This window comes from Bradyrhizobium sp. Arg237L (assembly GCF_029990105.1).
GTDB lineage: Bacteria > Pseudomonadota > Alphaproteobacteria > Rhizobiales > Xanthobacteraceae > Bradyrhizobium.
Map to the genome: position 1 here is coordinate 1 of NZ_JAQMIL010000066.1, position 56,384 is coordinate 56,384.

Consider the following 56,384-nt stretch of genomic DNA (forward strand, 5'->3'; position numbering starts at 1 on the left):
TTTGAGATTTCGACAACCTCATTCTGGCACAACTGATGCCGTAGGGGGCCGTCCACCCCATCAACCACAGGTGCTCGTGGTGCGCAAAGCCGTATCTGCTTGCTCGCTCCACAACAGGCATCGGTGGTTATGGGTCCTGGCCTTCGCCAGGACGACACCGTCATTGCGAGGAGCGCAAGCGACGAAGCAATCCATACCTCCGCAAGCGGCGAAATGGATTGCTTCGTCGCTTTGCTTCTCGCAATGACGTTGCAACCGACTGCATATCGTCATGCCGTCGTGGGCGCGCCGAGATGTACGGCCAGAATGTGCTCCGGCGTTTCGGCGACATCGATCCTCTCGCCATCGCCGCCGACGAAGGCAAGCACGGTGCGCTCGCCGTCGCGCCGCATGCTGCCGACGAGCGCGATGTTGATGTGGATGGGCTGCCCCGTCTCGAACCTCGTGCATTGAATCCAGAAGCGCATGGGGTTCTCCTTCTTGAGCCGCCGCAGGATACGAGACGGGGCCTCACTGTTTAGGCAAGCGACCGCAATTCGCGCGCGGCGGCCACCATGTTGGCGAGCGCCGGGCGCACCTCCTCCCACTTGCGGGTCTTCAAGCCGCAGTCGGGATTGATCCAGAGCTGGGTGTCGGAGAGCCGTTGCCTTGCGAGCTTGAGGAGATCGGTGATCTCGCCAATGTCAGGCACTCGCGGTGAATGGATGTCGTAGACGCCGGGGCCGATTTCGTTCGGGTAGCGGTAATTTCGGAAGGCGTCGAGCAATTCCATTTTCGAGCGCGAGGTCTCGATCGAGATGACATCGGCGTCCATCGCCGCGATGGCGTCGATGATGTCGTTGAACTCGGAGTAGCACATATGGGTGTGGATCTGGGTTTCGTCCTGCACGCCGGAGGCGCAGATGCGGAAACTGTCGACCGCCCAATCGAGATAGGTCTTCCATTCCGACCTGCGCAGCGGCAGGCCTTCCCGCAGCGCTGCCTCGTCGATCTGGATCATGCCGGCGCCGGCCGCTTCGAGATCGTGCACCTCATCCCGAATAGCGAGCGCGATTTGCCGGCACACTTCGCTGCGCGGCAGGTCGTCGCGGACAAACGACCAGTTCAGGATGGTCACGGGGCCGGTCAACATCGCCTTCACCGGCTTTGTCGTCAGCGACTGCGCGAATTGCCACCATTCGACCGTCATCGGCTGCGGTCGCGAGACGTCGCCGTAGAGGATCGGCGGCCGGACGCAACGCGAGCCGTAGGACTGCACCCAGCCGAGTTCGGTGAAGGCGAAGCCGGAAAGCTGCTCGCCAAAATACTGCACCATGTCGTTGCGCTCGAACTCGCCATGGACCAGGACGTCGAGCCCGATGCTCTCCTGCCAACGGATGGCGCGCGCGGTCTGATGCTGCAGATAGGTCTTGTACGCGGTATCGCTGAGTGCGCCCTTGGCATGCGCGGCGCGTGCGTTCCTGACATCGGTCGTCTGCGGGAAGGAGCCGATGGTCGTGGTCGGGAAGCGCGGCAGGTTGAACCGCTCGCGCTGCACCTCGACGCGCTCGGCGAACCGGCTGGCACGATGGCGCGTGCCGTCATCGATGGCGGCGAGACGCTGGGCAACCTTCGCATCGTGAATCCGCGGCGAGATCTTGCGCGCGGCCGCGGCGGCATCGGATGCTCGGATCGCTTCGGACGCATGGGCCCGGCCACTTCCAAGAGCTGCGCCGAGGGCGGCAAGTTCTTCGAGCTTCTGCGCCGAGAATGAGAGCCAGGTCTTCACCTCGGGATCGAGCTTCGTCTCCAGCGCGAGATCGATTGGCACATGAAGCAGCGAGCACGATGGCGCGATCTGGACGCGTTCCTTGCCGAGCTTTGCGACAACGAGCTTGAGCTGATCGAGGATCCGGCTCAGATCCGCGCGCCAGACATTCCGGCCGTCGATCACGCCGAGCGACAGCACGCGCTGCTTCGGAACATCCATGAGATCGCCGAGCTGTTCAGGCGCGCGCACGAGATCGAGATGCAGGCCGGCGACCGGAAGGTCAAACGCGACCGCACGATTGCCGCCGAGCCCGCCGAAGTAGGTCGCCAGCATGATCCTGATGTCCGGCACTGCTTTGGCGATTCCGGAATAGGCGCGCCGTAGGGCTTGCTGAGCGGCGGCGTCCAGATCAGTTGCGAGACAGGGCTCGTCGATCTGCACCCATTCCGCGCCGCGGGCAGCGAGCTCGCGCAACACTTCGATGTAGACCGGCAAGAGCCGGTCGAGCAGCGACAGCGTGTCGAAATGCGCGTCCTTGGACTTGGCCAGTTTCAGGAACGTGACCGGGCCGATCAGCACGGGGCGCGTCTGATAACCCAGTGCCTTCGCCTCCTCATACTCTTCGATCGGCTTGCGCGAGGCGAGCGCAAAATACTGGTTCTTGCGAAGCTCCGGCACTATGTAATGATAGTTGGTGTCGAACCATTTCGTCATTTCGAGCGCCGCCACGCCGTGCGTGTGATGGCCATGTCCGCAGGCCTCGTCATGCGCGTCGGCCTTGGTGCCGCGTGCCATCGCGAAATAGGTCGCAAGCGGCACTGCGCCGCCGGTCCAGCCATAGGTTTCCGGGATCGCGCCGACCATCGCGCAGGTGTCGAGCACCTGATCGTAGAACGAAAAATCGTTCGACGGGATCACGGTGATACCGAGCTTCTTCTGCCGCGCCCAATTGGTCGCACGGAGCCCGATGCCGGTTTCGATCAGCGTCTTTTCGTCCGATGCGCCGGACCAAAAGCGTTCCAGCGCGAATTTCAGTTCACGGCGCGGACCGATCCGCGGCGTTCCGAGAGATGCAACAGCAAGTGAAGTGGAAGACATTGGCTTAACCCCATGAGTTGGGGGCAAAGGCCGTAGTGACACGTCTGGATTCCCTGCGCGAGGTGTGCACGGAATCGCAACCGCACCACCGGGACACCCCGCCCGAGGACGTGTATGTTGTCGAGGCAGGTCTCCTGGCTCGCGGGTCGTTGCTGCGGTCCGGCCTTCCCGAAGCTTTGCAGGCTTCAGTGGCAATTGTGGACCGCGGCTCGCCGCTTACAGTTGCGGGGGCAGCTCCGGCTTCACACCGGCTTCCCTCTTAGCTCCGGAAAAAAGATCTCTCCGAAGAACCACGACGCGTTCACTTACCGGCAAGATCGCGCGAACGTCAACTCGGATGACATCACGTGCGCGTGGCGCCGGTTGTTCACAGCATCGACGGCATGGGCCGAAATTTCTGCGCTTCGCCCATACGTCCCATTGACACCATTCCCCAAATCGCACCAGATGTAGCTGTCACGGTCCATCATGACGCAAGGAATGGTGGCTAAGAGGGAAGCCAGTGATCGCGCATTTATCGCGAGAATCCGGCGCTGCCCCCGCAACTGTAAGCAGTGAGTTGCTCCCGACTTTAGACGTCACTGATGCGGCATCGCATTGGGAAGACGGGGAGTAACGCCGACCTGCGAGCCAGGAGACCTGCCGCGACAGCAAAAGAACGTCCACGGGCGGGGTGTCCCGGCGGTCGCTTGCAGGCTCATGTCGGTGCGCCGCCGGCATCATCACGCAGCGTCGCCTCCGGCATCCGGCCCCAACAAACATCACGGGGTCTGCAAGATGTCACTCTCTCTCGATCGCGAAGCAGCAGTCGCGCCTCTCATCCACCTGCGCCCCGAAGCGATCGCGGCGCCGGAAGCGCGGCTGCCGATGCAGGTGATCCGCCGCAACGGCACGGTGTCGCAATTCGATGCCGGCAAGATCTCGGTGGCAATGACCAAGGCCTTCCTCGCGGTCGAGGGTCATACGGCGGCAGCGTCGCGCCGCGTGCACGAGGCGGTCGAGGAATTGACCGCGGAAGTCGTCGGCGCGCTGTCGCGCCGGATGAGCGAGGGCCGCACCTTTCATATCGAAGACATCCAGGACCAGGTCGAATTGGCGCTGATGCGCAGCGGCCATCACAAGGTGGCGCGGGCCTACGTGCTTTATCGCGAGGAGCGGGCGCGGCAGCGCGCCGAGCAGCAGGCCGCGAAATCTGTGAAGGCACCGAGCGGGCCGATCATCCATGTGACGCTCGCGGATGGCACCAAAGTGCCGCTCGACCATGCGCGGCTGGCGATGATCGTCGGCGAAGCCTGCGCCGGGCTCGACGGCGTCGACGCCGCGCCTGTGGTGGCAGAAATCCAGCGCAATCTGTATGACGGCATCAGCCAGGATGAACTCGCGCTCGCCAGCGTGATGGCGGCGCGCACGCTGGTTGAGCAGGAGCCGAATTACGCCTATGTCAGCGCGCGCCTGCTGCTCGACAAGCTCCGCACCGAAGTGCTGTCCTTCGTGCAGGGCACACCAACCACTGCGTCGCAGGCGGACATGGCCGTGCGTTATGGCGAATACTTCCCGGTCTATATCAAGGCCGGCATCCGCGCCGAATTGCTCGACCCCGAGCTCGCCCGCTTCGACCTGAACAAGCTCGCCGCGGCGCTGAAGCCGGAGCGCGATCTCGCGTTCCAGTTCCTCGGCTTGCAGACGCTTTATGATCGCTATTTCCTGCATGTCCGCGGCGACCGGATCGAATTGCCGCAGGCCTTCTTCATGCGTGTCGCCATGGGTCTGGCATTGCGCGAGATCGACCGCGAGGCACGCGCGATCGAGTTCTACAATCTCCTGTCCTCCTTCGACTTCATGGCGTCGACGCCGACGCTGTTCAATTCCGGCACGCTGCGGCCGCAACTGTCGTCCTGCTTTCTCACCACTGTTCCTGATGATCTCGACGGCATCTTCAAGTCGATCAAGGACAACGCGCTGCTTGCCAAATATTCCGGCGGCCTCGGTAATGACTGGACCCGCGTGCGTGGGCTTGGCGCGCACATCAAGGGCACCAATGGCGAGAGCCAGGGCGTGGTGCCGTTCCTTAAAGTTGCCAACGACACCGCGATCGCCGTCAACCAGGGTGGAAAACGCAAAGGCGCGGTCTGCGCCTATCTCGAGACCTGGCACATCGATGTCGAGGAGTTTCTCGACCTGCGCAAGAACACGGGCGACGATCGCCGCCGCACCCATGACATGAACACTGCGAACTGGGTGCCCGATCTCTTCATGCAGCGCGTCGAGGCCGATGGCGCATGGACGCTGTTCTCGCCGGACGAGACGCCCGATCTGCATGATCTCTACGGCAAGGCTTTTGCCGAGCGCTACGCGTCCTACGAAGACAAGGCCGCGCGCGGCGAGATGCGCGTATCCAAGAAGATCCGCGCGGTCGATCTATGGCGCAAGATGCTGACCATGCTATTCGAAACCGGGCATCCCTGGATCACCTTCAAGGACCCCTGCAATTTGCGTTCGCCGCAGCGCCACGTCGGCGTGATCCATTCCTCCAATCTCTGCACCGAGATCACGCTCAACACTTCGGACGAGGAGACCGCGGTCTGCAATCTCGGTTCGATCAACCTGCTCAACCATATCGGCGAGCGCGGGCTCGACTCGGTCAGGCTGAAGCGGACGGTCGCGACGGCGATGCGGATGCTCGACAATGTCATCGACATCAATTTCTACACCATCCCCGAGGCACGGCGCTCCAACCTGCGGCACCGGCCGGTCGGCCTCGGGTTGATGGGATTTCAGGATGCGCTGCATGTGCTTCGTATCCCGCTTGCGTCCGAGGCGGCGGTCACCTTCGCCGACACCAGCATGGAGGCGATCGCCTATCACGCGATCTCGGCTTCCGTCGATCTCGCCGCCGAGCGCGGCCGTTATCCGTCGTTCGAGGGATCGCTGTGGAGCCAGGGCATCCTGCCGATCGATTCGATCGAGCTGCTTGCCGAAGCGCGCGGTGAAGTCGCGATGGACCGCTCGCGCACGCTGGACTGGGAGGGCTTGCGCGAGCGCGTCAAGACGGTCGGCATGCGCAATTCCAACGTGATGGCGATCGCGCCGACGGCAACCATCTCCAACATCTGCGGCGTGGCGCAGTCGATCGAGCCCGCCTACCAGAATCTCTATGTCAAATCCAACATGTCCGGCGACTTCACGGTCGTGAACGCCTTCCTGGTCCGCGATCTCAAGGCGCGCGGGCTGTGGGACGAGGTGATGGTCAGCGACCTCAAATATTTCGATGGCAGTCTCGGTGCGATCGACCGCATCCCCGATGATGTCAAGGCGCTCTACGCGACCGCGTTCGAGATCGACAGCGCCTGGCTGATCGAGGCGGCGGCGCGGCGGCAAAAGTGGATCGACCAGTCGCAGTCGCTCAACCTCTATATCGCCAACCCCTCCGGCAAGAAGCTCGATGCGCTGTATCGCGTGGCCTGGCAGCGCGGCCTGAAGACGACCTATTACCTGCGCTCGCGCAGCGCCACCCATGTCGAGAAGTCGACGCTGAAGGGCACCGACGGCAAGCTCAACGCCGTTACAGTTGCCCCGGCGATGTCCACCGCCCCGGACTTGTCCGGCGCCATCGCGTGCTCGATCGACAATCCCGAATGCGAAGCCTGCCAGTGAGCAGCGGAATAAGGAACAACACCATGCTCGACTGGTCAGAGCCCGCCGCGCCCGCGCGCTACGCGGCCATCCCCGTCATGAACGTCACCGCAGCCGGCAACCAGACCGGCCTCGGCGCCATCGATCGCCATGGCGGCCGTGTCTCGGTCGACGACAAGCGGATGATCAACTGCCGCGCCGACGTCAATCAGTTGCTGCCGCTGAAATACAAATGGGCGTGGGAGAAATATCTTGCCGCCTGCAACAACCACTGGATGCCAACGGAAGTCTCGATGCAGGCCGACATCGCGCTGTGGAAATCGCGCGACGGCCTGACTGAGGACGAGCGCCGCGCGATCAAGCGCAATCTCGGCTTCTTCGCGGCGTCCGAAAGCCTCGTCGCGAACAACATCGTGCTCGCGATCTATCGCCATCTGACCAATCCGGAATGCCGGCAATATCTGTTGCGGCAGGCCTTCGAGGAGGCCGTGCACACCCACACCTTCCAGTACATCGTCGAGAGCCTGGGGCTCGATGAAGGCGAGCTGTTCAACATGTACCGCGAGGTGCCCTCGATCACGGACAAGGCGGCGTGGGCGCTGAAGCATACACAGCATCTGGACGATCCCGATTTCAGGACCGGGACGCCGGAAGCCGACCAGGCGTTCCTGCGCGACCTCGTCGCCTTCTACGTCATCTTCGAAGGCATGTGGTTCTACACCGGCTTCGCGCAGATCCTCTCGCTCGGCCGGCGCAACAAAATGGTCGGGATCGCCGAGCAGTATCAGTACATCCTGCGCGATGAATCCATCCACCTGAACTTCGGCATCGATGTCATCAACCAGATCCGAATCGAGAATCCGCATCTTTGGACGAAGGCGTTCCAGGAGGAGATTCGCGAGATGGTGCGGACGGCGGCCGAGCTCGAAGCAGCCTATGGGCGGGACACCATGCCGCGCGGCTTTCTCGGATTGAACGCGGCACTCTGCGAAACCTACATGCACTTCATCGCCAATCGCCGTTGCGCCCAACTCGGGCTCGCGCCGGTATTCGATGAAGCCGACAATCCCTTTCCCTGGATGTCGGAGGCGATGGACCTGAAGAAAGAGAAGAATTTCTTCGAGACCCGCGTGATCGAATACCAGAACGGCGGCGCGTTAAGCTGGGAGTAACCAAGGTCCGGCGGTGGGACCCCTTCTTTTTGTGCATTCCAGACGGCACAAATCCGTCTTGCCAGACGCCATGAATAGGTGTTCATCTTTTGTAGCGATCCGCGCTCGATCGCCCAAAATAGTGAAGTCTCGTTCGGCCGATCCCGAGCCGGCGAGAGCCTGGGGACGGGAACCGCGCCATGGTCTATCGGCGAACCCATCAAGTGGTAAAGCGGCTGGCCGCCCGGCGCAGCGCCATTCTGGCGGCGGCGCGCGAAGCGGCGGCGGATGGCGGCATGGCCGCGGTGCAGATCGCGCCCGTCGCGGTCCGCGCCCATGTCGCGGCGGGAACCGTCTACCGTTATTTCCCGTCCAAGGCCGACCTGATCTCCGAGCTGATCGCCGAGGTTTCGCGCGACGAACTCGCCGCGATTCGCCGGGCGGCCGATGCCGCGCCGGGGCCGTCCTCGGCGCTGGCCGCCGCGGTCACCACGGTTGCCGTCCATGTGTTGTCGCAGCGTAAGCTCGCCTGGGGCATCCTGGCCGAGCCTGTCGATGTCGATGTCACCGCCTCGCGGCTTGCCAGCCGGCGCGAGATCGCCGGCGAAATCGCCACTCGAATCGATGCCGCGGTACGCGCCGGCCACCTGCCGGCGCAGGACACCGCGCTCGCCGCCACCGCGCTGCTCGGCGCGCTGCATGAGTCGCTGGTCGGCCCGCTCGCGCCCGACAATCTCGACGATCCCGCCAAGCTGCGCGACGCCGTGCAAACGGTGACGCTGCTCGCATTGCGCGCCGTCGGCGTCATGGACGCCCGCGCCCGCGGCCTCGTGGTGCAGGCCACCACGCCCGCGAAGGCGCTGGTGGGGGCGTAGGCGCCAAGAGCGAAGTAGGGTGGGCAAAGCGAAGCGTGCCCACCATCTGTCGACAGTTGCGTTCCGGAATGGTGGGCACGCTGCGCTTTGCCCACCCTACGAGGTTATGCGCCGTACGAACGCCCGTCACTTCTCCGTGTCGCTTTGGGGCGCGACGGAGGCGATTCGGACCATGTTGGTGGTGCCGGGGATGCCGAGGGGGACGCCGGCGACGATGATCACGCGCTGGCCTGCGCGGGCAAAGCCATCCCTGAACGCGATGGAGTTGGCGCGGTCGACCATGTCGTCCTGGTCGCGCGCGTCCTCGGCGACGACACAATGCACGCCCCACACGACCGAGAGCTTGCGGCCCGTCGCCAGGTTCGGCGTGATCGCAACGACCGGCACCTTGGGCCGTTCGCGCGCGACGCGGATTGCGGTCGAGCCTGACGAGGTCCAGCAGATGATCGCCGAGAGGTCGAGCGTCTCGGCGATCTGGCGCGCGGCATCCGCGATCGCATCGCCCACCGTCTGCTCCGGCTCGGCGCGCTGCGCGGTGAGCACGCCGCGATAGGTCGGGTCGCGTTCCACTTCCTCGCCGATGCGGTTCATGGTGGTGACCGCTTCCACCGGATATTTGCCGGCAGCCGATTCCGCCGAGAGCATGATCGCGTCCGCGCCCTCATAGACGGCGGTGGCGACGTCAGAGACCTCGGCGCGGGTCGGCACCGGCGCCTGGATCATCGATTCCAGCATCTGGGTCGCGACCACCACCGGCTTGCCGGCGCGGCGCGCCATCCGCGTCATCTGCTTCTGCAGGCTCGGCACGCGCTCCAGCGGCAGCTCGACGCCGAGATCACCGCGCGCGACCATCAGCGCATCGGATGCCTCGATGATGTCGGCCAGCCGGTCGATCGCCTGCGGCTTCTCGATCTTCGCCATTACTGCGGCGCGGCCGCGGATCATCTTCTTGGCCTCGTGGACGTCCTCGGCGCGCTGCACGAAGGACAGTGCGATCCAGTCGATGCCCGTCGTCAGCGCGGCCTCGAGATCGGCGCGGTCCTTCGGCGTCATCGCCGACACCGGCAGGTCGGTGTCGGGGAGGCTGACGCCCTTGCGGTCCGACATCTTGCCGCCGATCACCACGCGCGTCACCGCGCGGTCGGGCGAGGTCTCTTCCGCAATCAGCCGCACCTTGCCGTCATCGAGCAATAGCGCGTGGCCGGGCCGCAGTGCCGCCAGGATCTCCGGATGCGGGAGGTTGACGCGGGTGCTGTCGCCCGGCGTCTTGTCGGAATCGAGCACGAAGCTCTGGCCGTTGTTGAGCTGCACTGAGCCCTCGGCAAAGGCGCCGAGCCGGAGCTTGGGCCCCTGCAGGTCGACCAGGATGCCGATCGGCCGGCCGTAGCTGGACTCGACATTGCGGATGGTCTTCACAAGGTCCCGCATCTTGTCATGCGGGGTGTGGCTCATGTTGATGCGAAAGAGGTCGGCGCCGGCCTCGAACAGCTTGCGGATCATTGCGCTGTCGGAGGAGGCGGGACCCAAGGTCGCGAGGATCTTGATCCGACGTAGTCTTCTCATTGCTTGCTTCCGGGCGGTGCGGCTGGAGGTAGACCAGACGCGCCTGGAGGCGTTCCGCCCGGTGGATTGGGCAGGCCTGGCACTGGGGGAGTCCCCGGTGCGACCCCGCCCGGCATTCCCGGCACCTTCTGCGCCGGCTGCTCGTTGGCTTCCGTCAGTTGTACGGTCCACGCCCGTTGCTCCCCGGTATCGACCTCGAAGAAGCCAGTGCGGTCATAGCCGCGCGCCAGGCAATTCTCGGTGCCGCGAATGGTGAACTCCTTGTCGCGCGAGCACATGAAGGCCTGGCCCGACCATTCGCCGCCGCGGTCATAGTCCAGCGCGTAGATGTAATAATAGCGCGCGACCAGATTGCCCCGCAGCAAGGTCTCGCAGGAGCGCGAGGAGATGTTCCACCAACCCTCGGTGGTCCAGCCCTCCGCGTCCTTGTAGCCGAGCGCGATGCCGACCCGGCTGGCGGTATTGTTGCAGAGCCGGAAATCGGCCGCCGCGGGGCTGGTCCACAGGCACGCCGCCACAAGCGCCAGCATGGGCAGAAGACCGGCAAGCAGACGAGGGGGGAGGGGAAGGGAATCCAGTACGATCATGAGGCGAAGCTACACCGAATCATTGACGATTTCGCGTGGCTCGGTGGCGCCTGTCAACGGAAGGCAGGCGGACTTCTGCCATCGAAAACCGCCGATCCCACCCGATTTCATGCTGTTTTGCGCAGCGATGTGGCAAAATCTGTGACGAATCCCACCTGATATCAATATGCTGGGAATCACAAACCGGGATGACGGCCATGACCATTGACGACAGGACCAGGACCGAGCTGGAAGCCGCCGTGTTCCGGCGCCTGGTGCAGCATCTGCAGGACCGCACCGACGTCCAGAATATCGACCTGATGAACCTCGCCGGATTCTGCCGGAATTGCCTCTCCAACTGGATGAAGGAAGAGGCCGACGCCAAGGGTATCGCGATCAGCAAGGATGAGAGCCGCGAGGCCGTCTACGGCATGCCCTATGAAGAGTGGAAGGCAAAATACCAGGGCACGGCGACGCCGGAGCAACTGGCCACGATGAAGAAGGCGCATCCCGGGCATTGAGGCGAGGCCTGTAGCCCGGATGGAGAGCAGCGCAATCCGGGGTCTTTGCCGCGCGCACACCAAGATTCCCGGATTACGCTGCGCTCCATCCGGGCTACGGGCCTGTACCGGGAATCACGGACTTCTCCCGCATCTCTTGTGGGCGCGCTGTGGATGAGCGCGACGTTTCCTTGACGGGAGGCGTCCCAAACTTGAGGGTCATTTCCGACACGCGATGCGTGAGGAGCGCATACCGCTCAGGACGCCTCAACACCAGTTCCATTTCAGGAGTACCCGATGGCCACCTCCGCTGCCGTCAAAGAAGAACCCGCGACCCGATTCGCAAAAGACCAGCTCAAGGCCATCATCGAACGCATCGAGCGGCTGGAAGAAGAGAAAAAGGCGATCTCGGACGACATCCGCGACGTCTATGCCGAGAGCAAGGGCAACGGATACGACGTCAAAGCCCTGCGCACGATCGTGCGCCTGCGCAAGCAGGATCCGAACGAGCGCCAGGAACAGGAGACGATCATCGAGACCTACATGCAAGCGCTGGGGATGATCTGAGGCGCTAGCCGGATAACGACACCCCTGTCGTCCCGGGCAAGCGAAGCGCGACCCGAGACACCGCCGTCATTGCGAGGAGCAACGCGACGAAGCAATCCATGTCTCCGCAAGTGGTGGCATGGATTGCTTCGCTTCGCTCGCAATGACGGAAAGGATTCCGTTTCGATGTCAGACAGCGGCGGATTCCCGTTTTCGCGGGACGACACTGAATTTGGGGAGGCGAATCAGCGCAGCGCGGCGGTGCGGACGACGAAGGAGGTCGTCGGAAGCGTTGCGGTGGCGGAGCCGGTGAAGCTGTCGCAGCTCATGCCCATCATCGGATCGTTTGAGAAGGTCATGTTGATCCCGGCCTGCGGCTTGACGAAATGGGCGCGCATCATGGTCATGTCGGTATCGCCGAGCACGGTGGTCAGCATGGCGTTGCTCGCGCTCGGCGCCAGCATCACCACGCGCATCCAGAGATCGTTGCCCTTGGCGGCGGAGATACGGGTCGAGGTCGAGATCACGCTGCCCTGACCTTGCGCGCCCTTGGCGACCACGGTGTTGATCTCGGTTGCGGCGGCGCCGGCATTGCGGCTCGGACGGACGCTGCGTGGGACCGGCGCGGAGGCGGCAACGACATTGCTACGGTCAACCGACGAGTTCGCCGGGGCATAGGCGAGCGCTTTGTTGAAATTCTCCGACACGCTGGCAGTGGCCTGCGGATCGGTGGCACCGACCGCCTCGCGTGCCTTGAAGGCTGCGATCTGCGCGGCGGTTGCCTGTTTCGCTGCCGGTAGATCGTCGCCCCAGAAGCCGCGGGCATTGATGATGTCGGCAGGCGTCTCAAGCTTCGGCTCGGACTTCTCGGCGGGCGCCGGCGCTGCCGGCTTGGCCTTTGCGGCCGGGACGATCTGGGCGTCGGCTGCGGCGAGCTGGATCGTCGAGGCGAATTGCGGTTTTGCGCGCGGCATCGGCACGGGGTCGGCCGACTTGGAGTCGGCAGATCTGGCGGAAGCCAGGACGGGCGCGGGCTTCTCGACGGCAGCCGACGTAGCTGCGCCCTCGTCGTCCTCGTCGCTCCCAGCAGCCGGCTTGCCCGTGAACAGCGCGGTCAGGAAGCCGCCGATCTTGCCGCCGCCGGACGACGAGCCATCGCCATTACCGCGCCGCTCAATGTCGGCGCGGGCAAGCTCATAGCCCTTCAACGGGTTGCCATCGGAGGGGACGTGGACGGTGCGGCCGTCCGGGAACACCCTCGCCAACTGGTCATGCGTCATGCGTGGCCAGTGGCGAATCGAGCCGGTGTCGAGGTGAACAAAAGGCGAGCCGGAGGTCGGATAGAAACCGACACCGCCACGCTGTAGGCGCAGGCCGGCATAGCGGATCTGCTCGAGCGGCACGCCGGGAATGTAGAAATCCATCGCATGCCCCAGCATGTGCTGGCTGAAGCGCGCCACCCCGGAGGAGCGGCGGCGGAGCATGGCGTTAGTAGCGGGAGAGCGGTAGGAGGAGATGATGTTGATCGGCTGCTTGCCGTCGACGTCGCGATAGACTTCCCAGAGGATGTCGAAGAGCCGACGATCCATCGTGGTCTCGTCCTGGGTGCGCCAGTCGCGCAAGAAGTGATTGAGCTTCTTCAGCGCGTCTTCGTCGTAGCGGCCGTCGCGCTTGAAGGTGATGGTGAGATCTTCGTTCGAATGGGTGTGGTGGAAGGAGAGGGTGCGGGTCTCGTTCAAGGCGGTGGCGTCGTGAACCGATCCGGCGCCTGCAAGCAGCAATAGCGACGTCAGCCCGACCTGACATCCGGCTTTCGGGAACGACAGCAGTTTATAGTGGCGTGTGCGTACAGCCAGCACCGATGAGCCCACCCAGTCGTCGAGCGTTCGACCTTTCTTTCGCAGACCCCGGCGAAAGGCGGTGAACGCATTCTTAAAGCGGGACGGTTAACCGAGATTTACCATCCCGTTTCCCAAGTTGGCTCTCACCTAAACTGTTGACTGTGGCGAAAAAGCGCCGCCACCCGCGCCAAATGAATAATGGTTAATGTAATTGATCCCGCCGGGCGGGCGGGATCATTGATTTTGCTCTGGAATCTGGCGCGTCCCGAGAGCGGTGGATTAACGGGTGAACACCCCGCGCGACTGTCCGCGCCCAATCGGAGCGGGCGGCACAGGCTGGCCGCCGCCGAACAGCCGCTCGAAGAAGTTCAGGCCGGAATTGGTGTTTTCGCTGGCGATGCTGACGCCGGGCGGCAGGCTGTTGCGGCTCGGGCGCGAATAGTTCGGCTGCGCATGCGCCACCACTGATTCGAGGTCCTTGCCGCGGTTGTTCTTGAGCAGCGCCAGCATGCCGGCGTCGCGGCCATAGACGTCCTTCCGGAATTGCAACTTGCCGACATCGTCCACGAACGCGGTCTGGTAGGTGATGTTGACCGGGATCGGGGTCGGGAATTTCAGGTCGATCTCGCTCGAGCCATACATGCTGCGGATCCGCTCCGGCGTCCAACGCTCGTCCGTCATCGTGATGTTGAGCAGCACGGAAGCGTACTGGTCCGGGTTCTGCACGCGCATGCAGCCATGGCTGAAGGCGCGCTCTTCCCTGCCGAACAGGTTCTTGTCCGGCGTGTCGTGCTGATAGACCAGGAACTTGTTCGGGAAGTTGAAGCGGATGCGTCCGAGCGCGTTCGCTTCACCCGGTGGCTGCGAGATGTGAATCGAGCCGTCGCGGCCATATTCGAGCCGCAGGCCCATCCGCTGCAGCACGGTGGGATCCTGCTGCAGGGCCGGCAGGTATTCGTTGTAGATGATCGACGGCGGCACGTTCCAGGTCGGGTTGACCGTGATGTACTTCATCGTCTCGGTCAGAAGCGGGGTGGCGTGCTGTCCCGGCTTGCCGGTCACGACCCGCGTGGTCCAGACCGGCGCACCGTTCTGCATCACCCGCAGCGTGTAGTCGGGGATGTTGAGGATGACATAGGCGTTGCCGAGGGAAGCCGCGCCAAGCTGGCGCGGCAGCCAGCGCCAGCGCTCCATGTTGACGATGACGGTGTCGATCTGCCTGTCGCGCTTCGGGCTGTTGATCGCTTTCACGGTGCGATCGTCAAGCACGCCGGTAGGCTTCAGCTCGACGCTGCGCTGGAATTTGCGCACGGCTTCGGCGACCTTGGCGTCGTAACGCGTGTCATCCGGATTCTCGTTGACGCCGAGCTTGGCGCGGAGCTGCGGCACGCGCGGATCTTCCGGCACATCCGCCGGCTGCTTTTTGGTGGCGGGCTTGTAGGCCAGCACCGGCCCCTCGGTGATCTCGATCGCCGGGCCATCGCCCTGGCCGCGCAACTCGGCGAGCTTGGCCTTGAGCTCGCGGTAGAGCTTGTGCGGCGGGTTGTAGCTGTCCAGCGCGGCGGAGGCGTCCTTCGCGCCGGTCACGTTGGCGAGGACTTCCGACGGATCGATCGGATGCTCGGGATAGAGGATGTCGGCCGAGACCTGCGACCAGTGCATCCGGCCGCTCTGCGCCTGACGCGCATAATCCAGCATGCTGGCGGTGAGCTTCAGCTCGGCTTCCGCCAGCGCGTCGGGCGAGGAGAAGGCCAAGGCAAACTCCGGCACCGGATAGTCTTCCGGGTTGAGGCCATCGGAGGCGGCGTCCTTGAGCCGCGCGATCACGCCCTTGCCGGTTGCGGTCAGCTTGCCGCCTTGCGTGAACACCGGCGCATAGTCGCGCGCGGAGTAGAACTTCTCGACCGCGGCGCGCTCGTTCTTGCGGTCAAAGGTGCGCAGCGTCTTGCCGGCCAGCGTCTCGCGAAGCTTGTCGGCAACCAGCTGATCTTCCGCCGGCACGTTGCTCGCAGCCTTGACCGGCTCTTTGGCGGGCTCGGCTACAGGCGCGTTGGCGGTTGCCGGAGCAGGCGCCGTGACGGACGCAGGAGCGGCGGCGGTCGCAGCAGCGGGCCCGGCTGAAGGCGTCACCGTGGCGGTGTCGTTCTTGACTGGCTCCTTCGCCGTGTCCTTGGGCGCGTCCTTCGCCACGTCGCTCGGCTTCGGTTCGGCGGCGGGCGCGGTGACGACATCGGCCGGCTTGGATTCGAGCTTGGGCTCAGCGGTTTTGGTGGCGGCGTCGGGTTCGCTCGGCGTGATGGCGTCCTTCGTCGCATCCGGCACCGAGGCGGTGGTGTCCAGCTTGATATCGGCCGCGGTCGGCGGCGGAACGTTGGCAGGCTCGGGACGCGGGATCGCGGCATCGATCGCGAGTTCTGCGGCGCTGGCGCGCGGCGCGTCCGACTGGGCCAGCGCTGAGGTCGCAGAGACCGTCAGGAACGTCGCGGCGACGGCCATCAGCACGCGGTCGAATCCGGTACGGCCTTTCGAACAGTCACGCATCGTCACACCCCCTGGGGCGAACTGCCCGGCTTTGGAACAGTTCTCACATCATGGTCCTGGAGCCCGATGACGCTTCGTTAGAGCCGTCATCACGCTCGATTTGTTCGAGCATGACCTTCCCGGATCATGCCCTCAGATTGCGCGGAAGCGCCGGCCTCACTCGATCAAAACTGCTTCACGCCTGCACGCAACAAAATCAACGCAGACGATACATACGCCCCCTTCATGCAGCCAGCGCCATGCGGGGCAACTCACGACAAACTGACCTTGACTAACCACTTGCACTCGATCTTGCGCGATTTTTGCCACGCGGCACCCCGTTTGTCTGTCACCCCCAAGCCACGGTTCAATAGGTTCCGGACTGAGCATGCGAAGCCACGACCTAATGCCCGCTCTGGGGCATAAACGCCGATCGGCTCAATTGGTGCCGCCGGCGCCGTCGGCGGAGTCATTTGCCGCGGCTTCGTCGATCTTGCGGTAGAGCGTCGAGCGGCCGATCTTCAGGCGCCGCGCGACCTCCGACATCTGCCCGCGATAATGCGAGATCGCGAAGCGGATGATCTCGTTCTCCATCTCTTCCAGTGGCCGCACGTCGCCGCTGCTGGTCAGCATCGAGAGGCTGCCGGCGGCAGGTAGTGGGGCGATGGGTATGTCGTTACCCGATACCATTGCGGGCGCGGTCGACGGAGCGACGATCAGCGGCTCGCCATGCGTCGGGGCTGGGTCAGCAAGTGGATGCGCGGCGACCTGCGGAAAGTCGGCGAGGTCAAGCTGGTCGCCATCGCTCATGACCACGGCGCGATACACCGTGTTCTCGAGCTGGCGGATGTTGCCGGGCCAATCGAGCTGCGAAAGATGCGCCATCGCCTCGCCGCTGATGCCGGTGATGTTGCGGTTTTCCTCGGCGTTGAAGCGCGCGAGGAAATGCCGCAGCAGATGCGGGATGTCTTCGCGCCGCTGCCGCAGCGGAGGAATCGTCAGCGGCAAGACGTGCAGGCGGTAGAATAGGTCCTCGCGGAATTGGCCGGCTTTCACCAGTTCGAGCAATCTGCGATTGGTGGCGGAGATGATGCGGACGTCGACCTTCACCGGCTTGCGGCCGCCGACGGCTTCCACCGTGCCCTCCTGCAGCGCACGCAAGAGCTTCACCTGCGCGGTCAGCGGCAGTTCGCCGACCTCATCGAGGAAGAGTGTGCCGCCATGGGCTTCCACGAACTTGCCCATGTGGCGTTCGGTGGCGCCGGTGAACGCGCCCTTCTCATGGCCGAACAGGATCGACTCCACGAGATTGTCGGGGATCGCACCGCAGTTCACCGCGACGAACGGCTTCGATTTGCGCTCGCTGCTGCCGTGGATGGCGCGGGCGAACAATTCCTTGCCGACGCCGGATTCGCCTTCGATCAATACCGGAATGGCTGATGAGGCGGCCTTCTGCGCGGTGCGCAGCACGCTTGTCATCGCTTCGCTGCGGGTGATGATGTCGGTGAACGTGAGCCGCCCCTCGCGGCTGTGGCGGATGCGCTGCAATTCACCCTTGAGTGCAGAAGTGTTCAGCGCGTTGCGCAAGGATACCTGCAGCCGCTCGAAGCCGACCGGCTTGACGACGAAATCCTGGGCGCCGGCGCGCATCGCCGAGACCACGTTGTCGATGCCGCCATGTGCGGTCTGCACGATGACGGGGACGTTCAAACCAGCGTCACGAATCTTTGCGAGCACGCCCAAGCCGTCGAGGCCGGGCATCACGAGGTCGAGCACGACCGCATCGATGGTCTGGTTTTCCTGGGCGGTGAGTGCGGCGATGGCATCGTCGCCGCTGTCGACTACGAGGGGCTGGTAGCCGCATTTTTGCACCATGTTTTCAACCAGACGGCGCTGTACTGCGTCATCATCGGCAATCAAAATGGTGGCAACCATGGTTTTCCCCGCGCGTTACGCTTATCTGTCTCGAATCGGGGCACTCTCGCCGAAGCCGATTAACGCCCTCTTAAACGTTGCCCATCCCCGCACATTTCGCCGCCGCATCTCCGATTGAACACAGGTTACCAGCAAGATGACCTCGCGCTCCTCCGCTCTCCGCAAACCAACGCAACGCAAGCCGGCCAATGCCAAATCCGCCGCAAACAAGTCCGCCGCGAAGAAGACCGCGGGAAAGACCGGCAAATTGCCGGAATGGAATCTCGTCGATCTCTATTCCGGCATCGACGCACCGGAAGTCGCGCGCGACCTTGCGAAGATGGATGCAGATTGCGTCGCGTTTGAGACCGACCACAGGGGCAAGCTCGCGGAACATACGGCGCGGGAAGATGGCGGAAAGTGGCTCGCGGAAGCCGTGCGACGCTATGAAGCGATCGACGATCTCGCCGGCCGGCTCGGCTCCTTTGCCGGCCTGGTGCATGCCGGCGACAGCGTCGATCCCGCGATCACGAAATTTTACGGCGATGTTTCAGAGCGCCTGACGGCTGCCTCGACGCATCTTCTGTTCTTCGCGCTCGAGCTCAACCGCATTGACGATGATGTGATCGAGCGCGCGATGCAGGCGGAAGACCTCGCATATTACCGGCCCTGGATCGAGGATCTGCGCAAGGAGAAGCCGTATCAACTCGAGGATCGCATCGAGCAGCTTTTCCACGAGAAGTCGCAGAGCGGCTATGCCGCCTGGAACCGGCTGTTCGACCAGACCATCGCCGGCCTGCGCTTCAAGGTCGGCGCCAAGGAACTCGCGATCGAGCCGACGCTCAATTTCCTGCAGGACCGCGATGGCGTAAAGCGCAAGGCGGCGGCGGAGGCGCTGGCGAAAACCTTCAAGGCCAATGAGCGCACCTTCGCGCTTGTCACCAACACGCTCGCCAAGGACAAGGAGATTTCCGACCGTTGGCGCGGCTTCCAGGATGTCGCCGATTCCCGCCATCTCAACAACCGCGTCGAGCGCGAGGTCGTGGATGCGCTGGTCGCGTCCGTGCGCGCCGCCTATCCGAAACTGTCGCATCGCTACTACCGGCTGAAGGCGGGCTGGTTCAAAAAGAAGAAGCTGCCGCATTGGGACCGCAACGCGCCATTGCCCTTTGCCGCGACCGGCACGATCGCCTGGCCCGAGGCGCGCAACATGGTGCTGTCGGCCTATCGCGGTTTTTCCACCGACATGGCCGCGATCGCCGAGCGCTTCTTCACCGACCGCTGGATCGATGCGCCGGTCAGGCCGGGCAAGGCGCCCGGCGCCTTCTCGCATCCGACCACGCCGTCAGCGCACCCTTACGTGCTGATGAACTATCAGGGCAAGCCGCGCGACGTGATGACGCTCGCGCATGAGCTCGGCCATGGCGTGCACCAGGTGCTGGCGGCAAAGAACGGCGCCCTGATGGCGCCGACGCCGCTGACGCTTGCGGAGACCGCGAGCGTGTTCGGGGAGATGCTGACCTTCAAGCGCCTTTTGACCGAGACCAAGAGCGCCAAGCAGCGTCAGGCGCTGCTCGCCGGCAAGGTCGAGGACATGATCAACACCGTGGTGCGGCAGATCGCGTTCTATTCGTTCGAGCGCGCGGTGCACACCGAGCGCAAGAACGGCGAATTGACTGCCGAGCGGATCGGCCAGATCTGGCTTTCCGTGCAGAACGAGAGCCTAGGGCCGGCGATCGAAATCAAGCCCGGTTATGAGAATTTCTGGATGTACATCCCGCATTTCATCCATTCGCCGTTCTACGTCTACGCCTATGCGTTCGGCGACTGCCTGGTGAATTCGCTCTATGCGGTCTACGAGCACGCCTCCGACGGCTTTGCGGAACGCTATCTCGACATGCTCGCAGCCGGCGGAACCAAGCATTATTCGGAACTGCTCAAGCCATTCGGCCTCGACGCCAAGGACCCCAAGTTCTGGGACGGCGGGCTGTCGGTGATCTCGGGCATGATCGACGAACTCGAAGCGATGGGCTGAAGGGCCAGGGCGTAAAACATCTGTTGAACGAGGTTTTAGAGCGCGTTATACTGATGTATAACGTGCATTGAGGTATGAAAATTATGTTGTTTTTTGAAGCTCTTACAAGAAATCGGCGCGACTGTGCGCAACTCGAAAGGCAAATTTCTGATGAAAATCGAGATCAAAAAGATCGGGAATTCCGATGGCCTGCTGCTTCCTCGCGAGCTGATGCAGCGGCTCGACCTGAAGCGCGGTCAGCAACTGCATGTCACCGAGCTTCCGGGAGGCGGCTTCCAGGCGCTTCCCTACGATCCGGATTTTGAACGGACGATGGAAGTCGCAGATGAGGTCATGGACAAGTATCGCGATACGCTGGCGGCGCTCGCAAAATAACGGAAGTTGGGAATGAGCGAGCCGGAAGAGCCGCTTTGGATCACCTATGAGCAAGCAATCGCCATCCACGCCCGTCAACTTCGTCGCTTCGGCGGCGCCCCCGGGCTACGCGACGAAGGCATGCTGCGATCGGCGCTGGAGCGCCCGGTCAACAAATGGAGCTACGAGCAGGCCTCTTTGGCTGAGCTGGCGGCAGCCTATGCGTTTGGCCTCGCCAAGAACCACGCCTTTATCGATGGGAACAAGCGTATTGCCTTTATGGCGATGATGACGTTTCTCATCAAGAATGGCGTCAGCTTCAGTCCTGACCCGGCGCACGCGACATCAATAATTCTGTCGCTCGCGGCCGGGGAGGTCTCCGAGGAAAGCCTCACCCGCTGGATCCGGGATAATTGGCCTTCCGAATGAGGCGATAGGCGAGGCGGCGTTGCCCTGTTCGCGGCTTTGCGCTATGGCACGGCTGAAATTCAGACGTTTGATGACTGGGGACACCGATGGCAAACCATAGCGAAGTGGCTTACACCACCGCCGACGGCAACGACTACATCGAGCATGAGCGGACCTATGAAGGCTTCATCATGCTGGTCAAGTACGGCACCGCGACGGTCGCCCTCATTCTCGTCTTGATGGCCTTCTTCCTGGTCTGATCTCTCGCCGGCCGCGCCGCCAATGCCGGCGGTGCTCAAAAAAATTGCATTCAAACCGGTCCCAAAACCGGTATCCAACGTTGCGGGAGTAACGCTAAGTTTGCTTGCGTGCGCTGTCCCGCGCCGCCGGAGGCCTTATGAAGATTGCCGTTGCCAAGGAAATCGACCCGTCCGAACCGCGGGTCGCCGCGTCCCCTGACACTATCAAGAAACTCAAGGCGCTCGGCGCCGAGATCGCGGTCGAGCCGGGCGCGGGCATCAAGTCGGGCCTGCCGGATTCGGAATTCACCGCCGTGGGCGCCACGGTGAACGCGGATGCGGTGAAGGATGCCGACATCGTCATCAAGGTGAAGCGGCCGGAGGCGTCCGAACTCTCGAAATACAAGCGCGGCGCGCTCGTCATCGCCATCATGGACCCCTACGGCAATGACGCCGCGCTGAAGGCGATGGCGGATGCCGGCATTTCGGCCTTTGCGATGGAGTTGATGCCGCGCATCACCCGCGCGCAGGTGATGGACGTTTTGTCCTCGCAGGCGAACCTCGCCGGCTACCGCGCGGTGATCGAGGGCGCCGAAGCCTTTGGCCGCGCCTTTCCGATGATGATGACCGCGGCCGGCACGATCCCCGCCGCGAAAGTGTTCGTGATGGGCGTCGGCGTCGCCGGCCTGCAGGCGATCGCGACCGCGCGCCGGTTAGGGGCCATCGTCACCGCGACCGACGTGCGTCCGGCGACCAAGGAGCAGGTGGAGAGCCTCGGCGCCAAATTCCTCGCGGTCGAGGACGAGGAGTTCAAGAACGCACAGACCGCGGGCGGCTACGCCAAGGAGATGTCCAAGGAGTACCAGGCCAAGCAGGCCGCGCTCACCGCCGAGCACATCAAGAAGCAGGACGTCGTGATCACGACGGCGCTGATCCCCGGCCGCCCGGCGCCCATGCTCGTCTCCGCGGACATGGTCAAATCGATGCGGCCGGGCTCAGTGCTGGTCGATCTCGCCGTCGAACGCGGCGGCAATGTCGAGGGCGCGAAGGCCGGCGAGGTCGTCGACGTCGATGGCATCAAGATCGTCGGCTATACCAACGTCGCCGGCCGTGTCGCGGCCTCCGCCTCGGGTCTCTATGCCCGCAACCTGCTGGCTTTCATCGAGACGCTGGTCGACAAGGCGAACAAGGCGCTTGCCGTCAATTGGGATGACGAACTGGTGAAATCCACCGCGCTGACCAAGGACGGCGCCGTCATCCATCCGAACTTCCAGCCGAAAGCTTAAGGAGAGAAGCCATGGAGCATATCGCGCAGGCCGTCGATCCCTTCGTATTCCGGCTTTCCATTTTCGTGCTGGCCGTGTTCGTCGGCTATTTCGTGGTGTGGTCGGTGACCCCCGCGCTGCATACGCCGCTGATGAGCGTTACCAACGCGATCTCCTCGGTGATCGTGGTCGGCGCGCTGCTCGCGGTTGGCGTCGGCATGATCTCGAGCGGCTCGGGCTGGGCGCGCGGCTTCGGCTTCGTGGCGCTGATCTTCGCCTGCGTGAACATCTTCGGCGGCTTCCTTGTCACCCAGCGCATGCTGGCGATGTACAAGAAGAAGTCCAAGTAAGCGGCTAATGGGAAGTTTCCAACAGATATCGTCATGCCCCGCGCAGGCGGGGCATCCAGTACGCCGTGACGCTTCGTCGGAACACGACGATTTCGGATTACTGGATCATCCGCCTTCGCGGATGATGACAGGACGGGGGACCTGAGATGAACGCCAATCTCTCTGCATTATTGTATCTCGTGGCGGGTGTGCTGTTCATCCTGTCGCTCAGGGGGCTGTCGAGCCCCGCCACCTCGCGGCAGGGCAACCTGTTCGGCATGATCGGCATGGCGATCGCGATTCTGACCACGCTCGCGAGCCATCCGCCGGCCGACGGCGTCGCCTGGCTGCTGGTCGTGCTTGGTGTCGCCATTGGCGGCACGATCGGCGCCGTGATCGCGCGGCGGGTGCCGATGACCTCGATGCCCGAACTGGTCGCCGCGTTCCACTCGCTGGTCGGCATGGCCGCGGTGCTGGTCGCCGCCGGCGCGTTCTATGCGCCCGAGGCCTTTGACATCGGCACGCCCGGCAATATCCACACCCAGAGCCTGATCGAGATGTCGCTCGGCGTCGCGATCGGCGCGCTGACCTTCACCGGCTCGGTGATCGCATTCCTGAAACTGTCGGCGCGGATGAGCGGCGCGCCGATCATCCTGCCGTTCCGTCACCTCATCAACGTCGCGCTCGCCCTGGCGCTGGTGTTCTTCATCGTCGGCCTCGTGCTGTCGGGCAGCGCGCTCGACTTCTGGCTGATCACCATCATTGCGCTGGCGCTCGGCGTGCTCATGATCATCCCGATCGGCGGCGCCGACATGCCAGTCGTGATCTCGATGCTGAACTCCTATTCCGGCTGGGCCGCGGCCGGCATTGGTTTCACGCTCGGCAATTCGGCGCTGATCATCACCGGCGCGCTGGTCGGCTCCTCCGGCGCGATCCTGTCCTACATCATGTGCCACGCGATGAACCGGTCCTTCATCTCGGTCATCCTCGGCGGCTTCGGCGGTGAGACCGCGGCGGCGGCCGGCGCGACCGGCGAGCAGAAGCCGGCCAAGCTCGGCTCGGCTGATGATGCCGCCTTCATCATGAAGAACGCCTCGAAGGTCATCATCGTGCCCGGCTATGGTATGGCGGTGGCGCAGGCCCAGCACGCTTTGCGCGAGATGGCCGACATCCTGAAGAAAGAAGGCGTCGAGGTGAAGTATGCGATCCACCCGGTCGCGGGCCGCATGCCCGGCCACATGAACGTGCTGCTGGCGGAAGCCAACGTGCCCTATGACGAGGTGTTCGAATTGGAGGACATCAACTCCGAATTCGCCCAGGCTGACGTCGCCTTCGTGATCGGCGCCAACGACGTCACTAATCCGGCGGCGGAAGAGGACAAGACCTCACCGATCTACGGCATGCCGGTGCTGCAGGTGTGGAAGGCCGGCACGGTGATGTTCATCAAGCGCTCGCTGGCCTCGGGCTATGCCGGCATCGACAATCCGCTGTTCTATCGCGACAACACCATGATGCTGCTCGGCGATGCCAAGAAGGTGACCGAGAGCATCGTCAAGGCGATGTGAGGCCGCTTGCGGGCAGCGATGCTCGTCCTGAAATGGCTCCTGATCGTCGCTGCAGTCGGTTATCTCGGAGCGCTCGCGCTGCTGTTCGTCAAGCAGCGCGCGATGCTGTTTCCGATTCCGACGCGGGAGCGAACCTCACCGGAAGCAGCCGGCTTTCCTGAAGCGGAGGAACATGTGCTCACCACCGGCGATGGCGAAAGGGTCATCGTCTGGCACGTGCCGGCAAAGCCCGGCCATCCCGTGATCCTGTATTTTCCTGGCAATGGCGATTTTCTCGCCGGGCGAGTCAGCCGTTTCCGCGCCATGACGTCTGACGGTACCGGCCTGGTCGCGCTTTCCTACCGCGGGTATGCCGGCTCGAGCGGATATCCGAGCGAGCGCGGCATTCTGCTGGATGCTGCTGCTGCTTACGCCTTCACCACGGCGCGCTACGCCGCGGACCGAATCGTGGTCTGGGGATTTTCGCTCGGTACCGGCGTTGCGGTCGCACTGGCTGCGGAACAGCCGATCGGCAAGTTGATCCTGGAGGCGCCCTATACCTCGACGGTCGACATTGCCGGTGCGGCATTCCCGCTCGTGCCGGTGCGCTGGTTGATGCGCGATCAGTTCCGCTCCGACGAGCGCATTGCGCGCGTCAATGCGCCGCTGCTTGTCATGCACGGCACCGACGATGCCGTGATACCGATCATGTTCGGAGAGCGTCTGTTCACGCTGGCGCATGAGCCAAAGCGGTTCGTTCGATTGGCTGGCGGCGGCCACGACAATCTCGACTACTATGGCGCAATCGAAACGGCGCGGCAGTTCATTGGCGGTTTGTAGGTGTGGAATGAAGAAATGGCATGGTGTGCTCGTCCTATCGGCGTTGGTGCTGCTGCCGGGGCAGGCGCGCGCCGCGGCGGCGCTCGACGGCGCGGCGATGACCTGGCCATTTGCCCTTCCGTTCGCCGGCCTGCTGCTGTCGATCGCGCTTGGGCCGCTGCTGTTCCCGAAATTCTGGCATCACCATTACGGCAAGATCGCCGCCGCCTGGTCGGCGCTGACGCTCGCTTCGCTCGCCTGGGTCGCCGGAGGCGCAGCCATGCTAGAGAGCTTCGTGCATGCGATGCTCGGCGAATATCTGAGCTTCATCGTGCTGCTGTTCGCGCTCTATACCGTTGCCGGCGGGATCCTGGTGACCGGCGACATGAGGGGCACGCCTTGGACCAATACGTCGGTTCTTGCATTGGGTACGATGATGGCGAGCGTCGTCGGCACCACCGGTGCCGCCATGATCCTGATCCGCCCGCTGATCCGCGCCAACCTGCCGCGGCCCCATAACGCGCATGTCATCGTGTTCTTCATCATTCTCGTTGCCAATGTCGGCGGCGCGCTCAGTCCGCTCGGGGACCCGCCGCTGTTCGTCGGATTCCTGCACGGCGTCGAGTTCTTCTGGACCACGAGGAACATCTGGCCGCAGACCGCGGTCGTGGCCGGCATCTTGCTGCTGATCTTTGTCGTGCTCGATCTCTGGCTTTTCCGCAAAGAACCGGCTGCGCCGCCAGGCGGAGCGGCGCCGATCCGGGTTCACGGCCTGATGAATCTGCCACTGATCGCCGCAATCATTGCCAGCATCCTGATGTCGGCGACCTGGCGGCCGGGAATTGCCTTCGACGTTCTCGGCACAAGGCTGGAGCTGCAGAACCTGGTGCGCGACGGCCTTCTGGTCGTGATCGCGCTGCTTTCACTGTGGCTCACCCCGGACGAACATCGCGAGGCGAACGGCTTCAACTGGGAGCCGATCCGGGAGGTCGCCAAGCTGTTTGCCGGTATCTTCGCCGCGATCATCCCGGTGCTGGCGATGCTGCATGCAGGGCACGACGGGTCCTTTGCCTGGCTATTGTCCGCCGTCACCGAGCCCAACGGTGCTCCGCGGGAGGTTCCCTATTTCTGGTTCACCGGGCTGATGTCGGCGTTCCTCGACAATGCTCCGACCTACCTCCTGTTCTTCGAACTCGCCGGCGGTGATCCGCAGCGGTTAATGGGGGAATTGTCGGGGACGCTGGCTGCGATCTCCATGGGCGCCGTCTACATGGGGGCGCTCACCTATATCGGAAACGCACCGAACTTCATGGTGGCGGCGATCGCGAACGAGCGCGGCGTCAAAATGCCGAGCTTCTTTGGCTATCTTTTGTTTGCGGGCGGAGTGTTGATACCACTGTTCCTGCTTCTCACCCTTCTGCCGATCGCCCCTGTTCTCAGCGTTCACTGAGTGCCGTATGTTGGAGCTCCTCGAGCAGTGGAGGGGGAGTTCATGAGCGCACACGGTCCGATGCCGCATACGGCATGGATTTTCCCGGCGCTGGCGATGGCACTGTTCGCTGCGGCGACAGCCGTCGGATGGGTGTTCAGCCCATCTCCTAGCGGATGGCTCCTCGCCGCGATCCTGCTGGCCATCCTGTTCGGCACGGTGTTCGCGGCAGTCCATCATGCCGAGGTGATCGCCGAAGAGGTCGGCGAGCCTTTCGGCACCTTGGTGCTGACGCTAGCGGTGACGATCATTGAAGTGGCGCTGATCACCACGATCATGCTGGGCGACAAGCCGCAGCCGGCCCTGGCCCGTGACACCGTGTTCGCAGTCGTGATGATCGTCTGCAACGGCCTGGTCGGGCTTTGCATCTTCATCGGCGGGTTGCATTATCGAGAGCAGGATTTCCAGGTTTCCGGTGCCAACCTTTATCTCAGCGTGTTGTTCGTGTTGGCGACGATAACGCTGGTCATGCCGAATTATACGTTGGCGACGCCCGGGCCGGTCTATTCGGCCACGCAACTGGGCTTTGTCGACGTGGTCACGCTCGCGTTGTACGGCGTCTTTCTCTACATCCAGACCATGCGGCACCGCGATTACTTCGTCGTCGAGTCCGCAAATGATGCCGAGGCGCCGAAGAAGTCATCGGGCGCAGTGCTGGCGCTCAGTGTTCCGTTGCTCCTGGTTTCCCTTCTGGCCGTCGTGCTGCTGTCAAAGAAATTCTCGCTCGTCATCGATGCCACCGCGGCGATGATCGGTGCGCCGGCAGCCTTCGCGGGCCTGGTGGTCGCGCTTCTCATCCTCATGCCGGAGGCCGTCGCCGCGGCTTCGGCCGCCCGCAATAATGATTTGCAGAAGAGCATCAATCTTGCGCTGGGTTCATCGCTTGCCACGATCGGGTTGACGATCCCGGCGGTCGGCATTGCCACCTACCTGCTGGACAAAGAACTTGTACTCGGGCTCAGCGCCCAGAGCACGGTGCTGCTGTTCCTGACCTTCCTCTTGAGCATGCTGACCTTCGGCACCGGCCGCACCAACATCCTGTTCGGCTTGGTGCATCTGGTGGTATTTGCCGTATTCTTGTTCCTGGAATTCGTGCCATAGGAGACGATGACGATGCTTGCCGCCAAATCCGACGTCCAGGTCGACACCCCCGAGGTCCGCGTCACGGAGTGGCGGCTGGCGCCGGGCAGTGCGACCGGGCGTCATACCCATGAGATGGACTATGTGATCGTGCCCGTGACCGCGGGCGAGATGACCATCGTGGCGCCCAGTGGCGAGCGGTCGAAGGCCCAGCTCGGCGCCGGCAAGTCGTATTTCCGAAAGGCGGGGGTGGAGCACGATGTGCTTAACGAGACCTCTACGGAGATCGTCTTCCTCGAGATTGAACTCAAGCCGTAAGCATCCGTGATCGCCGGAACCGGCCGGTTGCCATTGATCCGTCGCAGTTGATCCCTCAATGTGCCTCAAAGTTCCCGCATCTAACGGCGCGGCGGGGAGTGGTTGGCAATGCTGAAATACCTGACGAAATTTGTCGTCGATATCTTACCCTCGGTGGCTGCGACGGTCATCGGGGCCTACATCGTTAACCACTACATCGTAGCCAAGCCGGATGCGCCGGCCGCCGCCGCTGTTTCGACCGCTCAGCCGAAGGCGGCTGTTGTGAGCAAGCCGGTCGAAAAGGCCGCCGAGGTCTCCAATCTCCCCGAAGCTGGCGTGAAGGCCAAGGGCATGTCGGAGCGCACATTGATGGAGCGCACGGCGTCCGAGAAGGCTACGGTGACCGAGAGGCCGGCCGAGAAGGCGACCGAGAGCAAACCCGCCGAAGCGCCCGCCGAGACCGCAAGCATTCCGCCCGCCGAGCTCCGTCGCCATCAGCCCGCACCGCGCGAACGCGAAAAGGCCGTCGCCAAGGTGACGCCCGCGCCGGCGCAGCAGCCTGCTACCGTGCCCGCCGCTACGCCCGCCTCGCCGCCAGCCGAAGCTGCGGCTGTATCGGACGAGCATCGTGACGCCAACGACCTCGCGCGCGCCGCGATCGAGCGGTTGCGCGGCACCGCCGAGGGCGGCTCTCGTGCGCCGGAGACGGCGCGTGCACCTGAAGCGCCTCGCGTCGCGACCGCACCGTCAGTGGTGCGGCCGTTGCCGCCACCGATCATGGTCTCGACGCCGCCGAGCGAGACCTTCGGCCAGACCTCCCAGCCGCGTCCGCCTTATGCCGCAAGCGCGGCTGACGATCCGAACCGTCCGACGCCGCCGGCCGACATTCCGACCTCGCGTCCGCCGCTGGATCTACGCGCCGACGCGGCAGCGGCGGAGCCGGCCAAGGAGCGCCCGACGATCGGCGACGATATGCTGTCGGCTGCGAAGTCGGTATTCCACGCGGTCCTGCCGAAATAGCTGAATTTGATCGCTTGCCTGTAGCCCGGATGGAGCGCAGCGCAATCCGGGATCACGCCGTGTGGCCAGTTGAGCCCCGGATTGCGCTGCGCTCCATCCGGGCTACGACTCGAAACTAACCGCCCGTGCGCGCGAGGCCGCTGCGCGCGGCGTCGTCCCTGGGCCGCAATGCTACCGCCCGGCTGTATGAAGCTGCTGCCTTGCTCTTGTCGCCGAGCCGCTCATAGGCCTCGCCGCGCACCGTCCAGGCCTGGGCGCTGTTCGGATCGGCCTGCACCGCTTCGTCAAGATCGGCGGTCGCTTCCTTGGCCTTGTTGAGGGCGAGATAGCTGTTGGCGCGCGCCAGCAACGGCTCGACGCGCTGCGGCGCCAGGCCGCTGGCCGCGCTGAAATCCTCGATCGCCTGCTGGTGCTGGTTCTGGCCCTGATAGATCAGGCCGCGGCCATAGAGCGCCTGCGTATTGTAGGGATCGAGCGCGAGCGCCTGTTCGAATTCGGCGAGCGCCTGTTCGGTCTTGAAGGATCGCGCGAAGTCCTGGCCCCGCGTCGCGTGCTCCTTGGAGTCGCTGACATTCTGGGTACTGACGCTGCCGGTTGGCTTTTCGGTGGCGGCCTGCTTGGGTTTGTCGTTGCCGGCCCCCCATGATCCCAGATCGAACGAGCAGCCGCCCAAGAGAACGCCAAGGGGGACGCCAAGTAAGACGGCAAGCAGGATCGCCGGCCGCGCCATCAGGCGCGGGACAGTGAAAGCTCCAGAGCGGGGGCGGGATGCCGGAAACACCATCAACGGAACTGCTCGCGTAATGGAAATGCTCGCGTCTGCAATTCCGTATTGGTAGCTGGCCGCGGTGCAAAATGCACCGGCCAAAAAGCAAAACGCGGACCGGTCAGGCCCGCGTTCTCATTTCCGACTTTTTATAAAGGTGCGATCAGCGCGGACCGCGTCCAGCGCCCGGGCCGCCACGTCCACCAGCGCCGCGATCACCACCTGCGCCGGCGCCGAACACCGGCTTCGGCTTCATCGGCAACAGGCCTTCGCGCTGCAGCTTCTTGCGCGCCAACTTGCGGGCGCGGCGCACGGCTTCGGCCTTCTCGCGGGCCTTCTTCTCGGAAGGCTTCTCATAGTGGCCGCGGAGCTTCATCTCGCGGAAAATGCCCTCGCGCTGCATCTTCTTCTTGAGCGCCTTCAGGGCTTGATCGACATTGTTATCGCGGACGAGAACCTGCACGCGGCATCCTCTTTTCGATTGGTCGGTTCGGAAATCTGAAAAAGCCAAGGTCGGCAAAAAGGCCAGACGTTCAGCCTAGGGGCGCGCATGTAGCAGACAAAATCGCAAATGTCCACCAGTGAAGCAGCGGCAAGGGCCAAGTAAAGCCACGAAATAGGGCAGAATTGCCACTTAGCGGCCCTGATTGGGGTGATTCGACGCCAAATGCTTGGCCGCTACCGCAGCTTTTGCCCGCTCCGGGAAACAAAATAACAGGAGAACTGGTATGGACACACAAAAATATGCCGCCGAGGCGATCGGGACGTTCTGGCTCACATTTACGGGATGCGGCAGCGCCGTGATCGCCGCTGGCTTTCCGCAAGTCGGAATTGGCCTGGTCGGTGTGTCACTGGCGTTCGGATTGAGCGTCGTCACCATGGCCTATGCGATCGGCCATGTGTCCGGCTGCCATCTCAATCCGGCCGTCACCGTCGGCCTTGCCGCCGGCGGACGTTTTCCCGTTGGCCAGATCCTGCCCTATGTGATCGCGCAGGTGATCGGTGCGATCGTCGCCGCGGGAGTGCTCTATCTGATCGCGAGCGGTGCGCCCGGCTTCGACCTCGCCAAGGGCTTTGCCTCCAACGGCTATGACGCGCATTCGCCCGGGCAGTACAGCCTGTTGTCCGGCTTCATCACCGAGGTGGTGATGACGATGATGTTCCTGTTCATCATCATGGGTGCGACCCATGGCAGGGCGCCTGCGGGCTTTGCGCCGCTCGCGATCGGGCTCGCACTGACGCTGATCCATCTGGTCAGCATTCCCGTCACCAACACCTCGGTGAATCCGGCGCGCAGCACCGGGCCGGCATTGTTCGTCGGCGGCTGGGCGCTGGCGCAGCTCTGGCTGTTCTGGGTGGCGCCACTGATCGGCGGCGCGCTCGGCGGGGTGCTCTATCGCTGGCTCAGCGAAGAGCCGACCGGCGTCGTCGAAGGCGTACGACAGGCTTGATCAATTTCTGATTTGAGACTTTGCCGGCGGGCTACGGTTTGTTGCCTGCCGGCGCTACTTCGGTGGCGCTACTTCAGTGACATGGCCCATCTTGCGGCTGGGCCGCGGCGGACCCTTGCCGTAGAGGTGCACGGTTGCGCCGGGCACTGTCAGCCATTCCTCATAGCTCAGGATGTCGTCGCCGATCAGGTTGGTCATGGTCACCGCGCCATGGCGGATCGGTTTGCCAAGCGGCCAGCCGGCGATGGCGCGGATGTGCTGCTCGAATTGCGAAATCGAGGCGCCGTCGAGCGTCCAATGTCCGGAATTGTGGACCCGCGGCGCGATCTCGTTGACCAGCACGGTCGGTCCGTCCTTGCCCGCCACTACGAACATTTCGACCGCGAGCACGCCGACATAGTTCAGCGCGTGCGCGATCTTCTCCGCAATCGATCGCGCCTGCACGGCGAGCTCGGCCGGGATCGCCGCCGGCGCGCGCGAGATCTTCAGGATGTGATCGCGGTGCTCGTTCTCGGTGACGTCGAAACATTCGACGTGGCCGTCCGAGGAGCGCGCGGCGATCACGGAGATTTCGCGCTCGAACGGCACGAAGGCTTCGAGAATGGCGGATTTGGTGCCGAGGTCTTCCCAGAGCTGGTCGATGTCGTCGCCCTCGCGGATCATCGCCTGGCCCTTGCCATCATAGCCGAAGCGGCGCGTCTTGATCACGGCGGGAAGGCCGATGCGCGCGATGCCGGCGCGCAGCGTTTCGACCGAGGACACATCGGCATAATCGGCGGTGCCGATGCCGAGCCTGGTGATGAAGTCCTTCTCGATCAGCCGGTCCTGCGTGGTCTCGAGAATCTTCTGCGACGGCAGCACCGGGCGGCGCGCCGCCAGCACCAGGGCGGTCGCGGACGGCACGTTCTCGAATTCATAGGTGATGATGTCGACGTCATTGGCGAACAGTTCGAGCGCCTCGACGTCGGCAAATTCCGCGCAGGTCGCGTGCTGCACCACGTCGAAGGCGGGCGAATCCGGATCCGGCGAGAACACCTGGCATTTGAGGCCGAGCCGCGCCGCGGCCATCGCCAGCATCCGGCCCAATTGTCCGCCGCCGAGAATTCCGATGGTATCACCCGGCTTCAGCTTCACTCTTGTCGAAGCCGTCACGCCGATGCCTCCGGATGCTCCTTGACCGCGTCGGTCTGTTCCTTGCGCCAGGCGGCAAGGCGCGCCGCCAGCGCCGGATCGTTCAGCGCGAGCACGCTCGCTGCCAACAGCGCCGCGTTGATGGCACCCGATTTTCCGATCGCCAGCGTGCCGACCGGGATACCGGCCGGCATCTGCACGATCGAATACAGCGAATCGACGCCCGACAGCGCCTTTGATTCGACGGGAACCCCGAATACCGGAAGTTCCGTCAGCGCAGCCGTCATGCCGGGCAGATGCGCGGCGCCGCCGGCCCCGGCAATGATGACCTGGAAACCGGCCGCCTTGGCGCCCTTGGCGAACGCGTACAGCCGGTCCGGGGTGCGATGGGCGGAAATGATCCGCGCCTCAAACGCGAGCCCGAGGGCGGTGAGCGTTTCGGCGGCGTGGCCCATGGTCTCCCAGTCCGACTGGCTTCCCATGATGATGGCTATTGCGGCGGGCATGTCGTCAATTCTGTTCGGGAATCCAGAAGCATGGGCCGGATTATAAGAGCGGCCCGTCACTGATCCAAGGCGTGGCAAGGAATCCGGAATGGACTATCCTGTCTTGGTGAATGCGGGCAAGCCTCATCAGCGGGCCTCAACAAGGATGCTTATGAAAAAGAAGAAGAGGGCGGCTGCATCCGGGGCCGCGAAAAGGAAAAGCGCAGCTGCGCGCAAGGTTGCGCCTCGCCGCGCCCAAGCCGCACTTACCCAAGCGGCACCTGCCCAAACCGGACCTGCCCAGGTGTCCTCGGCTGCGTTGACCGAGGCGAAGGCGACAATTCGCCGCCTCAAGGCGGAACTGGCCGCGGCGGAGGCGCAGATCGCGGAACTGCAGGCATCCGCGGAGACCGATTTCCTGCTGGACATCCTCAACCGGCGCGGCTTCGAGCGCGAGCTCAACCGCTCGATCGCCTACATCAAGCGCTATCATGCCAGCGGCGCGCTGGTCATGCTCGACGTCGATCGCCTGAAACCGATCAACGACACCTATGGCCATGCCGCCGGCGATGCGGTGCTGAAGGCGGTCGTGAAGACAGTAACGAGCCAGGTGCGTGCCTCGGACGTGGTCGGACGGCTCGGCGGCGACGAGTTCGCGGTACTGCTGTGGAACCTGACCGAGACCGACGCCAAGGCCAAGGCCGCGGCGCTGGAGCAATCGATCGATCGCCTCACCTTCGATTTCGGTGGCCGCAGCGTCAGCGCGGGCGCCTCGGCCGGCGTTGCGATCCTCGGTCCGCACTCCGTGGCGAGCCGCGCGCTGGAAGAGGCGGACAGCGCGATGTATGTGCGCAAGGCGCAGCGGCGGCATGAAGTAGTGGGCTAATAGCGATCGCCTTCACAGGCCAAGATCGTCCGGCACGTTGCCGAATTTCCGCAGCAGGTGCGCATCGCCGAATTCGCCGATCATGGGATCGCCGGTGCGGCTGAAAGCGACCGCGCCGATGCTGCCCGGCATCCGCGACATCATCTCGGCGCGCCGCAACGCGGTCGCGGCGCTCTGGCACTCCTCGGCATTGCCCGCGACCAATTCACCGCTGTCGTCCCGCACGAAAGGCAGCGCAACGTAATAGGTGATATCGGCCATCGGCGTGCTCCTTACCTACGCGGCGTCGTTCTTTGCCTGCGCGAAACAGGTCGCGAGCGCGTCCTGTAATTCCGCGACCTCGGTCTCAAGGAATTCGTTGGCCATGATCAGCGCCTTGATGGTGCTGCGCAGATTGCCGTCGCACATTGCGATCGCCTGGTCGCAGGCCACCTCGTAGCGGTTGTTGTCGGAGAACACTGACGGCATGGGCATGGCGATGATCCTTCCGGTTCTGGCTGGCGGCAGCGGCAATGTTCTTATTTTGTTCTAGTGAAGTCAAGAGGGCGGAAGCGCCTCGCGGGCGGCTTGTGACCGATCGCGCCAAGCGCCTGTGGATGTCTGCCTGTGGATGTCGGGGACAGCTAGTCAACATGCGCTGTCAGCAAAGCCAGGCGCAAATTCTCTCGTCTCGTCAACCCGGGGCGCGCAAAGCGCGAGCCCGGAATCCATTTCACCACTTGCACGCGCGGCCCGATGGGTTCTCTGATGTGCAATTGCACATCAGAGCTCGTCCTTCGGGCGCCCAGGAATGACGAAGTGGAGAAAACCAACACGTCACGCGATGATGTCGGGCGTGATCTGATCCTCGATGAAGGCGATGCGATCGCGCAAGTGCAGCTTGCGCTTCTTGAGCCGCTGCACCATCAGCAGATCCGGCGCCGGCGACTGATGCAGCGCGTCGATGGCTGCGTCGAGATCGCGGTGCTCCTGCTGCAGCCGTGCAAGCTCTGCGTGGAGTTCGCGCTCATCTTCGTCGGTCATGGCTGTGCACTAAAAAATAAGCACGGTGAGGTTGTGGACGGATCGCTCGGTATCCGCGCGCCGAAATATCCTCCCTCCACGCTCGCCGCGCAAGTTAAGACGGTTCCATACGCACGTTCTGTTACAGATAAATTCGAAAATGTCGCAGCGCTGATTCGCAATCCCCGTCGACAGATAGTCTGGCTGGTGTACACTTTGTTGTCCTGATCGAAATTGAGGTTAACCTGCCGAGGAGGTTTCGTAATGGCGATACAGGCGCATCTGGTCGAACTGGAACGCAAGCACAAAATTCTCGAAAGCGAACTACACGAAGCGCTCCTGCACCTATCTACAGACGATCTGCAAATCACCGAACTCAAGCGCCGCAAATTGATGGTCAAGGACGAGATCGAACGGTTGAAACAATCCGTCGGCGAGACCTTCCACTAGCCAGTCCCCCGGTAACGTATCGCAACATACACCACTTCAGGCCGGATGGGCGCCGAAGCGCTCATCCGTGGCAGATGTTGCGACTGCTCACACGAATTCGCCGACGTAATCGGCGATCGCGAGCGACGACGTCAGGCCGGGCGATTCGATACCAAACAGATTGATCAATCCAGTGACGCCGTGATCGCGCGGCCCCTGGATCAGGAAATCCTGCGTCGCCACCGCCGGCGGGACGATCTTCGGCCGGATCCCGGAATAGCTTGGCATCAGCGCCCCGTCCGGCAGTCCGGGCCAATATTTGCGGATTGCCGGATAGAAGCGGTCCGCGCGCGCCGGATCGACGGCGTAGTCGATGCTCTCCACCCATTCCACATCCGGGCCGAAGCGGGCCTGCCCGGCCATGTCCAGGGTGAGGTGCACGCCGAGCCCGCCGGGCTCGGGCACCGGGTAGATCAGCCGCGAAAACGGTGCCCGCGCGCTGCAACTGAAATAGTTTCCCTTGGCGAGATAGGCGCATGGGATCAATTCGAGCGGCATGCCCTCGATGCCGCGCGCGACCGCCGGCGCCCCGAGCCCTGCGGCATTGACCAGCAGGTCGCATGCCAGCGTCATCGGTGCCTCGCCGCCGGCCTCGATCTCGATCCGGCCGGCGGCCGCCTTGGCGCGGAGCAGCGGGGTATGGAACGCGAATGCCGCGCCGGCAGCCTCCGCATCGCCCGTCAGCGCCAGCATATAGGCGTGGCTGTCGATGATCCCGGTGGACGGCGACAGCAGCGCGGCGTCGCAATTCAACGCTGGCTCCATCGCGCGGGCGGCTTCGCCCGAAAGCAGCTCCATGTCGAGTACGCCATTGGCCTCGGCATGGGCGCGGATCGATTGCAGCTTTTCGGTCTCTTTCGGCGTGGTCGCGACGATCAGCTTGCCGCAATTGCGATAGGGGACGCCGTGGTCCTCGCAATAACGGTAAAGCGCATGCTTGCCGCTGACGCACATCCGCGCCATCAGGCTGCCGGCCCGGTAGTAGATGCCGGCATGGATCACCTCGCTGTTACGCGAGGAGGTCACGGTGCCGATCCCCTCGGCGGCTTCCAGCACGATCACTTCGCGCCCTGCTTGCGCGAGGCGGCGCGCGACGGCAAGCCCGATCACACCCGCTCCGATGACGACGCAATCAACTCTGTCCATGGATCCTTCAAGTCCGGGAATCGGCGCGAATAGGGTTCTGCTTGTTGTTGTCCATCCGAGCCTTGGTAGCAACGCCCCGGATGGCCTCGAAATAGGCCTCGTGGCGCACCGGCATTAGTGCGGCATTAATCATGTCAGGGCAATTGCCCTAAATTAAGTCACATTTTGCGGTTGCATCGCGCGGCGTTTACCCGATCCAAACTGCCAAGGCCAGACACTGTAATGCGGAAATCCGCAAGGTGACGGAATGGCTGGCAAGAAAGGGCAGGCAGGCGGGAGGAATGTGATTCCGGCGCTCGTCGTCGTGTGCCTTGTCGCCGCCATTGCGTCGGCCGGACTGGCTCTCGCTGCGTCAGCCGGCTTTGCGCCATCGAGCTATATCGGTTCGCTTGCTCCGGACCTGCTCTGGGAGCTTCTGATCGGTGGTACCGTCGTGGCCTCCTTCCTGGGCGCGATCACGCTCTCGGTGCTTTCGGCTGTGCGAAGGGTGCAGCGCGTACAGCTTCGCCGCAATGCCTTCGTCAGCTCCGCCCTCAACCATCTGAACCAGGGCGTGGTGATGACCGATGCGCAAAAGCGGATCGTGTTCTGCAACGATCGCTATCTCGAGATCTATGGCCTGTCGCGCTCCGACATACAGGGCAACATGACCGGGCCCGAACTGCTGAAAATGCGCTACCGTCGCGGCTTGATGGATGTCACGCCTGCAGAGTTCTATGTCCGGGCCGCCAACCCCGAGGGGATGGTGACGGAATTGCCCAACGGCAAGTCGGTCGTGGTCCGGCATTTCGGGCTGCCCAATGGCGGATCGATCGCGACGCACGAAGACTGCACCGGCCAGCGGCAACTGTCGCGCAAGCTCGCGTCCACCACCCAGTTCCTGGAATCGGTGCTCGACAACGTACCAGTCTGCGTGGCCGCGAAAAACATCGAGGACGGCCGTTACATCTTCGCGAACCGCGCCTTCGAGCGGTTCTCGCGCTTCTCGCGCGATCGCATCGTCGGCAACCGCGCCGACGAGATCTTTAGTCCCGAGACCGCCGCCAGCATCGCGGCCGCCGACAAGGCGGCGCTGGAGGCGCCGGAAGGCTTTTTCCGCAACGAGTTCTGGGTCGAGCGTGGCTCGGAGCGGCGCATTCTCGCCTCCAACCGCGTGATCGCGCGCAACGAGAACGGCGAGCCGGAATTCCTCATCGCGCTGTTCGATGACGTCACCGACCGCCGTTCGCTGTCGCGGGAATTGGAGAACGCCAAGAAGTTCCTCGAGCTCGTGGTCGACAACATTCCGGTCTCGCTGATCGTCGAACGCGTCAGCGACGGCCGATATTTGCTCGCCAACCGTTCGGCCGAGACCATCCTCAACCGCCGGCGCGAGGATGCCACCGGGCTGACGGCAACGGACATCTTCAATCCGCGCGAGGCCAAGCTGATCATCGCGCGCGACGAGGCCGCGATCAAGAAACGCGGCCTGCTGACCGAGGAGCATCCGATCTCGACCAAGGACGGCTTGCGGCTGTTCCTGACCCGCCGCATGACCGTGCTCGACGAGCATGGCGAGCCGCAATACCTGATCAAGACGCATGAGGACGTCACCGACCGGCGCCAGACAGAATCGCGCATGGCCCACATGGCCTATCACGACGGTTTGACCGATTTGCCGAACCGCGCCGCTTTCCTGCAGGCGCTGGCGCAGATGATCGAGGCCTGCGGCGGCACCGACGAGGAATTCGCTGTGCTTTGCGTCGATCTCGATGGCCTGAAAGAGATCAACGACGTGTTTGGCCATGCGATCGGCGACAAATTGCTGATCGAAGTGGCCCGGCGCCTGCAGACCTCGGCGCGCGGCGGCGTGGTCGCACGCCTCTCCGGCGACGAGTTCGGCCTGATCATCGACGGCAAGCAGCCGGCCGCCGGCATCGTTCTTGCCGAGCAGGTGGCGGAGGCGCTCGCCCAGGAATTCGTAATCGACGGCAAATCGGTCCGCACCGGCATCACCGCCGGCATCTCGGTATTCCCGCACAATGGCGCGGATGCCGCCTCGCTGCTCGCCAATGCCGGCGCGGCGCTGTTCCGCGCGAAGGCGAAGTCGCGCGGTACGATCTCGATCTACGAGCCGGAAATGGACCAGCAGATCCGCGACCGCCGCGTGCTGCATCAGGACCTCTCGGCCGCGATCCGGAACGGCGAATTGTCGCTCTACTACCAGCCGCTGGCTGCGGCGGGCGCTACGGTGGCCGAGAGCGCGGTGATCGGTTTCGAGGCCCTGGCGCGCTGGCAGCATCCGGTGCGCGGCTTCGTCTCGCCGGCGGATTTCATTCCGCTTGCGGAAGAAGGCGGCCTGATCGTCGAGATGGGCGAATGGATCCTGCGCGAGGCCTGCCGCGAGGCGGCCTCCTGGAAGCAACCACTCCAGATCGCGGTCAACCTCTCGCCGGCGCAGTTCATGCACGGCGATCTGGTCGGCCTCGTGCATTCGATCCTGCTCGAAACCGGCTTGCGGCCAGACAGGCTCGAGCTCGAAATCACCGAGGGCGTGCTGATCGAGGATTTCGATCGCGGCCTGGCGCTGCTCAGGCGGCTGAAGGCGCTCGGCGTGCGCATCTCGATGGACGATTTCGGCAGCGGCTACTCCTCGCTGAGCTATCTGCAGGCGTTTCCCTTCGACAAGATCAAGATCGATCGCGCTTTTGTCATCAATCTCGGCCGCAACCCGCAATCGGCCGCGATCGTCCGCGCCGTCATCGATCTCGGTCATGGTCTGCAGATGTCGATCGTCGCCGAGGGCGTGGAAACCGAGGAGCAGCTCGGCTTCCTGGCAAAGGAGGGTTGCGACGCGGTGCAGGGCTATCTGATCGGCAAGCCGGCGCCGGTCGGCCAGTATGCGGCGTTGGTCGGCAACGGCGGCAATGTCGTGGAGCTGGTCCGCAAGACCGGGTAAGTCTTGTTGGACGGGTTTTCTTCACCCGAGCCTGTATCTCCTTCACGTGAGAACGCTATGACCTTCCGGCATGGCGGATTACGATCTCGCGATCATCGGCGGCGGCTTGAACGGTGTCAGCATTGCGCGCGACGCTGTGGGACGCGGCCTGCGCGTGGTCCTGCTGGAGCAGGGCGATCTCGGCGGCGGCGCCTCCTCGGCCTCGCCGCGGCTGATCCATGGCGATCTCGCTGGCTTGCAACGCTGCAATTTCTTCCGCGTCCGCGCCGCGCTGAAGGAGCGTGAGGTCTGGCTCAGGATCGCGCCGCATCTGGTGCGGCCGATGCGCTTTGCGATTCCCGCCCTTGCCGAGGAGCGCCCGGAATGGCAGTTGCGCTCATGGCTGCTGCTCTACGACCGGTTGGCATCGCGCACCGGTCTTCCGGCATCGACGACCGTCGACATCTCGCACCATCCGATCGGCGACGCGCTGAAGCGGCCGTTCGGCATCGCCTTTGAATATTCGGATTGCGTGGTCGATGACAGCAGGCTCGTGGCCCTGCTGGCGCTCGATGCGGCCGAGCGGGGCGCCGCCATCTATACCGGCGTGCGCGTCGCCCGCGGCGAGCGCGGCGAAACCTGGCGGCTGATCGCGATCGATCGCGGCTATCGCCGGGTGATCACCGCGCGCTCGCTGGTCAACGCGAGCGGTGCCTGGACGGCCTCTGTCGCCGAAACCGTGCTGCGCGTTCCAGCACTCGCGCTTTCGATGGTGCAGATCAGCCAGATCGTGGTCCGGCGGCTGTTCGACAACGACAATGTCTACGTGTTGCAGAACGGCGACGGACGGCTGATCTTCGCTAGCCCCTATGCCCGCGATTTCACGCTGATCGGGACAGTCTCGCGACCGTTCAAGGGCGATCCCGCCATCGTTGCGATGAGCGCAACGGATATCACCTACCTCTGTGAGGCTGCCAACCGCTATTTCCGTCAGCGGATCGAGCCCGTCGACGTGGTGCGGCCGATCTCCGGCGCCAATATGGCGATAGGCGCGGCGGGCGGCCGGTTGCGGGACGGCGGGATGAAGTTTGATTTCAAGCGCGGCAAGGCGCCGCTGATCACTGTCTTCGGCGGTGACGTCACCACCTCGCGGCTGCGCGCGGAAAAGGCTGTCTCCGAACTGACGCGGTTCTATCCGATGTCGCCGCGCTGGACCGCCAAGGCGCCGCTGCCGGGCGGCGATTTTGCCTTTGGCCGGTTCGAGACCGAGGTCGATATCATCAGGGATCGCTGGCGTTTCCTGAGCGAGCAAGAGGCGAGGCGGCTGCTTGGTGCCTACGGGTTGAGGGTTGAAGCGATCCTTGGGAATGCCAAGGCGAAATCCGACCTCGGTCCCTCCTTTGGGCCGGAGCTGACCGGCGCCGAGGTGCGCTATCTGATGGCAAGAGAGTGGGCGCGGTTCCCGGACGATATCTTGTGGCGCCGCTCCAAGCTCGGCCTGACCATGCCGCCGGCGGATCGCGACGCGCTCGCAGCGTTCATGGCGAACGCGGCTTTGAACTAGGTGTATGTCCATAAAGCGAGACTGCCCGCCGGCATGGGCGTGCTGTCGTCGCGGCCGCTTAGGCCAGTCTTAACCATCGGACGCCTTTTGCTTTTTTGCCGAAGACCTCCCGCGGTAGTCTTGCAATTGATCAGTGGGGAGGATGCCATGGATCAGCGGGATTGGAGCCGCGTCGAGCAGGAACTCGGCGAGCTGGTGCCAAAGGTGAACGTGTCCCTGGACCAGCAGCCTGCTCCAGCGCAGAGCAGTTTGGCAAATAGGGACTCGACGGAGGCAATCCTCGAGCAGATCGCCAAGGCCCTCGAAAGCGACGGAATCGTCGGCAGGAAAAGCCCCTGAACTTCGACTTCCGACTCGATCTGGTGTGTGCGAGCGACCAGACGACTCGGCGCGCCCTGGCAATGCCAACTTCTGAAAAGGATCAAAGCGGACGTTCGTAAACGTTCGCTTCTGACGCGCCTCTGCGCCAATCTGTCCCGTCTTTCGCCCCTGGCCGAGGTCGGACGATGCGATACCCTGATGAAAAATTCAGGGAGGGAGCCATGTCAGCGAAACTTGATCGCCGTCACTTCATTGCTGCCGGACGACAGCGGCGGCGATGCCGTTCCTCTTGCGCAGGGCCGCCGCGCAGGAGGCGTGGCCGTCGCGGCAAATCCGTATGATCTGCAGCTATCCGGCGGGTGGGCAGACCGACCTGCTCGCGCGCGCATTCGGCGAATTCATCTCCAGGCAGGTGGGAAAGACTGTCGTCATAGAGAACAGAGCGGGGGCCTCGGGCTCCATAGGCGCCGCGGAAGTCATGCGCACGGACCCAGATGGCCACACGATCCTGGGCTCCATCTCGACCACCTACGTGATGAACAGAGTGATGATGAAGAACCCCGGCTACGACATGGACAAGGACCTGACGCTCGTCAGCATTATCCCGGGTGCTGGGCTGCTGCTGGTCGCAAGCCCGAAGGCTGGCGTCAAGACGTTGGATGAATTCGTCGCTTTCGCGCGCAAGAGCGGCAAGGTGAACTTCGGCACCTATAGCGCGGGCTCGGCCCCGCACATGACGATCAATGAGCTCAACAAACAATATGGTCTCAACATCGAGCCGATCCACTACCGAGGCGAAGCGCCAATGTGGACGGGGCTGGCGGAAGGCACGCTCGATGTCGCGATGGGCAGCTACACCGCCGCGCAATCCGTCCTGCAGAGTCATCGCGGAGTTGTGTTCGCGGTGCATTCGAAGAAGGTCGACGCGATCCCGAACATCAGGACTCTGCCTGAACAGGGCGCGACAGCGAAATTCTTCACGGTGAGCGGCTTCACGGGCTGGGCGTTGCCGAAGGCGACGCCACAGCCGATCGTCGATCGGTTGGCGGAACTCTGCGTGGCAGCCAATAGCGATTCGAAAGTGAAGGAAGTTCTCGGCACCTTCGTGCTCGAACCGGCGCTCGGATTTAAGGACAGCAACGCTTTGTATCAGCAGGAATTGCCGATTTGGATGGAGAGCGCGCAAGCGCTCGGCTTGGAACCATCCTAGACTAAACCGGAGATCTTCTGGCCGACAGGTCAGCCCGCAACTCGGACCGAAGAAGCCCCATCGTCGTTCGCGGCTTTTTGTTGAAGAGGCAGCAAAGAGAATGTCCGGATTTGGCCCGACACGGACCTCACGGCATATCCGCTGTTGCGCCGCTCTCGGAGGCGAGCGTGCTGAAGAGTACATCGCCTGGGTGCCAGCGCTGGATCAACCGATCGCCTGAGAGCGCGACGTCACCATTGGCGCTATCCCACGAGTGACCTATTGCCGGCAAACAACCTGGATCGAGTTATTCGAGCTGTACGCGGATACACCAGGCCCCGCCAAAGGCAGATACTTTCTTGAGGGCGAGCCCCTTGAATACTCCGAGTTGACATCCAATTACCATCCATACGGATGTCATACGGATGGAAAAAGCTATGTCGAACAATGTCCGCGAACTCCGGCCGAAGCAGCCAGATAGCGAGAAAATCACGATCAATCTGGGTTATGTCGACCTTGGGCAGGTCGACCTCATGGTCCAGGAAGGGTTCTACTCGAACCGAACCGATTTCATTCGCACAGCCATCCGCAACCAACTCGAACGTCATGCGGATGTGGTCAAACAGTCGACTGCTCGGAAAAGCCTGGACCTCGGTCTACGGAATTACAGCCGTGAGGATCTCGAAACGGTCCGACGCGCCGGCGAGATGCTGCACATCAATGTTCTGGGCCTTGCGACAATCGCCCAAGACGTCACGCCCGAGCTTGCTCGCGCCACGATTGCTTCGGTCTCCGTGCTTGGCGCTCTCCATGCCACTCCGGCGGTCAAAGCCGCGCTCACCGACAGGACGCGGTGATGGCGATGCTCAGACAGGACATCATTCGCGAAGCCACACGTCTCACGCGCGCGGGCCGACTCGTCGAGGCGACGGCACTTCTCCAGCAAATGCTTTGCGGTGAACGAGCGCCGGATGCGACATTCCGCACCGACCCCATCGCCCTCCCAGGAGGTGCACCGTTAATTATAGATGCGAAAGCAAATTGGGTTGAAGAAACGGAGAGCCCGCAGTCAGCGCGGAGCACATCCGCTCAACCGCGCAAGGTCCGCGCGTCGTCAAATCGCACAAACAGTTTCGTTGGGCTCCCATTGCGGCGCGCAATAAAGCGCGCTCCGCCGTCCATGCGCGACATCGTGCCGGAGGGCGCGAGATTTATCGACGGCAGCTATAGCAATCCTGCGGGAAGTCGTGCCTACAGGCTCTTCATTCCGAGCCGGTATCACGGGCAGCCCATTCCGTTGATCGTCATGCTCCACGGTTGCACCCAGTCGCCAGAAGATTTCGCCGCCGGCACGAGAATGAATTTCATCGCAGAAGCACAACCTTGCTTTGTGGTCTATCCCGCGCAGCGTAGCGAAGCAAATCACGCGAAATGCTGGAATTGGTTTCGCACAACCGACCAGCAGCGTGGCACAGGGGAGCCCTCGCTTATCGCGGGGATCACGCGCCAAATCATGCGGGAGTACTCAGTTGATCAAATGCGTGTCTACGTGGCTGGATTATCAGCCGGAGCGGCCGCAGCGGTCATCATGGGAGCAACATATAACGATCTATATGCGGCCGTGGGTGTACATTCTGGCCTTGCATGTGGTGCCGCCACCGACCTTCCCTCTGCGCTCCTCGCCATGCGACAAGGCGGCGGCTTTGACCATCGGACGGGTTCGACCGACCCTGTTCCGACCATTGTTTTTCACGGCGATCGCGACAGTACAGTGCACCCAAAGAACGGCGATCAAGTTATTGAGCAGTTCATCGATGCGGTGAGCACGGAAAGAAACGTTCATCGTGGGCAGGTGGCTGGAGGTCACGCCTATACTCGCACCGTCCATAGCGACGCCAGAGGGCGCCACGTCCTTGAGCACTGGAGCATCCACGGAGCCGGACACGCATGGTCGGGGGGAAGCTCCGCGGGCTCCTACACTGATCCGCGAGGACCGGACGCAACAAGAGAAATGCTGCGTTTTTTCCTCCAGCATTCGCTGCCGTAATATTGACAGATCAGAGATAGTCCGTTTCTGGCCCTAATGCGAAGTACGGCGTAGCTCTGAAATCGTCTGCTTATCGGGGTAGACTGGAAGTCACGGACCGCCCCTTAAACCCGGCGCTTTCGATCCAGAATGGATTTACTTCGGAAGCGCCGAATGACGAGGTTGGCGGCCTCACGGAATATGTCCGGGGCAAGCTGCGAGCAGCCCACAAAGCCGAAAACGATAGACGGAAAGTAAGAGGCTCCAATGCTGCGGCAGCCTATAACCGGTCTCTGCTCGACAGTCAGATATTTCCAAATACGGCGGAACGTTGGTCCATGCCATAGGTTTTCTCAACGGAGACGGAATCTTCACGAGGAGTGGGACAGTCACCATCGCGACCAGGCGGCGTAACGCCCCCCTAGTCGCGGTTCAACCGTATCCTTTCATCGCGAGTGAACCACAATGAATAGGCGCAAGCCCACCTATTTCCGTAATGCGTTGGATTTGAGAGATAAAGTGCAGGTCAAGGTCTTGCGCAAGCGCCTCAAGCTCTCGGACGAACAGTTCGCCAGTATAGTTCGGAAGTCTGGAAATTCGATTTCGGCCATCACGAAGGAGGCCACTCGCGCCACTTCAGCGAACCCGAGCGAACCGCCAGCAGTTGCCGTTTTTGTTACTGTTTAGTCGCGGCACAAGATAATCCCAATCCTGACGCCGAACCAGGAAGACGCGAGGCGTCTTGACTGTAGGAGGAGTTAACCTGGATCTATTCACGAGGATCCCAATCCACCTGTGGCCCAAAGCCCACGTGCTGAAGGCCGGTCGGGATGTCTGCTTCGGAGTATAGTGCGGATATCGCCAAGTCCATGGGTTCCGGATTTATAATTACAGGCTCTAGCTGAAGGCCCTGTCTCAACCTGTCTCGCGCGACCATGCTTCGTCGCGGCGGGACGGCCGCCGATGCAGGCGATCGGCGATCAGCTTTGTCGCCTTCTCGCCTCGCCTCGCGCGAAGACAGGCGACGATGAACGTGTCCTCCCAAAGCTCGCGCTGGGCGTGGCTGCCGCCGATCCGCACCAGTTCGGGCATCAACGGCTCGAGGATGCGGACAGCGCCGTCGTTGTCGGCTGACGCGAATGCCTGGATGCCGCGGCAAAGACCGATCGCGGAAGCGCCGGGCGCCAGCTTGCCCTCGGCGCGCCGTGCCTCCATTTCCGCAAGCCGTGTCTCCAGCGCGCCGCCGTTGCCCGCCGCGACCGCCAAGGCGTGGTGGACGTCGGCAAAATGCGCGCCGGCTTTCGGGAAGAATTTCTCGCCGTAGGCGGCCACTTCCTGCCAATGCGATTCAAGCCCGGTCCTTCCCGCCAGCGAGAGCCGCCACAGCAATGAGGTGGTGTCCGTCAGAATGTTCAGCGGCGGATAGGGCCGCCCCTGCGGTCTGATATGCCGTTCGTAGATGTCGAGCGCGCCGCCAGTATCGCCGTCCTCGAGCGCGATCAGTGCCAGGTGCCAGGCAAGATGCCCCTGCAGGAAGCTTACCCGGTCGTGGGCCGGCAGCCAGCCGGATAGGAAGGTGCGGCCTTGCGTGGGATCACCCTGCTCGAACAGCGCATGCGACAGGGCATGGGCCGCGCTGGCGTTTGCAGGATTCATCCAATAGGCGCGCTCGGTGGTATCGCGGCCGGTGACGACGTCGCCCGCCTCGGTTTGCGACCAGCCGAGATAGGTCAGGAACCACCAGTCCTCGCCATAATCGGCGGCGTAGCGCTGGCAAATCGAAAGCCGCGCCGCGTCGTGGTCGGCGCGCCCTGAGAAAGCGTAGAGGCCGAAGGCGCCGAGCAGCAGCGACAGGATCAGCGCGTCGCGCGGAAATTCCGCGAGGTGCTGTTCGGCAGCTTGCAATGCCTGCCTGGTCTGGCTTTCGACCACCGAGGCTACGATCTCGACATGCTGCTGCTCGCGCCGGCTCGCGGTCGCGGCCAATTGCCGGGCTATTGCCGCCTTGTCGCGGGCCGCCGCGCCTTCCATGTTGATCTGATGGACGCGGGCACGCGCCACATGCGCCAGTGCGAAATCGGGATCCTCGGCGATGGCCGCATCAAAGGCCGCATCCGCGCCGTGCCAGGCCGCAAGGATACAGTCGATGCCATCACGGTAGAGCGCCGCAGCGCGATCGGAAGCGGTCGTCAGCGGCAGGTCGTAGCGGTCCTGGTTCATCATTCGTCCTCCTGACGTGAAGGCGAAATCTAGCAGAGGCGGCTGTGACAACAATATTGCGGAAGACGCCGCGTGAAGCGGTTGAGCCAGTGGCGATCCGCCGCTAGCTTGCGGTCACGATCGGGCTAAAGGGAATCATGGCTGAGGAACTGGCGAAGACGGCAAATAATTCGACGACGGAAGACACTGCGCCGCGGAGGGCGACCGACATGCCGCTGCTGCGCATCGAGGGCGTGACGAAAAGGTTCGGCAACTTCACCGCGGTCAATCAGCTCTCACTCGACATCCGCGCCGGTGAATTCTTCGCCCTGCTTGGCCCGAGCGGGTGCGGCAAAACCACGCTATTGCGCATGCTGGCGGGATTCGAGACGCCGGATGAGGGACGTATCCTCCTTGGCGGTAACGACATCGCGCAGGTGATGCCGCATGAGCGGCCCGTCAATATGATGTTCCAGAACTATGCGCTGTTTCCGCATCTCTCGGTGCGTGACAACATCGCATTCGGCCTGCGGCGCGCTGGCATGGCGCGCGGCGAGATCGCCGCCCGCGTCGCCGAGATGGTGGCGCTCGTCAAGCTCGAAGGGATGGAGAAACGCAAGCCCGACCAGCTTTCCGGCGGCCAGCGGCAGCGCGTGGCCTTGGCGCGTTCGCTGGCACGCCGGCCGCAGATGCTGCTGCTCGATGAGCCCTTGGCCGCGCTCGACAAGAAACTGCGCGAGAGCACGCAGGCAGAATTGATGGAATTGCAGCGCCGCCTTGGCATGACCTTCATTATCGTCACCCACGACCAGGAAGAGGCGATGACGATGGCGAGCCGGATCGGCGTGATGGACACAGGCCGCCTGGCGCAGGTCGCGACGCCGCGCGACCTCTATGAGGCGCCAGCCTCACGCTGGGTCGCCGAGTTCGTCGGCGACGTCAATCTGTTCGAGGGGCAGGTCATCTCCCGCGAGCAGGGCAGGCTGAAGGTCACGACGCGCGAGGCAGGGATCATCACCGTGACCGAACCGCGCCAGCCGGTGACGAAAGAGATCGTCACCGTCGCGATCCGGCCCGAGAAGATCAAATTATCGCGGCGCGGATTGGCGTCGAGTGTCGACGCGTTGCAAGCGATCAATCGGTTCGAGGGCGAGGTTGCGGAGATCAACTATCTCGGCGGCCTCACCGCCTACAGGATCAGGCTCGACAATGGCGCCGTGGTGCGCTCCGTGATGGCCAATACCGCGCGGCTTGACGTGGACGGCTATGGCTCGAGCGAGCGCGTGGCCGCCTGGTTCGCGCCTGACGACGGTGTGGTGCTCGAGCAATGAGCACGCGCCGTATCTTTGCCCGTCCGGCGCGCTATGCCGCCATCGCGCCATATCTTTGGATGGCGCTGTTTTTCCTGGTACCGTTCGGCTTTGTGCTGAAGATCAGCCTGTCGCAGACCGCGATCGCGCAGCCGCCCTATACGCCGGTGTTCGACCCCAGCGAGGGGTGGGAAGCGTTCAAGGGCGCGTTCGAACAGTTATCGCTGGAAAATTACCGGCTGCTGATTTCTGACAATCTCTACATCCTGTCCTATCTGCGTAGCCTCGTCGTCGCCATAACCTCGACGCTGATTCTGCTCGTGATCGGCTATCCCATCGCCTACGGCATGGCGCGGCTGCCGCAGCGCTGGCAGGGCATCGCGATGATCCTGGTCATCGTGCCGTTCTGGACCTCGTTCCTAATCCGCATCTATGCCTGGATCAACATCTTGCAGCATGACGGTTTGCTCAATCGGATCCTGCTCGCATTGCATCTGGTGTCCAAGCCGGTTGTCTGGCTCTCGACCGACACCGCGATGTATATCGGCATCGTCTATTCCTATCTGCCGTTCATGATCCTGCCGCTCTACGCCACGCTCGCGAAGATGGACCGCGCGCTGCTGGAAGCCGCCGAAGATCTGGGCGCCTCGCCGCGGAAGGCCTTCTGGCTCGTGACGTTTCCGCTGTCACTGCCGGGCGTCGGGGCAGGGGTATTGCTCTGCTTTATTCCGATCGTCGGCGAGTTCGTGATCCCCGATCTCCTCGCCGGCTCCAATTCGTTGATGATCGGCCAGACGCTCTGGCTCGAATTCTTCACCAATAAGGATTGGCCGGTGGCCTCCGCCGTCGCGATTGCGCTGTTGCTGCTGCTGGTGCCGCCCCTCGTGCTCTATGACCGGCTGCAGCGCCGGCAGGTCGAGGGCCGACGCTGATGGCGCATACCGTGAACCGACTTTCGCGCTTCAACATGACCGCGCTCGCGCTCGGGCTTGCGTTGCTTTACCTGCCGATCGTGATCCTCGTGATCTTTTCGTTCAATGCGTCGCGGCTGGTGAACGTGTGGGGCGGCTGGTCGCTGCGCTGGTACATCGAGTTCTTCAACGACCGCGCCATGCTCGAAGCTGCCTGGATGAGCCTGCGCGTTGCCGCGGTTTCCGCCACATTCGCGACGCTGCTCGGCACGCTCGCGGCCATAGGCCTGGCGCGCGGCGAACGCTTTGCTGGGCGGGCGCTATTCTCCGGCATGCTCTATTCGCCGCTGGTGATGCCGGAGGTGATCTCGGGCCTGTCGCTGCTCCTGCTGTTTGTGGCGCTGAACGCCGAGCGCGGCTTCTGGACGGTGACCATCGCGCACACCACGCTGACCATGTGCTTCGTCACCGTGGTGGTGCAGTCACGCCTTGCTTCGCTTGACCGCAGTCTGGAGGAGGCCGCGATGGACCTCGGCTGCAATCCGGTGAAGGCGTTCCTGATGGTGACGCTGCCGCTGATCATCCCCGCCATTGTCGCGGGCTGGATGCTCGCCTTCACGCTGTCGCTCGACGACGTCGTGATCGCAAGCTTCACCACCGGTCCCGGCTCGGCGACGCTGCCGATCCGGATTTATTCGGAGGTGCGGCTCGGGGTGAAGCCGGAGATCAACGCGATCTGCACGCTGATGATCGCATTGATCGCCATGCTGATCGTGGCCGCCTCGTTCGCCTCGAAACTGTCGAGCTCTCAGGGCGAGAGCGCCGCGCCGCTGTGAGCAGTCACGACTTCACCGCGCCCGCGGTGAGGCCGCCGACCATGTAGCGCCTGAAGGCGTAGTAGATGGCGGCCGGCGGCAGCGCATAGATGAAGCCGGTGGTCATCAACAGCTCCCACGGCGAGTCATCGGCAGCAAGGAAGTTGCCGAGCGCGACGGGAAGCGTGATATCGGTGTCCTTCGACAGCAGCAGGAACGCGTAGAGATATTCGTTCCAGGCCAGCAGGATGGCGTAGGTGCCGACCGCGACCAGCGAGGGCATCATCAGAGGCACATAGACCAGGCGGAACAATTGCAGCGTGGTCGCGCCATCCATGGTCGCGGCTTCGTCGAGCTCGACCGGCAATTTGTCGGAAGCCTGCTTCAGCACCCAGATCGCGTAGGGCGAAGCGATCGTCACCATCGCCAGGATCAGCGACCAGTGACTGTTGAGCAATCCGTAATTGCCCATGGTGCGGTACATCGGCACGGCCAGGAACGCCGCCGGGATGAAATAAGTGAACAGCGCCAGGTTCATCATCGCGCGGCCGCCGGGCGCGCGCAATCGCGAGATCGAGAATGCCGCCGTGGTGGCGATGAATAGCGTCAGCGCCCCGGTCGCCAGCGCGATCACGGTCGAATTCCCGAACTGCATCCAGAAGTCACGCAGGAAGTAATGCTGCTGGCGGAACACGATCTCGAAATTGTGCAGCGTCGGATGATCGGGCCAAAGCTTGCCGGAGAACGCGTCCTCCTTCGGCGAGATCGCGAACAGGAACATGTGATAGATCGGCACCAACGTCCAGATCAGGACGGGGATGCCGATCAGGAGCAGCTTGGCCTCGGTGCCGATCTCGCGCAGGGTAGGGAGCTTCATCGCGACAACCGTTTCATCATGAAATAGACGAGTGGCAGCACCAGCGGCAGCGCGCAAACGATCGAGGCCATCGCCAGATTGAGCTGGTCGAGCCGGAGATAGCGGATACCAAGTGTCGACAGCACATGGGTGAGGTCGGCCGGCCCGCCGCCGGTCAAGAGATAGACGCTGTTGAAGTCGCCGAGCGTCCAGATCATCGAGAGCAGCGTGCAGGTGATGTACAGCGTCTGCATCGACGGCCAGGTGATGTAGCGGAATTTTTGCCAAAAGCTCGCGCCGTCGACGGCTGCGGCCTCGAACAGGTCGTTGGAGATGGCAAGCCGCCCGGTCATCAGGATCAGCGTCCAGAACGGCAGCGACTTCCAGATGTGCACGCCGATCGCCATGGTCAGTGCCACCGTGGGATCGTTGAGCCAGTTCGGACCGTCATCGCCGGTCAAGCTGAAGATGATGTGATTGACCACGCCCCATTCCGGATTGAGCATGAAGCGTACCGACAGGATGGTCGGGATCGACGGCACCGCCCAGGGCAGGATGAACAGCACCGACAGCCACCTGATCCAGGCGCGCTGCTGGACGAAGAAGCCCGACAGGAACAGCGCGATCAGCATTTTGACGTTGATGCCGATAACGAGGAAGATCAGCGTGTTGACGGCGGCGCGCGCGAAGATCGGGTCGTGATAGAGCTCGACATAGCTTTGCGGATGGCGTGCGAGCCATAGCCCGTAACCGACGGGATAGAGCACGAAGGCCAGGAACACGAGCAGATAGGGCGCCAGCAGCAGGATGCCCCAGACTTGCGGCGTCGACAGCCGCGCCGACAGCGGCGGGCGCGGGATCGCATGATCGGAAAGCGTGATCGCCATTACTCATCCCTGTCGATTTCGTACACCTCGCCCCGCCTGCGGGGAGAGGTCGGATCGCATCGCAAGATGCGATCCGGGTGAGGGGACTCTCCGCGTACTCATATGTTTCGAGCCAGCGGAGAAAGCCCCTCACCCCGACCCTCTCCCCGCGAAGAGCGGGGAGAGGGAGAAGCAGGTGTCAGCCCGCGACCTGCTTGATGCGGGCGATCAGTTCGTCGACGGCCTTGTCCACCGGCACCTTCTCGCTGACGACGCGGTTCATGGCCTTGGCCCAGACGTTCTCGTTGTTCAGGATCGTGAACTTGTAGTTCTTGGTGAAGTCGAACGGCGTGGTGCCGCCGGTGAACTGGGTGTAGACCGCCTTGCGATGCCGGTCGGCCTGCCAGAACGGGCTCTTCTGGCCGGCGACCGTGACCGGGAACCAGCGGCCGAGCGCACCTTCGACATAGGGGCCGAGATTCTCTTCCTGCAGCAGGAATTTGACGAACTCCTTGCCCTCGGCCTTGTTCTTGGCCGCGGTGAAGATCACGCCGGTCTTGACGTCGGAGCGGTACTTGATCGGGTTGCCGTCCGGCTTGTTCGGGAAGGACGCCGTGATGATGGTTTCCTCATAGGCCTTCTTGCCGGCGGCGCGCTGCTCCGGCGTCAGTGCCTGGTTGTTCGAATCCTCGAACCATTTCGCCGCGATCGAGATCGTGAAGTTGTGGGTCATCACGATGGTCTTGTTGTGGAAGGCGACGTTGTTGTCCGGGTCCTTCCAGGTCGTCGAGGAGGGTGGCGTGCAGCCCTTGATGTAGGTGTCGGTGTAATCCTTGAGCGCGTGGATCAGCCCGTCGCGCACCTTGGGATCGTCGACCAGGAGCTTGCCGTCGTCGTCGACGAGCTTGACGTCATAGGCGTCCATGAAGGTGTAGAACGACTGGAACGAGTCGGTGGATTCCACGCCCATCGGCTGGCCGACGCCGTAGATGCGGTTGCCGGTCGCCTTGCGGATCGCCGGCTGCACCTTGTCGCACCAGAACGACCAGTAATCCGCCCATTTGGTCGGGATATCGCTCGGCTTGAAGCCGGCCTGCTGCAGCATGTCGCCCCAGATCTGGACGTGCATGCTCTGCTGCTTCAGTGGGAAGCCGTAATAGCCTTTCTTCTTGGTCTGGTCGTTGTAGAGGTAAGCGGTTTCCAGCGTGTTCGGGGCGAAGGCCGATTTCATCGGCAGCAGGATGTCGGAGAGGTCCTCGAGCTTGCCTTCGAACGCCCATTTGCCGCCGGCCTGCACGTCATACGTATCGGAATAGGCGACGTCGGGCACGGTGCCGGAATCGAGCGCGGCCACCGTCTTCGGGATCATGTCCTGGATCGCGTATTGCGACAGCTCGACCTTGATGCCGGTCTTGGCTTCGAACTTCTTGATCGCCTCGAGGAGCGCGTCATCCTCGGATTTGTAGAAGCCCTTGCCCCACCAGACCGTGATCTTCTTCTCCTGCGCCATCGCCGGCGCGGTCGCGTGGATCAGCCCGATGGCGGCGACCGCGAAAGAAAGCACAGCAATACCCAACTTGGATTTCACGTTGTTCTCCCTCTCTTGATGCCGGTTTTTTTAACCGGTTGGATAAAAGACTAGCGCATGGCCGCGGCCTGATCCAGATGGCGCGTCGGAATCTTGGTCGCACGGTTCGCCTTTGAACCACGACGAAAGTCTGAAGGTTCAATTCGGCTTGGCGTTCTCGGCCGCCGTCGGCGCTCTTGTCGGGGATGCCGCGGCATCGGCAGGCGGCTGCCGCGCGCCGCCGGTGAGGCGCTCGATCACCGAGCGCACGGTGTCGCCCGTCTTGCGGTCCTTCACCGCCTTGAGCAACTGCGACGATGCCGGCGAGCGGCGGATCAGGCTTTCCGGATCCGGGAAGACCAAAGGATCGTCCCACGGCCCCTGCACCACGAACGGCAGGTCAAAACCGTTGCTGCCGCTCGGCGCCGAATTCAGGCTGGCGACGCCCTTGAGATCGTATTCCCGCGACGGCACCGAGGCGGTGCCGGTCAGCGTGATCTTGGCCGCAGGTCCTTCGAGGCGGATGTTCTCGGCGGTGGCGACGCCATCATTGAACCGCACGGCAATCGTCAGATTGTCGTAAGGCGTCGAGCCCGAGCGGAAATTGCCGCCGCCGGACAGAGGCCGCCGCTCCAGCCGCTTCAGGAGCTGCTCGATATTGAAGCCCGCGATCGCGCCATCATGACCGCTCAGCGTCGCGGTGCCATCGAGCGATTGCGCAAGCCCGAACGGACTGGAGCCGGAGGCCGTCAGCGCGACGTTGAGATTGCCGCGGCCGGTGAGCTTGCTGACGCCGAACAATTCGCTGGCGCAGGCCTGCAGGTCGACATCGGTGAACTCGAGCTGCGCCTTCACATCGGCGATGGCATCCGAGCGCGCGATCCCGAGCGAGCCCTTAGCGATGCCGCCATACATCTGCGCTTCCGCGACGGAGAGCGCCAGCGTGCCGCCGCGCAAATTGGCGCCGAGCGCGGTGCGCCCGAGTCTGGTCGAGCCGACCGTCACCCGCGCTGCCGACAGCCGCATGTCGAGGTCGGTGGCGGAGAGCGCGTTCAGATCGAACAACTGCCGGTTCCAGTCGCGCTGGCCGCCGGCGAGCAGGCGGAAGGTCGAGACATAAGGCGTGAAATCGAGGTTGCCTGCGGCGAGCGTCGCCTGCAGCGTCTGCCTGCCATTGTTGGCAAAGGTCATCACGCCCTCGGCGACATTGCCGTCGAGCTCGACATTGACATTGGTGAGCGCCACCGAGCCGCCGACAAGATTGGTGCGCGCCTTCAGCGTGAAGCGGCCGAACCCGCCGCTGCCAGGCGGGGCCTGTCCCATCCAGCGCAGCGCGTTGCGCAAGGACACGCTGTCGATGGTGGCGTTGCCCTCCATCATCAGGCTGGTCCGGTTGGCGACCGTGCCGTCGAAGGCGAGCTTGAGCGGCGCACTGGCAAGCCGCGCCTTCAGCCCCGAGCGGTCGCCCGACAACAGCGCGATGAAGTCGCTGGCGCTGATCGAGCCGTCGACGCGCTCGCCGCGCCAGTCGAACTGCCCGGTTGCGGCAAAGGAACGCGAGATCGATGGCCAGGCCAGCGACAGGTCGATATCGCCGAGCTGCTCCCTGACATGGTTGTTCTCATCCTCGTAATTGAGGATGCCGTCCTGGATGCGGATCTCCGAGAACGACATCTGGTTCTCGGCACCGGGCTTCATCGCGCGCGCGATCGTGTCGATGAACGGCGTCCAGTTGCTGTCGCCCTTGCCGTCCCTGATGACATGGATATGCGGCCGGAGCATCATCACGTCGGCGATCTCGAACCGCCGCAGCAACAGCGGCAGCAGGCGCAGATTGGCGGTCAGCACGTCGACTCGCAGCGCGGGGTCGATGGTGCCGCCGCCCTTCAGCCCGACATCATGGAACGAGACATAGCTGCCGGGGAACACCGACACATCGATATGGCCGTTGACGACGAGGTCGAGCCCGGTGACGGCGCGAATCTGCGCCTCCACCGCCTGCTGCAGGGCGTCCCGGTTCAGAAACCAGGATGTCCCGATCAGGCCAAGCAGCGCGAGGCCGAAAAACGCCGCAATCGGCATCCCCAGGCGCTTCATTCCTTGGGCCATCGTCAGTGACATATCCAGGTCGGGTTGAGGTGATCGGATATTCGAATAAAACGGGCGGCGCACTGGGCGCCCCTGCCAAGCCACGCAACTTGAAGGGTTTTCTTGACGCTTTCAAGGCCATCGTCGAGGTTGTAGGCAGGTGAGATGGCGAAACGGGGCGTCATTGACGCATTGCGAAGATTTCGCCTAATAATCCCGGTCTGTAACGGCCGTCCGCGCCCTCGGGCTGCCAATGCCCCTCCATCAGGTCCTCTTCCATGAACAAGGTCTATCCCGACGCCAAATCGGCACTCGACGGCATCCTTAAGGACGGCATGATGATCATGTCGGGCGGCTTCGGCCTCTGCGGCATCGCCGAAACCCTCTCCGATGCGATCAGGGACTCCGGGGTCAAGGACCTGACGGTGGTCTCCAACAATGCCGGCGTCGACGGTATCGGGTTGAGCCGGCTGCTGGAGACGCGGCAGATCAAGAAGATGATTTCCTCCTATGTCGGCGAGAACAAGCTGTTCGCCCAGCAATATCTCGCCGGCGAGCTCGAGCTCGAATTCAATCCGCAGGGCACGCTGGCCGAGCGCATCCGCGCCGGCGGTGCCGGGATCCCGGCCTTCTACACCAAGACCGGTGTCGGCACGCTGATCGCCGAGGGCAAGGAAGTGAAGGAATTCGACGGCGAGAAATACATCATGGAGCGCGGCCTGTTCGCCGACCTCGCCATTATCCACGCCTGGAAGGGCGACACCGCCGGGAACCTGGTCTATCGCAAGACCGCGCGCAACTTTAACCCGATGATGGCGACGGCCGCGAAGATCACGGTGGCCGAGGTCGAGCATCTGGTTCCGGCCGGCGAGATCGATCCCGATCACATCCACACGCCAGGCATTTTCGTGAAACGCATCGTCGAGGTCGGCACGGGCAACAAGCGGATCGAGTTCCGCAACACCCGCCCGCGCCCCGCAGCCTAAATTTAGCAGGAGAGTCCCATGGCCTGGACCCGTGAACAGATGGCGGCGCGCGCTGCGAAAGAGCTGCGCGACGGCTATTACGTCAACCTCGGTATCGGCATCCCGACGCTGGTTTCGAACTACATCCCCGAGGGGATCGACGTCAGCCTGCAGAGCGAGAACGGCATGCTCGGCATGGGTCCGTTCCCCTATGAGGGCGAGGAGGACGCCGACCTCATCAACGCCGGCAAGCAGACGGTGAGCGAATTGCCGTCGACCAGCTATTTCTCCAGCGCCGATTCCTTCGGCATGGTGCGCGGCGGTCATATCGACCTTTCGATCCTCGGCGCGATGCAGGTTGCCCAGAATGGTGATCTCGCCAACTGGATGATCCCCGGCAAGATGGTAAAGGGCATGGGAGGCGCCATGGACCTCGTCGCCGGCGTCAAGCGCGTCGTCGTGGTGATGGAGCATTCCGCCAAGGACGGCGCGAAGCTGTTGAAGCAGTGCTCGCTGCCGCTGACCGGCGAACGTGTGGTCGACATGGTCGTCACTGATCTGGCCGTCTTCACCATCGACAAGCACGGCAAGGACGGCA

At 63.2% G+C, this 56,384-nt stretch carries 51 protein-coding genes, 1 pseudogene and 2 riboswitches (1 of these 54 running past the window's edge); of the genes and pseudogenes, 32 read left to right on the plus strand and 20 right to left on the minus strand.

Features of this window, described 5'->3' with window-relative positions:
• Window positions 1–269 precede the first annotated feature (269 nt).
• Both OZ411_RS31730 and metE read right to left on the minus strand, forming a co-directional pair.
• Window positions 270–467, minus strand: coding sequence for a hypothetical protein (locus OZ411_RS31730; RefSeq protein WP_282531112.1), 198 nt, complete (start codon window positions 465–467; stop codon window positions 270–272).
• A 50-nt stretch (window positions 468–517) separates the two neighbouring features.
• On the minus strand, window positions 518–2,848 hold the full coding sequence (metE, locus tag OZ411_RS31735) for a 5-methyltetrahydropteroyltriglutamate--homocysteine S-methyltransferase (protein ID WP_282531113.1): 2,331 nt from the start codon (window positions 2,846–2,848) through the stop codon (window positions 518–520).
• 106 nt (window positions 2,849–2,954) lie between these two features.
• A riboswitch (cobalamin riboswitch) is annotated at window positions 2,955–3,158 on the minus strand.
• Between the two features lie 132 nt (window positions 3,159–3,290).
• Window positions 3,291–3,510, plus strand: a riboswitch (cobalamin riboswitch).
• A 115-nt stretch (window positions 3,511–3,625) separates the two neighbouring features.
• On the opposite strand from metE, the gene OZ411_RS31740 reads away from it, so the two are divergent.
• The 3 genes from OZ411_RS31740 to OZ411_RS31750 all read left to right on the plus strand — a co-directional run bounded on the left by OZ411_RS31740 (window position 3,626) and on the right by OZ411_RS31750 (window position 8,507).
• Entirely contained in the window at window positions 3,626–6,502 is a 2,877-nt protein-coding gene (locus tag OZ411_RS31740) for a ribonucleoside-diphosphate reductase subunit alpha (RefSeq protein ID WP_282531114.1), read from the plus strand.
• A gap of 23 nt (window positions 6,503–6,525) precedes the next feature.
• Window positions 6,526–7,653 (plus strand): ribonucleotide-diphosphate reductase subunit beta, encoded by a 1,128-nt coding sequence (locus OZ411_RS31745; protein ID WP_282531115.1) that lies wholly within the window; start codon window positions 6,526–6,528, stop codon window positions 7,651–7,653.
• 179 nt (window positions 7,654–7,832) lie between these two features.
• Entirely contained in the window at window positions 7,833–8,507 is a 675-nt protein-coding gene (locus OZ411_RS31750) for a TetR/AcrR family transcriptional regulator (RefSeq protein WP_130579699.1), read from the plus strand.
• 126 nt (window positions 8,508–8,633) lie between these two features.
• Here OZ411_RS31750 and pyk read toward each other — a convergent pair whose 3' ends face one another.
• Window positions 8,634–10,070, minus strand: coding sequence for a pyruvate kinase (gene pyk, locus OZ411_RS31755; protein ID WP_130579700.1), 1,437 nt, complete (start codon window positions 10,068–10,070; stop codon window positions 8,634–8,636).
• Window positions 10,067–10,600 (minus strand): DUF1036 domain-containing protein, encoded by a 534-nt coding sequence (locus tag OZ411_RS31760; protein ID WP_282531116.1) that lies wholly within the window; start codon window positions 10,598–10,600, stop codon window positions 10,067–10,069. The genes pyk and OZ411_RS31760 overlap by 4 nt, the downstream gene beginning before the upstream one ends.
• Before the next feature lie 254 nt (window positions 10,601–10,854).
• Between OZ411_RS31760 and OZ411_RS31765 the strand changes: the two genes are divergently transcribed.
• Complete coding sequence (locus tag OZ411_RS31765; protein ID WP_282531117.1) at window positions 10,855–11,157, plus strand: DUF1244 domain-containing protein; 303 nt, start codon at window positions 10,855–10,857, stop codon at window positions 11,155–11,157.
• A 276-nt stretch (window positions 11,158–11,433) separates the two neighbouring features.
• Window positions 11,434–11,703 (plus strand): DUF2312 domain-containing protein, encoded by a 270-nt coding sequence (locus tag OZ411_RS31770; RefSeq protein WP_028163653.1) that lies wholly within the window; start codon window positions 11,434–11,436, stop codon window positions 11,701–11,703.
• A gap of 224 nt (window positions 11,704–11,927) precedes the next feature.
• On the opposite strand, the gene OZ411_RS31775 is transcribed toward OZ411_RS31770, so the two are convergent.
• The 3 genes from OZ411_RS31775 to OZ411_RS31785 all read right to left on the minus strand — a co-directional run bounded on the left by OZ411_RS31775 (window position 11,928) and on the right by OZ411_RS31785 (window position 17,978).
• On the minus strand, window positions 11,928–13,541 hold the full coding sequence (locus OZ411_RS31775) for a DUF882 domain-containing protein (RefSeq protein ID WP_282531118.1): 1,614 nt from the start codon (window positions 13,539–13,541) through the stop codon (window positions 11,928–11,930).
• A 261-nt stretch (window positions 13,542–13,802) separates the two neighbouring features.
• Entirely contained in the window at window positions 13,803–16,064 is a 2,262-nt protein-coding gene (locus OZ411_RS31780; RefSeq protein ID WP_282531119.1) for a L,D-transpeptidase family protein, read from the minus strand.
• 417 nt (window positions 16,065–16,481) lie between these two features.
• Entirely contained in the window at window positions 16,482–17,978 is a 1,497-nt protein-coding gene (locus OZ411_RS31785) for a sigma-54 dependent transcriptional regulator (RefSeq protein WP_282531120.1), read from the minus strand.
• 136 nt (window positions 17,979–18,114) lie between these two features.
• Between OZ411_RS31785 and OZ411_RS31790 the strand changes: the two genes are divergently transcribed.
• The 12 genes from OZ411_RS31790 (at window position 18,115) to OZ411_RS31845 (ending at window position 28,836) form a co-directional block, all read left to right on the plus strand.
• On the plus strand, window positions 18,115–19,992 hold the full coding sequence (locus OZ411_RS31790; RefSeq protein WP_282531121.1) for a M3 family oligoendopeptidase: 1,878 nt from the start codon (window positions 18,115–18,117) through the stop codon (window positions 19,990–19,992).
• 150 nt (window positions 19,993–20,142) lie between these two features.
• Window positions 20,143–20,367, plus strand: a complete 225-nt coding sequence (locus OZ411_RS31795) for an AbrB family transcriptional regulator (RefSeq protein WP_282531122.1) — start codon at window positions 20,143–20,145, stop codon at window positions 20,365–20,367.
• 12 nt (window positions 20,368–20,379) lie between these two features.
• The gene (locus tag OZ411_RS31800) at window positions 20,380–20,775 is read left to right on the plus strand and encodes a type II toxin-antitoxin system death-on-curing family toxin (RefSeq protein ID WP_282531123.1); all 396 of its coding nucleotides are present in this window, start codon (window positions 20,380–20,382) and stop codon (window positions 20,773–20,775) included.
• Between the two features lie 86 nt (window positions 20,776–20,861).
• Complete coding sequence (locus OZ411_RS31805; RefSeq protein WP_282531124.1) at window positions 20,862–21,014, plus strand: aa3-type cytochrome c oxidase subunit IV; 153 nt, start codon at window positions 20,862–20,864, stop codon at window positions 21,012–21,014.
• A 137-nt stretch (window positions 21,015–21,151) separates the two neighbouring features.
• Entirely contained in the window at window positions 21,152–22,279 is a 1,128-nt protein-coding gene (locus OZ411_RS31810; protein WP_282531125.1) for a Re/Si-specific NAD(P)(+) transhydrogenase subunit alpha, read from the plus strand.
• Window positions 22,280–22,290: 11 nt separating this feature from the next.
• On the plus strand, window positions 22,291–22,608 hold the full coding sequence (locus OZ411_RS31815; RefSeq protein ID WP_028166994.1) for a proton-translocating transhydrogenase family protein: 318 nt from the start codon (window positions 22,291–22,293) through the stop codon (window positions 22,606–22,608).
• A gap of 146 nt (window positions 22,609–22,754) precedes the next feature.
• Window positions 22,755–24,152, plus strand: coding sequence for an NAD(P)(+) transhydrogenase (Re/Si-specific) subunit beta (locus tag OZ411_RS31820; RefSeq protein ID WP_282531126.1), 1,398 nt, complete (start codon window positions 22,755–22,757; stop codon window positions 24,150–24,152).
• An 18-nt stretch (window positions 24,153–24,170) separates the two neighbouring features.
• Window positions 24,171–24,971 (plus strand): alpha/beta hydrolase, encoded by an 801-nt coding sequence (locus OZ411_RS31825; protein ID WP_282531127.1) that lies wholly within the window; start codon window positions 24,171–24,173, stop codon window positions 24,969–24,971.
• Window positions 24,972–25,068: 97 nt separating this feature from the next.
• Window positions 25,069–26,400: a sodium:proton antiporter gene (locus OZ411_RS31830; RefSeq protein ID WP_130584102.1), complete on the plus strand. Its 1,332-nt coding sequence runs from the start codon at window positions 25,069–25,071 to the stop codon at window positions 26,398–26,400.
• Window positions 26,401–26,442: 42 nt separating this feature from the next.
• Window positions 26,443–27,540 carry an ionic transporter y4hA gene (locus OZ411_RS31835; protein WP_130584103.1) on the plus strand — a complete coding sequence of 366 codons (1,098 nt, stop codon included), beginning with the start codon at window positions 26,443–26,445 and terminating at the stop codon, window positions 27,538–27,540.
• Between the two features lie 12 nt (window positions 27,541–27,552).
• On the plus strand, window positions 27,553–27,837 hold the full coding sequence (locus OZ411_RS31840) for a cupin domain-containing protein (RefSeq protein WP_282531128.1): 285 nt from the start codon (window positions 27,553–27,555) through the stop codon (window positions 27,835–27,837).
• 108 nt (window positions 27,838–27,945) lie between these two features.
• A complete protein-coding gene (locus OZ411_RS31845; RefSeq protein ID WP_282531129.1) occupies window positions 27,946–28,836 on the plus strand; it encodes a hypothetical protein in 891 nt (296 codons plus the stop codon).
• Window positions 28,837–28,951: 115 nt separating this feature from the next.
• Here the strand turns inward: OZ411_RS31845 and OZ411_RS31850 are convergent, their stop codons facing one another.
• Complete coding sequence (locus OZ411_RS31850; RefSeq protein ID WP_349017051.1) at window positions 28,952–29,566, minus strand: tetratricopeptide repeat protein; 615 nt, start codon at window positions 29,564–29,566, stop codon at window positions 28,952–28,954.
• A gap of 199 nt (window positions 29,567–29,765) precedes the next feature.
• On the minus strand, window positions 29,766–30,065 hold the full coding sequence (gene rpsU / locus OZ411_RS31855) for a 30S ribosomal protein S21 (protein ID WP_027579707.1): 300 nt from the start codon (window positions 30,063–30,065) through the stop codon (window positions 29,766–29,768).
• A 265-nt stretch (window positions 30,066–30,330) separates the two neighbouring features.
• Here rpsU and aqpZ point away from each other — a divergent pair, with 265 nt between their 5' ends.
• Window positions 30,331–31,053, plus strand: a complete 723-nt coding sequence (gene aqpZ, locus OZ411_RS31860; RefSeq protein ID WP_282531131.1) for an aquaporin Z — start codon at window positions 30,331–30,333, stop codon at window positions 31,051–31,053.
• A gap of 54 nt (window positions 31,054–31,107) precedes the next feature.
• On the opposite strand, the gene OZ411_RS31865 is transcribed toward aqpZ, so the two are convergent.
• Window positions 31,108–32,205, minus strand: a complete 1,098-nt coding sequence (locus OZ411_RS31865) for a 5-(carboxyamino)imidazole ribonucleotide synthase (RefSeq protein ID WP_282531132.1) — start codon at window positions 32,203–32,205, stop codon at window positions 31,108–31,110.
• Window positions 32,202–32,690 (minus strand): 5-(carboxyamino)imidazole ribonucleotide mutase, encoded by a 489-nt coding sequence (gene purE / locus OZ411_RS31870; RefSeq protein WP_130582243.1) that lies wholly within the window; start codon window positions 32,688–32,690, stop codon window positions 32,202–32,204. The genes OZ411_RS31865 and purE overlap by 4 nt, the downstream gene beginning before the upstream one ends.
• A 145-nt stretch (window positions 32,691–32,835) precedes the next feature.
• Here purE and OZ411_RS31875 point away from each other — a divergent pair, with 145 nt between their 5' ends.
• Window positions 32,836–33,555 (plus strand): GGDEF domain-containing protein, encoded by a 720-nt coding sequence (locus tag OZ411_RS31875; RefSeq protein WP_282531144.1) that lies wholly within the window; start codon window positions 32,836–32,838, stop codon window positions 33,553–33,555.
• A gap of 12 nt (window positions 33,556–33,567) precedes the next feature.
• Here the strand turns inward: OZ411_RS31875 and OZ411_RS31880 are convergent, their stop codons facing one another.
• From OZ411_RS31880 to OZ411_RS31890, 3 genes are all read right to left on the minus strand, one after another.
• Window positions 33,568–33,816 carry a hypothetical protein gene (locus tag OZ411_RS31880; RefSeq protein WP_130582240.1) on the minus strand — a complete coding sequence of 83 codons (249 nt, stop codon included), beginning with the start codon at window positions 33,814–33,816 and terminating at the stop codon, window positions 33,568–33,570.
• Window positions 33,817–33,831: 15 nt separating this feature from the next.
• Entirely contained in the window at window positions 33,832–34,023 is a 192-nt protein-coding gene (locus OZ411_RS31885) for a hypothetical protein (RefSeq protein WP_028167007.1), read from the minus strand.
• Between the two features lie 348 nt (window positions 34,024–34,371).
• Window positions 34,372–34,578: a DUF465 domain-containing protein gene (locus OZ411_RS31890; protein ID WP_028167008.1), complete on the minus strand. Its 207-nt coding sequence runs from the start codon at window positions 34,576–34,578 to the stop codon at window positions 34,372–34,374.
• A gap of 243 nt (window positions 34,579–34,821) precedes the next feature.
• Here OZ411_RS31890 and OZ411_RS31895 point away from each other — a divergent pair, with 243 nt between their 5' ends.
• Window positions 34,822–35,007: a DUF465 domain-containing protein gene (locus OZ411_RS31895; protein WP_130582239.1), complete on the plus strand. Its 186-nt coding sequence runs from the start codon at window positions 34,822–34,824 to the stop codon at window positions 35,005–35,007.
• Window positions 35,008–35,094: 87 nt separating this feature from the next.
• On the opposite strand, the gene OZ411_RS31900 is transcribed toward OZ411_RS31895, so the two are convergent.
• Window positions 35,095–36,192 carry an NAD(P)/FAD-dependent oxidoreductase gene (locus tag OZ411_RS31900; protein WP_282531133.1) on the minus strand — a complete coding sequence of 366 codons (1,098 nt, stop codon included), beginning with the start codon at window positions 36,190–36,192 and terminating at the stop codon, window positions 35,095–35,097.
• Window positions 36,193–36,439: 247 nt separating this feature from the next.
• Here OZ411_RS31900 and OZ411_RS31905 point away from each other — a divergent pair, with 247 nt between their 5' ends.
• From OZ411_RS31905 to OZ411_RS31935, 7 genes and pseudogenes are all read left to right on the plus strand, one after another.
• Window positions 36,440–39,130 (plus strand): EAL domain-containing protein, encoded by a 2,691-nt coding sequence (locus OZ411_RS31905; protein WP_282531134.1) that lies wholly within the window; start codon window positions 36,440–36,442, stop codon window positions 39,128–39,130.
• A gap of 70 nt (window positions 39,131–39,200) precedes the next feature.
• Window positions 39,201–40,673 carry a glycerol-3-phosphate dehydrogenase gene (locus OZ411_RS31910; protein ID WP_282531135.1) on the plus strand — a complete coding sequence of 491 codons (1,473 nt, stop codon included), beginning with the start codon at window positions 39,201–39,203 and terminating at the stop codon, window positions 40,671–40,673.
• A gap of 147 nt (window positions 40,674–40,820) precedes the next feature.
• Window positions 40,821–41,012: a hypothetical protein gene (locus OZ411_RS31915; protein ID WP_130582236.1), complete on the plus strand. Its 192-nt coding sequence runs from the start codon at window positions 40,821–40,823 to the stop codon at window positions 41,010–41,012.
• A gap of 203 nt (window positions 41,013–41,215) precedes the next feature.
• Window positions 41,216–42,204 (plus strand): annotated as a pseudogene (locus tag OZ411_RS31920) (tripartite tricarboxylate transporter substrate binding protein).
• 416 nt (window positions 42,205–42,620) lie between these two features.
• Window positions 42,621–43,040 (plus strand): CopG family transcriptional regulator, encoded by a 420-nt coding sequence (locus OZ411_RS31925; protein ID WP_282531136.1) that lies wholly within the window; start codon window positions 42,621–42,623, stop codon window positions 43,038–43,040.
• 5 nt (window positions 43,041–43,045) lie between these two features.
• Complete coding sequence (locus tag OZ411_RS31930; protein ID WP_282531145.1) at window positions 43,046–44,230, plus strand: PHB depolymerase family esterase; 1,185 nt, start codon at window positions 43,046–43,048, stop codon at window positions 44,228–44,230.
• Window positions 44,231–44,674: 444 nt separating this feature from the next.
• A complete protein-coding gene (locus tag OZ411_RS31935) occupies window positions 44,675–44,896 on the plus strand; it encodes a DUF3606 domain-containing protein (protein WP_130582143.1) in 222 nt (73 codons plus the stop codon).
• A 228-nt stretch (window positions 44,897–45,124) separates the two neighbouring features.
• On the opposite strand, the gene OZ411_RS31940 is transcribed toward OZ411_RS31935, so the two are convergent.
• Window positions 45,125–46,432 carry a tetratricopeptide repeat protein gene (locus OZ411_RS31940; protein ID WP_282531137.1) on the minus strand — a complete coding sequence of 436 codons (1,308 nt, stop codon included), beginning with the start codon at window positions 46,430–46,432 and terminating at the stop codon, window positions 45,125–45,127.
• 206 nt (window positions 46,433–46,638) lie between these two features.
• Between OZ411_RS31940 and OZ411_RS31945 the strand changes: the two genes are divergently transcribed.
• From OZ411_RS31945 to OZ411_RS31955, 3 genes are read left to right on the plus strand one after another with little or no spacing between them, the layout of a single operon-like run.
• Window positions 46,639–47,739: an ABC transporter ATP-binding protein gene (locus tag OZ411_RS31945; RefSeq protein ID WP_282531146.1), complete on the plus strand. Its 1,101-nt coding sequence runs from the start codon at window positions 46,639–46,641 to the stop codon at window positions 47,737–47,739.
• Entirely contained in the window at window positions 47,736–48,650 is a 915-nt protein-coding gene (locus OZ411_RS31950) for an ABC transporter permease subunit (RefSeq protein ID WP_282531138.1), read from the plus strand. Before OZ411_RS31945 ends, OZ411_RS31950 begins: the two co-directional genes overlap by 4 nt.
• Window positions 48,650–49,465, plus strand: coding sequence for an ABC transporter permease (locus OZ411_RS31955; RefSeq protein WP_282531139.1), 816 nt, complete (start codon window positions 48,650–48,652; stop codon window positions 49,463–49,465). Before OZ411_RS31950 ends, OZ411_RS31955 begins: the two co-directional genes overlap by 1 nt.
• Before the next feature lie 4 nt (window positions 49,466–49,469).
• Here OZ411_RS31955 and OZ411_RS31960 read toward each other — a convergent pair whose 3' ends face one another.
• The 4 genes from OZ411_RS31960 to OZ411_RS31975 all read right to left on the minus strand — a co-directional run bounded on the left by OZ411_RS31960 (window position 49,470) and on the right by OZ411_RS31975 (window position 54,842).
• Complete coding sequence (locus OZ411_RS31960; RefSeq protein WP_130582139.1) at window positions 49,470–50,321, minus strand: carbohydrate ABC transporter permease; 852 nt, start codon at window positions 50,319–50,321, stop codon at window positions 49,470–49,472.
• Complete coding sequence (locus tag OZ411_RS31965; protein WP_282531140.1) at window positions 50,318–51,187, minus strand: sugar ABC transporter permease; 870 nt, start codon at window positions 51,185–51,187, stop codon at window positions 50,318–50,320. The genes OZ411_RS31960 and OZ411_RS31965 overlap by 4 nt, the downstream gene beginning before the upstream one ends.
• Window positions 51,188–51,365: 178 nt before the next feature.
• On the minus strand, window positions 51,366–52,754 hold the full coding sequence (locus OZ411_RS31970) for an ABC transporter substrate-binding protein (protein ID WP_282531141.1): 1,389 nt from the start codon (window positions 52,752–52,754) through the stop codon (window positions 51,366–51,368).
• Window positions 52,755–52,892: 138 nt separating this feature from the next.
• Window positions 52,893–54,842 (minus strand): AsmA family protein, encoded by a 1,950-nt coding sequence (locus tag OZ411_RS31975; RefSeq protein ID WP_282531142.1) that lies wholly within the window; start codon window positions 54,840–54,842, stop codon window positions 52,893–52,895.
• A gap of 257 nt (window positions 54,843–55,099) precedes the next feature.
• Between OZ411_RS31975 and OZ411_RS31980 the strand changes: the two genes are divergently transcribed.
• Both OZ411_RS31980 and OZ411_RS31985 read left to right on the plus strand, forming a co-directional pair.
• The gene (locus OZ411_RS31980) at window positions 55,100–55,807 is read left to right on the plus strand and encodes a CoA transferase subunit A (RefSeq protein ID WP_282531143.1); all 708 of its coding nucleotides are present in this window, start codon (window positions 55,100–55,102) and stop codon (window positions 55,805–55,807) included.
• Window positions 55,808–55,825: 18 nt separating this feature from the next.
• A protein-coding gene (locus tag OZ411_RS31985) for a CoA transferase subunit B (protein WP_130582135.1) crosses the window boundary here: on the plus strand, window positions 55,826–56,384 show its 5' portion. It continues 92 nt past the right edge of the window; only the first 559 of its 651 coding nucleotides appear in the window; it begins with the start codon at window positions 55,826–55,828; the stop codon falls past the right edge of the window.

Excerpts from the sequence above, each read along its gene's own strand:
- OZ411_RS31730 (WP_282531112.1), bottom strand. The coding sequence starts at position 467 with ATGCGCTTCTGGATTCAATGCACGAGGTTCGAGACGGGGCAGCCCATC.
- metE (WP_282531113.1), bottom strand. The coding sequence starts at position 2,848 with ATGTCTTCCACTTCACTTGCTGTTGCATCTCTCGGAACGCCGCGGATC.
- OZ411_RS31740 (WP_282531114.1), top strand. The coding sequence starts at position 3,626 with ATGTCACTCTCTCTCGATCGCGAAGCAGCAGTCGCGCCTCTCATCCAC.
- OZ411_RS31745 (WP_282531115.1), top strand. The coding sequence starts at position 6,526 with ATGCTCGACTGGTCAGAGCCCGCCGCGCCCGCGCGCTACGCGGCCATC.
- OZ411_RS31750 (WP_130579699.1), top strand. The coding sequence starts at position 7,833 with ATGGTCTATCGGCGAACCCATCAAGTGGTAAAGCGGCTGGCCGCCCGG.
- pyk (WP_130579700.1), bottom strand. The coding sequence starts at position 10,070 with ATGAGAAGACTACGTCGGATCAAGATCCTCGCGACCTTGGGTCCCGCC.
- OZ411_RS31760 (WP_282531116.1), bottom strand. The coding sequence starts at position 10,600 with ATGCTGGCGCTTGTGGCGGCGTGCCTGTGGACCAGCCCCGCGGCGGCC.
- OZ411_RS31765 (WP_282531117.1), top strand. The coding sequence starts at position 10,855 with ATGACCATTGACGACAGGACCAGGACCGAGCTGGAAGCCGCCGTGTTC.
- OZ411_RS31770 (WP_028163653.1), top strand. The coding sequence starts at position 11,434 with ATGGCCACCTCCGCTGCCGTCAAAGAAGAACCCGCGACCCGATTCGCA.
- OZ411_RS31780 (WP_282531119.1), bottom strand. The coding sequence starts at position 16,064 with ATGCGTGACTGTTCGAAAGGCCGTACCGGATTCGACCGCGTGCTGATG.
- OZ411_RS31785 (WP_282531120.1), bottom strand. The coding sequence starts at position 17,978 with ATGGTTGCCACCATTTTGATTGCCGATGATGACGCAGTACAGCGCCGT.
- OZ411_RS31790 (WP_282531121.1), top strand. The coding sequence starts at position 18,115 with ATGACCTCGCGCTCCTCCGCTCTCCGCAAACCAACGCAACGCAAGCCG.
- OZ411_RS31795 (WP_282531122.1), top strand. The coding sequence starts at position 20,143 with ATGAAAATCGAGATCAAAAAGATCGGGAATTCCGATGGCCTGCTGCTT.
- OZ411_RS31800 (WP_282531123.1), top strand. The coding sequence starts at position 20,380 with ATGAGCGAGCCGGAAGAGCCGCTTTGGATCACCTATGAGCAAGCAATC.
- OZ411_RS31805 (WP_282531124.1), top strand. The coding sequence starts at position 20,862 with ATGGCAAACCATAGCGAAGTGGCTTACACCACCGCCGACGGCAACGAC.
- OZ411_RS31810 (WP_282531125.1), top strand. The coding sequence starts at position 21,152 with ATGAAGATTGCCGTTGCCAAGGAAATCGACCCGTCCGAACCGCGGGTC.
- OZ411_RS31815 (WP_028166994.1), top strand. The coding sequence starts at position 22,291 with ATGGAGCATATCGCGCAGGCCGTCGATCCCTTCGTATTCCGGCTTTCC.
- OZ411_RS31820 (WP_282531126.1), top strand. The coding sequence starts at position 22,755 with ATGAACGCCAATCTCTCTGCATTATTGTATCTCGTGGCGGGTGTGCTG.
- OZ411_RS31825 (WP_282531127.1), top strand. The coding sequence starts at position 24,171 with ATGCTCGTCCTGAAATGGCTCCTGATCGTCGCTGCAGTCGGTTATCTC.
- OZ411_RS31830 (WP_130584102.1), top strand. The coding sequence starts at position 25,069 with ATGACCTGGCCATTTGCCCTTCCGTTCGCCGGCCTGCTGCTGTCGATC.
- OZ411_RS31835 (WP_130584103.1), top strand. The coding sequence starts at position 26,443 with ATGAGCGCACACGGTCCGATGCCGCATACGGCATGGATTTTCCCGGCG.
- OZ411_RS31840 (WP_282531128.1), top strand. The coding sequence starts at position 27,553 with ATGCTTGCCGCCAAATCCGACGTCCAGGTCGACACCCCCGAGGTCCGC.
- OZ411_RS31845 (WP_282531129.1), top strand. The coding sequence starts at position 27,946 with ATGCTGAAATACCTGACGAAATTTGTCGTCGATATCTTACCCTCGGTG.
- OZ411_RS31850 (WP_349017051.1), bottom strand. The coding sequence starts at position 29,566 with ATGGCGCGGCCGGCGATCCTGCTTGCCGTCTTACTTGGCGTCCCCCTT.
- aqpZ (WP_282531131.1), top strand. The coding sequence starts at position 30,331 with ATGGACACACAAAAATATGCCGCCGAGGCGATCGGGACGTTCTGGCTC.
- purE (WP_130582243.1), bottom strand. The coding sequence starts at position 32,690 with ATGCCCGCCGCAATAGCCATCATCATGGGAAGCCAGTCGGACTGGGAG.
- OZ411_RS31875 (WP_282531144.1), top strand. The coding sequence starts at position 32,836 with ATGCTTATGAAAAAGAAGAAGAGGGCGGCTGCATCCGGGGCCGCGAAA.
- OZ411_RS31880 (WP_130582240.1), bottom strand. The coding sequence starts at position 33,816 with ATGGCCGATATCACCTATTACGTTGCGCTGCCTTTCGTGCGGGACGAC.
- OZ411_RS31885 (WP_028167007.1), bottom strand. The coding sequence starts at position 34,023 with ATGCCGTCAGTGTTCTCCGACAACAACCGCTACGAGGTGGCCTGCGAC.
- OZ411_RS31890 (WP_028167008.1), bottom strand. The coding sequence starts at position 34,578 with ATGACCGACGAAGATGAGCGCGAACTCCACGCAGAGCTTGCACGGCTG.
- OZ411_RS31895 (WP_130582239.1), top strand. The coding sequence starts at position 34,822 with ATGGCGATACAGGCGCATCTGGTCGAACTGGAACGCAAGCACAAAATT.
- OZ411_RS31900 (WP_282531133.1), bottom strand. The coding sequence starts at position 36,192 with ATGGACAGAGTTGATTGCGTCGTCATCGGAGCGGGTGTGATCGGGCTT.
- OZ411_RS31905 (WP_282531134.1), top strand. The coding sequence starts at position 36,440 with ATGGCTGGCAAGAAAGGGCAGGCAGGCGGGAGGAATGTGATTCCGGCG.
- OZ411_RS31910 (WP_282531135.1), top strand. The coding sequence starts at position 39,201 with ATGGCGGATTACGATCTCGCGATCATCGGCGGCGGCTTGAACGGTGTC.
- OZ411_RS31915 (WP_130582236.1), top strand. The coding sequence starts at position 40,821 with ATGGATCAGCGGGATTGGAGCCGCGTCGAGCAGGAACTCGGCGAGCTG.
- OZ411_RS31925 (WP_282531136.1), top strand. The coding sequence starts at position 42,621 with ATGTCGAACAATGTCCGCGAACTCCGGCCGAAGCAGCCAGATAGCGAG.
- OZ411_RS31930 (WP_282531145.1), top strand. The coding sequence starts at position 43,046 with ATGCTCAGACAGGACATCATTCGCGAAGCCACACGTCTCACGCGCGCG.
- OZ411_RS31935 (WP_130582143.1), top strand. The coding sequence starts at position 44,675 with ATGAATAGGCGCAAGCCCACCTATTTCCGTAATGCGTTGGATTTGAGA.
- OZ411_RS31940 (WP_282531137.1), bottom strand. The coding sequence starts at position 46,432 with ATGATGAACCAGGACCGCTACGACCTGCCGCTGACGACCGCTTCCGAT.
- OZ411_RS31945 (WP_282531146.1), top strand. The coding sequence starts at position 46,639 with ATGCCGCTGCTGCGCATCGAGGGCGTGACGAAAAGGTTCGGCAACTTC.
- OZ411_RS31950 (WP_282531138.1), top strand. The coding sequence starts at position 47,736 with ATGAGCACGCGCCGTATCTTTGCCCGTCCGGCGCGCTATGCCGCCATC.
- OZ411_RS31955 (WP_282531139.1), top strand. The coding sequence starts at position 48,650 with ATGGCGCATACCGTGAACCGACTTTCGCGCTTCAACATGACCGCGCTC.
- OZ411_RS31960 (WP_130582139.1), bottom strand. The coding sequence starts at position 50,321 with ATGAAGCTCCCTACCCTGCGCGAGATCGGCACCGAGGCCAAGCTGCTC.
- OZ411_RS31965 (WP_282531140.1), bottom strand. The coding sequence starts at position 51,187 with ATGGCGATCACGCTTTCCGATCATGCGATCCCGCGCCCGCCGCTGTCG.
- OZ411_RS31975 (WP_282531142.1), bottom strand. The coding sequence starts at position 54,842 with ATGGCCCAAGGAATGAAGCGCCTGGGGATGCCGATTGCGGCGTTTTTC.
- OZ411_RS31980 (WP_282531143.1), top strand. The coding sequence starts at position 55,100 with ATGAACAAGGTCTATCCCGACGCCAAATCGGCACTCGACGGCATCCTT.